Below are 57,275 nucleotides of genomic sequence, written 5' to 3'. Positions count from 1 at the left end.
GCTATTGCCGACATCGGCCTTGGCTCTCTGGCCCACGCCCACGGGCGCTGGACCTTCGCCGGATCGCGCCAACTTGGCAGCGACCGACTCGAAGTCTATGCCCGCGCCCGCAACGAAGGGATCTAAGCGAGCATGTTCACCGGCATCGTCACCGCCATCGGCATTATCCAGAGCGTCGAGCAGCGCGGCGACCTGCGTGCAGTCATCGCCTGCCCGTTCGATCCCGCCACGTTCGATATCGGCGCTTCCATCGCCTGTTCTGGCGTCTGCCTCACCGTCGTCGCCAAGAGCGGCACCAAAGGCGCTATGACCTTCGCGGTCGATATTTCGGGAGAGACCGTCTCGCGCACCGCGCCGGGCATGTGGACCAAGGGAGCCAAGCTCAACCTCGAACCATCGCTGCGGCTGGGCGACGAACTGGGCGGACATATCGTTACCGGCCATGTCGATGCCGTGGGCACGCTGGCGGACTGGCGGCCCGACGGCGATTCAACCCGCCTCACCATCGCCGCCCCCGCCAGCCTTGCGCCATTCATCGCCGCGAAGGGCTCGATCACGGTCAATGGCGTGTCGCTGACGGTCAATGCAGTGAGCGACACGCCCGACGGCTCGGTTCAGTTCGAGCTGAACATCATTCCGCACACCGCCGATGTCACCACGCTCGGCGAACTTCGGCAGGGGGCGAGCGTCAATCTCGAGATCGACACCATCGCCCGCTACCTCCAGCGGATGCAGGCTCTGCGCGCGAACGCGGGTGCTTAACCGGCAACCGCCTCCAGCGCCTTCACGAAATTGCCGATATTGCCGCTGGTCAGGCCCGCCACGTTGATGCGGCCCGAGCCCGCCATATAGACCCCGTGATCGGTGCGCAGCGCGCCGATCTGATCCTTGTCGAGCGGAAGCATAGCGAACATGCCCTTCTGCTCGCCCAGCGGCGTAAGGTCGACCGAGCCCGCCTTGCCGGCGGCGGCAAGCTGGCTGCGCACTTCGCCGATACGCGCGCGCATCGAGTCGAGTTCATCCAACCACTGCTTGGTGTGCGCTTTGTCGTTCAGGATCAGGCCCACGGCGGCAGCCCCGTGATCGGGCGGCATCGACCAGTTGGCACGCGCCAGCGCACAGCCGTTCGACATGATCCGCACCGTGTCGTCAGCCGTCTTGCCGAGCGCATAGAACGCACCGACACGGTCACGATAGAGGCCGAAGTTCTTGTCGCAGCTGTAGGCGATCAGAGCTTCCGGCACAGAGGCGACAACCTTGCGCAGGCCATAGGCGTCTTCTTCCATCCCATCGCCCAGGCCCTGATAGGCGAGGTCGACGATTGGCAGGATCTCGCGCTCGACCAGCAGGTCGACGATCTCGTCCCACTGCGCGGGGGTATAGTCGATGCCGGTCGGGTTGTGGCAACAGCCGTGCAGCAGGACGGCGTCGCCCTTGCCTGCGTTCTGCAGCGCCGTGCGCAGGGCATCCATGTTGGCGCTTCCGTCTTCCGCGCGATGGTCGAATCCTTCGACAGTCATCGCGAGATCGGCAAAAATCTGCGCGTGGTTAGGCCAGCTCGGGGTGCCCATCAGCACCTTGGCAACGCCCGCCTTCTTGGCGAGGCCTGCCGCGATACGCACACCGCCGGTGCCGCCGGGAGTCTGCATACCGTCGATCCGGCCGCCCATATCGCCCGCTTCGCCGAACACGTGCGGGATCAGCGCCTTGACGAAGCCCATGTCGCCCTCAGGGCCGAGGTAAGCCTTGCTCGGCTGCTCCGAGACCAGCCGCTGCTCGGCAGCCTTGATCGCGCCGAATACGGGCGTCGCCCCATCGCTGGTGCGGTAGACACCCACGCCAAGGTCGATCTTAGTCGGCCGGGGGTCGGCGTCGTAGAGCTTGATCAGCGCAAGCAGCGCGTCGGGCGGTTGTTGGTCGAGTCTGTCGAGCATAGTGGCCGCCCTTTGCCGTTCACCGCCGTCAAGGGCAAGGCCGTTTTGCGATCAGAACGGCAACCAGCGCTGCTTGTGGCTGAAACGCATATATCCCGCGTTGATCCCGAGCCGCAGACCCGCGCCGACGCGAATCGGAATCAGCACGATGTCGCCGCGCCGCAGATAGCTGACGTTGAACCCGCCGACGAAGTAGGCCTGCCCCTCGCCCGCCGGGAAACGTTCGAACAGCTCTTCGGTGTCGTAGAGGTTGTAAACCAGCACGAAGGTGTTGGCGGCATTGGCCCCCGCATCGAGCCCGATCGACGGGCCGGTCCAGTAGACCGGCTTGTTACCCTCGATCTTGTGGTGCAGCGTGCCCGAGCCATAGCGCACGCCGACGATGAACGCCCCGCCGCCTTCGCGCCCGACGATATAGCCATTGGGCTGTCCCTGCTTGGCGAGAATATCCTCGATCAAGCGTGCGAGGCCTTCGGCGCCCTTCCCGAATAGCCCTTCAGCGGCGCCGATCAGGTCGTCTTCGGCATAGGTATCGTCATTGGCCGCAGTGGTGGCGGGCGCGGTCGTCGTCGTGCTGTCTTCCGGCAGGCTGTCATAGCGGCTCGACGGCAGGTCGAGCGAGGGGCGCGGCGTTTCCGGCGATTGGGTGCTGGTGTCGTATTCGGGCGTGATCCATCCATCGCCGTTGTCGGCGGGGACTTGCGGAGTGGTCGTTTCACCTTCGAGGTCGCCGTCGATCACGAGGTTCGGGTCGACCGTCTCGATCTGCTGCGCGCTGACCGGGGCCGCGACAAGCGCGAGGCTCGCGGCGACAAGGCCCGCCCAGCGGGTGACAATGGCGATGTTCATGGTGGCGCCCTCTTCAAATTGCGCGTGTATCTTCCGTGGCTCGCACAAGAATCCCCGGCGGCTGAAGCGGCAATGAACGCGCGGCAAGGCGAGTCTCTTTTGCGGTGAACCGAATCGGTAAGTGGGCGGGCAGTGCCGTCGACCGCGCGCGGTGAAATTTAGGTGTTGCGCGGTCTTGATGCGTTGGCGAGGCGCGGTTATAGGGCCGGGCTTGCCGCTGGGTCCGGAGACGTGGGTGAGTGGCTGAAACCAGTTCCCTGCTAAGGAACCATACCTCTATCGGGGTATCGAGGGTTCGAATCCCTCCGTCTCCGCCACCGGGCCTTCCAAGGCAGTCCGGCATTACCTATATCTCCCTAAGAAGCTTTACAATATCGCCGCTTGCGACGCTTGTGGCGGAGGTCTGCCACAAGGCAGGCATAAGCCAGGTGACCCACTTCAAGAAATACGCAGGGTTGATGCCATCGGAGATGCGGCGGCTGCGTGAGTTGAAAGACGAGAACGGCCGGCTGAAGAAGATCGTGGCTGACCTGACGCTGGATCGCGAGATGCTGCAGAATGTCATCAAGCGAGAGCTCTGAGGCCGGATCGGAAGCGTGAGATCATCGACGTGGTCCGGCAGGACTGGCAGGTGACGATCCGCAGGGCACGTTCAGCCTTGCAGTTTGATCGTTCGACCTAACATTACCAATCCCGCCGTACTGATCCGGCCTTTCTGAATAATGGTATCAAGGATATCTGCAAAACGCCTGCGAAAAGCTGGAGGCTTGGCGTAGACACTACAACGAAGAGCGACCGCACAGCGCGATCGGGAATATCCCACCGATCATGCTGTCAAACTCAGCCGGTGAAACCAGGCCACCGGATCTGGGAAAGGCGGGAAACTCCAGACCCGAGTGGTCCGAGGTTGGGTGGCAGGGCAGAAGGAGCGAGACGCTACCTCTGAATGGTAACGATCAGGGGAGCACGTCGGCGACAATTGCCCACAAGGGGACCTCCAGCAGTGGAAAGGTTGCGTAGGTTCAGCGCACCCGCCCCACATTAGAACCACCGCGTTGGAAAGAGGGACGAGGAAAACGCTCCTCGCGCTCATACAAATGCTATTGCAAGTTAATCGCATTAGTGGGTATGGGTGCCCATAGAGGTGGCGATGGACATGACAATTCCTGCACAGACCCGGTCAGCTTCAGTGACTTCGGTATCTATCTATGGCCGATGTTCGCAATGGCGCCCCGCCAGCGAGGAAGCTGCCCAAGGATGCTGGCCGCAATGCGCCCGGTTGGCACAGATGATTGCGCAACTGAATCAGGAGCGCCTTCTTACAACGGAGGAGCCGATCCGTGTCTGATTTTGCGGGATGTCGGCTTGATCGCCTTGAGCCCGGTGCGCACTTCCTTGTCTCGGCGATGCGGGAGTGGGTCATCGGTGCGCAAAGCCGCCGCTGCGTCTGTGCGACGATTGACAGGGCCTTTACTGCCTACCGCGTGGAGCAGGTGGCCGCATCTTTTCACCGCATGATGCGCACCATTTCTGGCCACGCGCAGACGTCGATCTATTTCGGGCAGCGCGATCGCGAGACCATAACGGCCCACGAAGCGCTATTGCTTGAAGCATTAGCGCACTCGCAAGCCCACAACGGGGAAGGCGAAGAGTCGGTTCGCAGGCTTGCGTCCCATCTGGTTCATGCCCCGATGGCGCCAACCCTGGCAGAACAGATTTACCGTATATCCCGGAGTCTCGACTGTTCGGGCCACAAGGTGGGCGTACGAGCCCCTGGAATGGCGGAGGGTACGCTGCGAGGCATCGTCCAGCAGGCGCTCTCAGGCCTCCCCCTCTCCCTCCGGAGCGCCCTCTGGGGTGCCAGCGATCAAGGCCCGGTCAGCCGCGATGTATGAATGGCTCGATCGTCCGCTTTCCAGACTCGACGCGCGCGACAGCTTGCTGGTCTGGAGCACGCGGCGTTGGCAGCTCGATATGGATACGACCGGGTGCGGCTGCACTCGTGTTGGGCCGGCCTTTCATGCCTGTGGGATGATCACGGCCCTGCCGTTCTTCGAGATCGCCATGACCATCGTCCGCCACGCCAAGATCGAACCGTTTGTGATCGGAGGCGATACGGTTTCCGAGGATGAGGCCATTCTGCTCTCGCTCATTGATCAGGCTGGCTGGCGTCCGCGCTGGCAGATGATGGGGCGGCTTGAGGGCTTTGTCGCGCCAGCCAAGGTGGTCCCGCTGGTGAGTGCGTTCACACGGCTTGCGCCTCTCCTTACCTCCGTCAGCCGTTCGCCTCGGCAGCCAAGCTAGATAGTATTCAAAGATTGGAAACGAAATGAACGACATCATGGTCCATGAGAACTTTGCCATGGAACCCACCGACAGCCTGAGCGTGGAAGAGGTGCTCTGGGTGCATCACTGGAACGATGGGCTGTTCAGCTTCGCGGTCACCCGTCCGCCAAGTTTCCGTTTTCGCTCGGGCGAGTTCGTGATGATCGGCCTGCCCGCCAGCGGGAAACCCCTGTTGCGGGCCTATTCGATAGCCTGCGCGAGTTATGCCGAGGAGGTCGAATTCCTGTCGATCAAAGTGCCGGATGGCCCGCTCACATCGCGGCTCTGCCATATCCAGCCGGGCGACAAGATCTATCTTGGTCGCAAGCCTACCGGCACACTGGTGCTCGATGCCCTGCGGCCGGGCCGCAGGCTGTTCCTGCTCGCTACCGGCACCGGGCTTGCCCCGTTTCTGAGCCTGATCCGCGATCCCGACGTCTATTCCGCCTATAGCGAAGTCGTCGTCGCCCATTCGGTGCGGCGCGTGGCCGACCTTGCCTATCGCGAAGAACTGGAAAGCCATCTCGCAGCCGACCCATTGGTCGCGGACGAGGCACTCGTACAGCTGCACTATGTCCCAACCGTGACGCGAGAGCCCTTCTACAACAACCGGCGGCTCGACAAGCTGATCGCGGATGGCACCCTGTTCCGCGACGTGACTGGCCCGGCTCACTTCGATCCGGCCGATGACCGCGTGATGCTTTGCGGGTCGATGGAAATGAACCGCCAATTTGCCGAAATGCTCGAGCGGTCGGGCTTTGTCGAAGGCGCGAACAACAAGCCTGGCGATTTCGTGCTCGAACGCGCCTTCGTGGGCTAGGTGCGCCAGCCTTCGGTGAGGAAGCGAAGCGCCGGGGCCACGCTGCGGGTGAGCATCGAGGCGTGGTCCTCATCGTCGAACAGGCGCATGGATACGGCGTGAGGACCCAGCCTTGCCACAAGGGCCTGTGCCATATTCTGCGTATTGGCAATCATCTGCCGCTCGCGTCGGCGCATAAGAGCCGATTCGGCCAGGGGCTGTCCCACTTGCCAAGGCGGCAGGGCGCCCTCCCATTCGCCTACTGCAAGAAACGCGCGGCGGTCGGCCGGTTCAATGCGCTCGATGCGTCTGCGCAGATGCGCCGCATCCCACCAGATTGATGGACTAAGGGCAACGAACTGGCTGAAGGGGGTCGACGGCGAACCTATTGCGTGGAGAACGAAATAGCCCGCCAGCGAATGGCCGAGCAGCGCGATACGATCGGGATCGAGGGGCAGGCGTGCCAGAAGCGAGGCAAGCATCGGGCCCTCGATCAAGCGCAGAAAGCGGTCGGCTTCGGCATGGTCGCCAGCGGATTGGGATGCGGGGGTTGCGAAATCGCGCTTGCGGTGGTCGATGCCTGGCTGCGCGACGGCTGCGACGGCGATGATCGCGGCAGGAATGACACCGGTTGCATCACCGCGGCGCGACAGTCGGCCAATGGCTTCGGCAAAGGTGCCCAGCAGGCACTCGCCATCAAGAACAAACAGCGCAGGCCAGCCTTCACGGGGTTCAACCGCGTCCGGCAAGGCCACGCGCACATGATATTCGGGCGCGTTGCCATCGGCAGCGAGCAGCCATGAACAGTGGTTCGGGGTCTCCTGCGCACATTGGATGAGTTCATGGTCAGTCACGCAAACGGCCACTCCAAAATTCCATGCCTATGCCTAATATGCTAATGCTCTTTACAATCATTCGCAATTAGGAGATTGACCGCCGGACGATTATTCCGGATCCGCAAGCAAAAGGCAGATATGTCCACCATCTCCCACATCCATCGCGACTGGCGCGGCGCAATGCAGGCGCTTGCGGTCGCCGTGGCACTGCTCGTGCTTGCCGCCTGCTCAGAAGCAGAGGTGTCCGTCGCTACGGAAAGCTCGACAATTGTGGACGTGGCTGGCCGCGAGGTCGCCATAGAGGGCCAGAAGACGCGCCTTGCCATTGACGACAGCCGCTATCTCATCGCCCTTTCGCTCCTGCACGAAGACCCGGCAAGCCTGCTGGCAGGCTGGGCACACGACAGCAACCGCCTGGGCGAGGAAACCTATGCTGCGATGCTCGAACGGGCGCCGGGCCTTGCCGATCTTCCGCGCATCGCCAGTTCCGCGCAAGAATTCAATGTCGAAAGCCTGATTGCAGCGCGGCCCGATGTGGCCATTCTTTCCACCGAAAGCGGTGTGACCGAAGATCAGATCGCGCGGGTCGAAGCGGCCGGTATCCCGGTGGTCATGCTCGACTTCTTTACCAGCCCGATGCAGAATCTCGAGCGTAGCGTGACCGTGCTGGGCAAGATCACCGGGCGCGAGGAGCAGGCCGAACGCTTCCTCGCCTTCCGTCGCGAGCGCATCGCGGCGATCGAGGCGGCGCTGGCGGATCTGCCGGACAGCGAGCGCAAGCTGGTGTTCATGGAAGCCCATGCCGGTGGCAGCCCCGATTGCTGCAACTCGCCCGGCAGCGGCAATGCCAGCGAATATCTCGAACTGGTCGGCGGGCACAATATTGGTGCAGACACGATTGCGCAGGCCTCAGGCAAGTTGAGCCTCGAATATGTCCTGTCGCGCAATCCGGCGGTCTATATCGGCACCGGCGGCCCGCACCTGGCGGCCAAGGGCGGACTTGTGCTGGGCGCAGGGTTCAGCCCCGAGACGGCGCGCCAGTCGCTCCAGCGTGTGACTGCGCGGCCTGGCATTGCCGATCTGGCCGCTGTGCGCGCAGGCAAGGCCTATGGCTATTCGCACCAGTTGCTCAACTCGCCGCTCGACATCGTGGCGATCGAGACCTTCGCCAAATGGCTTCACCCCGAACGCTTTGCCGCGCTCGATCCGGCGCAAACCCTCACCCGGATCGGTGAGGACTTCGGCGCGGTCACCCCAGCCGGATCCTACTGGATCGCGCTCAAGCCCTGAACGCCTTTCCGTACCCCCCATGAAATTCAAGCAGGAGGACATATGTTTACGATCAATCCGGCGGTGAAGACCGCCATTGCCGCAGGTCTGCTGGCGAGCGTTGCAGCGCTCCCCACGAGCGCCACGGCGCAAACCCTGTTCGGCGCGACGGACATCGTCTCCAAACCCGATGTGACGTTCTCCGCCAGCGAACGCGGCGCACCGGTGGTGGGCGGCAGCGCGGTCACCGTGAAGGGTGAAGGTTTCCGCCCCGGCCAGAGTGTGATGCTGCACTACGGCGATACCACTCTTACCCCCGAGCCGCTGGTGGCCGATGCCGATGGCAACATCGGCACCACGCTCACCCTGCCCGCCTCCGCCACGCAAGGCATTCACCAGATCATCGTCTATACCAAGGAGCCTTATTCGGCGCTGGTCGCCGAACTGAAGGTTTGGCCGCAGGTGCCGGTGCAAGGCGGCGACGCCTTTGAAGTGACCTCCAGTCACCCGGGCAACGGACTGTACCAGTCAGCCTATTCCGAGGCGAACAACGCCCTGTTCGTCGCCGCGACGGAGCTTGGCGAAAAGATCAGCTCCGAAATCATGCGGCTCGATCCCGAAACGCTGGCGGTGACGGCGCGCGCTACTCCACCCGCAGCGCCCGACCGCCCGGGCCGCGGCGGCGAGATGATGACCGATCTTACCTATGCCGCCTTCGGCATCGGGGTGGACGACACCAAGGGCACCATCTGGATCACCAACACCTTCCACAACACTGTTGCGGTCTACAACCAGGCCGATCTCAGTCTGATCAAGCAGTTCCCCGAAGGCACGGTCTATCACTCACGCGACGTCGTGATCGACGAAGAACTGGGCAAGGCCTATGTCACCGCCTCGATGACGCCGGAAGTTTACGTGTTCGACACCGGCACGCTCGAACTCGTAAAGGTGATCGAGATCGACACCCCCCAGCGCGGCCAATCCGCCGGAACAGCCTCGCTCTCGCTCGATCAGGCTGCGCACAAGCTTTATGTCGCCAGTATCCCGACCGAGGAAGTGGCTGTGATCGAAACGCAGACCGATACCGTGAGCAAGATCCTGCCCGTACCCGGCGGCCGCGCCACTATCGGTGTTTCGCACGATCCCGCCACAGGCCGCATTTTCGTGGTCGGGCGCGACAGCGATGCGATCACCATCATTGATGGCGAAACCGGCGCGCATGTGGCCACCACACCGTTCGGCTCCTACGCCATCAACGTCATGTTCGATAGCGACAGCGGCTATGCCTATGCCACGGCCCGCAATGGTGAAGTGGTCGGCGTGGTCGATGTCGACGGCAACCTCGTTGCCAATCTCGGAACCTTCCCGCGCGCCAACCACATTGCCGACGGCCCCGACGGCGCGGTGTTCCTCATCGACAAGCGCGGCGGCGAAGCAGGCGACATGGTAACCCGGATCACACCGGCCAACTGATTGCCCGCAGACGGCTGGTAAGAAGGGAGCAGGCTCGCATGCGGGCCTGCTCCCTTCTCGTTTGGCTAAAGCACGTCGTGGATGGCGATTTGCAGGCCGTGCTCACCCTCGGATACGGCGGCGCACACCTTATAGACCTGCGCCAGCCGTTCGGCAGTGAGCGCCTCTGCGGGTGAGCCCTCCACCTCGACCTTGCCGCCCGACAGAAGCACGATCCGGTCCGACCAGCGCGCGGCTATGGTCAGATCGTGCAAGACCATGATCACGATCATCCCGCTTTGCGCGGCCACCTCGCGCACCAGCTTCATCACCTTCAGCTGGAAATGCAGGTCGAGCGCGCTGATCGGCTCGTCAAGCAGCAGCACCGTTGGGCGGCGCACCAGCGCCTGCGCCAGCGAGGCGAGCTGGCGCTGGCCGCCGGAAAGCTGTCCCAGCTCGCGCGCGGCAAGATGGGTGATGCCGACACGCTCAATCACATCGAGCGCCGCCACCAACAGGTCATCCGGCCCCATTCCCGCAGGGATCGAGGCACGCAGCGCGCTCATCACCGCTTCGAGCACGGTCAAACCGACCCGATCGGGCAGGGCCTGCGGCATATAGGTGACATAGGCCGCATGGTCCGCCAGCGGCAGGTGCATCAGCTCCTGCTTGCCCAGCTTCACCGAACCGCTCGCCTTGTGCAGCCCGGCGAGCGAGCGCAGCACCGTGGTCTTGCCGGCCGCGTTGGGGCCGAGCAACGCGACGACCTCGCCCGGGGCAATCGGAGCAAGCGTAAATTGCTCGACCACGCTTTTGCCGCGGTATCCGGCGGCAAGTCCCGTGATGGAAAGGTGCCCGCTCATACCCGGTCGGGCCGCCGCAGGATCAGCACCAGAAACACCGGCACCCCGATCATCGCGGTGACGATCCCGGCGGGCAGCAGCACGCCGGGCACGATCAGCTTGCTCGCTACAGAAGCAAGCGACATCAACAGCGCCCCCGCCAGCAGCGAGGCCGGCAGCAGAAAGCGGTGATCCTCGCCCAAAAGCAGCCGGGCGATATGCGGGCCGACCAGCCCGATAAAGCCGATGGTGCCGACGAAGGCCACCGATGCACCCGACAGCGCGCTGATCCTGAGCAGCGAGAGCAAGCGCAGGCGACGCACGTCGATCCCGAAGCTGCGCGCACGATCCTCGCCCAGCCGCATGGCAGTTAGCGCATTAGCCGCGCGCAGCGAAAAGGGCAGCACCAGCGCCAGCACACCAGCGAGGATCGCCACATTGGCCCAGGTTGCGCGGGCGAGCGAGCCCATGGTCCAGAACACCAGCTGCGACAGCGCCTCCTGTGAGGCGACGAATTGCAGCAGCGCCACCGCTGCGTTGAAGGTGAACACCAGCGCGATGCCGAACAGCACCACCCCTTGCGTGCCCGCTGCACGGCTGCGTGCCAGCGCTTCTAGCAGGGCAACCGATCCCAGCGCGCAGGCAAAGGCGTTAACCGGCACGATCCAGTCAGCCGAGAGCCCCGGCAGGCCCACGCCCAAGACGATTCCCAGTGCAGCCCCGAATGACGCCGCCGACGAGACCCCGAGCGTGAACGGGCTGGCAAGGGGATTATCGAGGATGGTCTGCATCTCGGCACCCGCCAGAGACAGCGCCGCGCCTACCAGCAGCGCCATCAGCGCCATCGGCAAGCGCACATCGCGGATGATGGCCCGCGCGGCCCGGTCAAGCCGGTCTGGACGAAACAACCCGTCGAACACCTGATCGAGCGGCAGGAACGAAGGGCCGGTGGAAATGTCGAGCGCCAGGGCGAGAGCACAGCCAAGAGCCAGCGCCAGCAACAGCATGGTCCGCCGCTGCGCGGTGCGCAGATAGTCCTGCAGAGCCAGGTCACGCAGGTTGGTCTGTGAAAGAACATCCATTCCCTATGCGGTTGGCTAGGCGCCCGCGTTTAGTCAAGGCTATTGCGAATAACTTGCAATTCTTGCAAGGTTTGGCAAGAGCCTTGGACGCCATGACCGATGCTGCTCCTGCCATACTCGCCCCCATCGCCGCACAGGCCGCCACACTTAGCGAGTGGCGCCAATACCTCCACCGCCACCCCGAACTGGCGCTTGAAGAAGTCGGCACCGCCGCTTTCGTGGCCGAGAAGCTGCGCGATTTCGGCCTTGCACCGGAAACGGGCATCGGCGGAACCGGCGTGGTCGTGGTGATCGAGGGGGCTGCCCCCGGCGCTTCGATCGCCTTGCGCGCGGATATGGATGCGCTGCCGATGGAGGAGGACAACGACCTGCCTTTCCGTTCGCAGACTGCGGGGGCCGCTCACTGCTGCGGGCACGATGGGCACACCGCCGCGCTGCTCGGCACGGCGCAATATCTCGCTGCCAACCCGCCCGCGGCAGGACGCGTGGTGCTGATCTTCCAACCCGCTGAGGAAACCGGCGAGGGAGCGAAGGCGATGATCGCCGATGGTCTGCTTGACCGCTTCTCGTTCGACGAGGTCTATGCCTTTCACAACATGCCCTTGCTCGCCCCCGGAGAGGCAGGTGCAAGGGCGGGCGGCGTGCTCAATGGCTATGCGATCTGGCGCATCGACGTGAGCGGCGTGGGCGGCCACGGCGCGGCCTTCTTCAAGGCGACCGATCCCTTGCAGGCGGCAGCCCGGCTGGCGGTTGAGATTTCTTCGCTGGTGGGGCGCTATGTAAGCCCGGCGGATAGCGCGCTCGTCAATGTGGGGGCGCTGCAAGCCGGCTCGTCGCACAACATCATCGCGGACAGCGCCGTGCTCAAAGGCACGTTGCGCGCGCTCGATCCGACCGTGCTGGAGGCGCTGCTCGCGCGCCTGCGGCAAACGTGCGAGGGCATGGCGGCGATGACAGGCTGCGAGATCGCGCTCACCATCGAGGCCGAGGTTCCGCCTTGTGTGAATCACCCTGATGCTGCAGCCACCGCCGCCCGTGCCTGCGCCAAGGTGCTGGGCGAGGCGGGCCTCGTGGCCGATCACCTGCCCTACCCTTTCACCGACGATATGGCGCTGCTGCTGCAAGCCGCACCCGGTGCCTACCTGTTCCTTGGGCAGGAAAGCGCCATGTGCCACAACCCGCACTACCGGTTCGACGATAGCCTGCTGCCCGTGGCCGCCAGCATCTTCGCGACCATCGTGAAAGACAGGCTCGGCTAAGCTCTCAGGGTTGCACCGCCATCGACATAGAGATCGGCCATGGTGATATGACTTGCCCGGTCGGAAAGCAGGAACAACACCGCCTGCGCCACCTCCTGCGGCTGGGCGATTTTGCCTAGCGGAATGCCCGCTTTGAACATCTCCGGCTGCCCCGCGATCACCGAAGCGGCCCCGTTCTCGTCGGCCCACATGCCCGTCTGCATCGCGGTCATGGTCGAGCCGGGGGCAACGGTGTTGCAGCGAATGCCGAACGCGCCCAGCTCCAGCCCCAGACAACGTATGAACATGTGCGTGGCCGCCTTTGAGGCGCAATAGGCTGCCATCGAATGGCGCGGCACTCCGGCGGCGTTCGAGCCGACCGTCACGATGCAGCCCCCGCGCCGCTCGCGCATCGGCCTCGCCACCGCCCGGCAGACATGGAAGACGCCCTTGGTGTTGACGGCAAAGACACGGTCCCACTCGGCATCGCTCGTCTCATGCGCAAAGCCGGTGGCGAGCACCCCCGCCACGTTGATAGCGCCGTAAATCGGACCCCAATCGCGTTCCACCTGCTCCACATAGGCATCGACAGCGGAGGAATCGGTTACATCGAGCGCAGTAATGCCATCGCCCGCGAAATGATCTGTGGCCAGCACCTGCGCCCCTTCTTCGCGCAGGGCTTGGGTCACCGCCAGCCCGATGCCCCCGGCTGCGCCCGTAACCAGCACCAGCTTGCCGTCCAGTCCGCTTGTCATGCTGTCACCCTTTCCAGTTTCGCCATGCGTTCTGCCAGCATCGGCCCGATCAGCGCGCTTGCTGCTGCGCCAGGCAGGTCTTTATGAAGGAATGGCACCGCAATTTCTTCGAGCGCTGCACAATGGGCGCGCCACAAGCTCGCCGCGAGATCGGGCCGGTCTTGATGATCCTTCGCCGCCCGCACATGGGTGAGCGTGCCAAGGTAGCGCCGGTGATGGTGCGCGCGCACCAGCCGGTTGGTGTCGAGCACCACGCGGATCACCCCATCCTGCACAGCAGGCGGCAGGTTGCCTAGCGCGCTCGTGCCCGAACGCAGAAAGTCTACGACCTTGACCCGCGTATCGAGTTCGGGATGCCCCTCCGGATCGTAACCCGCGATGGCCAGCAGCGCGCGCAGCGCCTCGGCCGCGGTAGGTTCAGGTTCGTTGCGCCAGCATTCCGCCGGATAGCTGTCGAGCATCGCGACAAGACCGACCTCGCGGCCCGCCGTCTGCAATTGCTCTGCCACGGCCTGCGCCAGCATACCGCCGACCGACCATCCGCCAAGATGCACGATCCCTACCGGGGCCTGCTCTTGAACCTGCGCGGCATAGACGCGCGCCATGGCATCGATACTGGCGGGGAGCGGCTCTGCAAGGTCCAGCCCACGTGCCTGCAGGCCATAGACCTGCCGCCCATCCCCAAGCGCATGGGCCAGCCTGCGATAACCCCAGCAAATCCCGCCCGCCGGATGGATCAGGAACAAAGGTGCGCGCTGCTCCTGTCCGCGCGCCAGGGTGATGCACGCGGCCAGCCCCTCGTTGCGAATGCCGTCGTCAGCTTCGATCGCCTGCGCCAGGCCAGCGATGTCGGACGTTTCGAACAACACGCCCAGCCCCGGATCGCGCCCGAAGGCGCCCGCGATTTCCTGCAGCAGGATGATCGCGGAAAGGCTATCTCCGCCCAGCGCAAAGAAATCGTCCTCGCGCGACACCTCGGTTTCGAGACCCAACACCTCGCGATAGAGGCGCGCCAGCGCGATTTCCGTCTCACCCTGGGGAGCGGCCCCGCCTGCAGAGCCGAATTGCGGCAGCGGCAGCGCCTTGCGATCGAGCTTGCCGTTCGCGGTGACGGGCATCGCTTCCAGCTCGATCAGCGCGGCAGGCACCATGTAGGCAGGCAGGCGCGCCGCCAGCGCATCGAGCAGTTCTTGCCGTGAATAGAGCGCTTCGGGCACCACATAGCCGACAATATGCTGTTCGTGCACCTGCACATGGGCGCTGGCCACCAGCCCGTTTTGCGCCATGGCCGCCTCGATCTCGCCCAGTTCGATCCGCAGGCCGCGCAGCTTGACCTGATGATCGCTGCGACCGAGAAACTCGACCGCGCCATCGCCGCGCCGCCGCGCCACGTCGCCAGTGCGATAGAGGCGTTTGCCGGGGTGGAACGGATCGGCGATGAAGCGCTCTGCCGTGAGATCGGGACGCCCCAGATAACCGCGCGCCAATTGCACCCCGCCCAGAAACAGCTCGCCCGTCTGCCCCGGCGACACGGGGCGCAAAAACCGATCCAGAATAACCAGCCGCGTGTTCCAAACCGGCCAGCCGATCGGAACAGGGTCGGAGCGATCAGTCGCGCCAGCGTCCCAGTAGCTCACATCGACCGCCGCCTCGGTGGGGCCATAGAGGTTATGCAGCTGCGCTTCGATCCGTCGATGGAAGCGGTCGCGCAGGTCCGCAGGCAGAGCCTCGCCGCTGCAAAACACCCGTGTCAGCGCCAGCCCCTCGCTTGCGGGCGCGGCGCAGAAAGCGGCCAGCATCGAGGGCACGAAATGCAGCGTGGTGATCGCCTCCTCGCGGATAATCCGTGCGATTGCAGCCGGATCGCGGTGTGCATCCGGCGGGGCGACCACCAGCGTGCCACCGGTCACGAAGGCGAGGAAAAACTCCCACACCGAAACGTCGAAGGTCGCCGGTGTCTTCTGCAGGATACGGTCAGCGGGGCCGAAGGCGTAATGGGTGCCCATCCACAAGAGCCGGTTGACGATGGCGCGGTGGGAAATGACCACCCCCTTGGGCGCGCCGGTCGAGCCGCTGGTATAGATGACATAGGCGGCGTGGTCGGGATCGGGCAGCGGCAGGTCGCCCGCTCCATCCAGAGGCCAGTCTTCCGGGCGCAGCAGCTTCTCGCCATATAGGCTGTGCGGATCGTTATCGGCCAACACCACGAGCGGGGCGGCACTTTCGAGGATGGTGGCGATGCGCGCCGGTGGATGATCGAGGTCCAGCGGCAGATAGGCTCCGCCTGCGCGGATCACGCCAAGCAACGCCACCACCAGTTCCAGGCTGCGCGGCAGGGAAACCGCGACGATGGTCTCAGCCCCCACCCCGCGCGAACGCAAGGCTTGCGCCAAGGCCGCGCTGCGTTGGTCGAGCTGGGCATAGGTCAGGCTTTCGCCCTCGAAGCGCAGGGCTTCTGCCTCTGGCTGGCTCTTCATGGTCTTAGCGATCAAGGCCGCCAGCGAGGTCTCGGGAATGTTGCGCGCGGTCCGGTTGAACTGTTCCAGCTCGCGGTGCGCCTCTGCCGGCGTGGCCGTAGGGATCGCGGCCAAACAATCCGCTTCGCCCGCAGCGGCGAGGAACTCGGCCAGCCGTTCGGCATGGTCCGCGATCTCCTGCTCATCATAGAGATCGGGGTTGGCATCGACCTCCAGCGTGATGGCATCGCCAAGATCGCCGCGAAAGGTGAAGTGGATGTCGTCGACCGGCCCGGTGCCGGTCACGGTCAGCTCGGCTTGCAGATCGGCGAAGCGCGGCAGCTTGTCATAAGGCTGCACGTTGACGAGCGGGCCATAGAGCCGCCGCGCTCCGCCAATGAGGCCCAGATCGCGCCGCAGATGCTCGCTGCGATAGCGGCCATGGCGGCGCGCCTCACGCATGGAGGCCGCCTGCCCCTGTACCCACTGCGCCAGCGGCGCTTCGTCATCGGTGCGCACGATCAGCGGAAGGACATTCATCACCATGCCGGGAATGCGCGCAGCCTTGCTGCCGAAGCGGCCCATGTGCGGCATCCCGATCACCACCTCGCCGCCTTCGACAAAACGGGCGCAGTAGGCGGCGACCAGCGCAGTAAGCGTATCGGGCCATGAGACGCCCGCAGCCTTGGCGAGAGTGGCGACCGCCTCGCGCGCTCGCTGCGGCATCGGCATGGCGCGGCGCAGAAACGTGTGGGCGGAGGTGGCGCGGCCCGGTTTCATGGCGATGGTTTCGGGCATGGCGGCAAGACTTGCCCGCCACCACGCCGCATCGTCGGCACGCTTTGCCGATGTGCGATAGTCCGCGTCCTCCGCCAGCAGATCGGCCAGCGGCGCAAAGGGTCGCCCGCTCTTCTCGCTACCTTCGCACAGGGCGGAATAAAGCTCGGCCACGCGCTTGGTGAGCATCACGATACCGAACCCGTCGTTGGCCATATGGTGGGCTTGCAAGGCCCAGATGTGCCGTTCGGGCGTAACCCGGTAAAGGCGCTGCAACGCGATCGGGCCGCTCGCCAGATCGGACGGAGCGGCTATCTGACCGGCGATCATCGCCCTAGCCTCGTCGTCCGCAGCCGGATTGCCGCTCAGGTCGAGAAACTCCAGCTGGGGCGCGCCTGCCGGATCGAGCCACTGACGCGGCTCGCCATCGGCTTGCGAGAAACGCAGCGCCAGCACTTCGGCCTCGGCGCTCGCCTGATTGACCGCCGCGCGGAAGTGATCGAGAGCAAGCGGCCCGTTCAGCGTTATGAATTGGCCGGTATTGAATATGGGGTTAGCCGGATCGAGTGCCTGGGCATACCACAGGCCTTCCTGCGCCTCGGTCAGCCGCCAGCCGGCTTGCGTCACGTGCCGCTCTGGCTCTGTCTGGCCTCGATCAGCGCCCACAGCTGGGCGAGCGTTTCGGTTTCGCCGAGATCGGCAAAGTCGAGATCCAGCCCCTGCTCTTCCCACGCCATGGCAAGGTTCATCGCGCGCATGGAATCGAGGCCCAGGTCCATCAGGTTGCCGTCATCGGGCAAGTCGGCAGGATCGAGGTCCATCACGTCGGCAATCTGCGCGCGCAGGTCTTCAAGCGTCATCGTCATCTCTCTGAAAGGAGGCCAGCGCCTGTTCGGTCGACAGCACGACACCGAGACAATCGGCGACATTGGCCAGCGATGCCTCGTGCCAGTCACGCGAAAAGTCGGCCAGGGCGTCGGCAATGAAAAAGGGTTCGATATCGCGCTGGAAGGCTTCGGCGGCGGTGCACTGGCAGCCGATATGGGCATAAACGCCTCCGATCAGCAGCTGGTCGCGCCCGCGTGCCGCCAGCAGCTCGGCAAAGTTCGAGCGCTGGAAGGCGCTGTACCGGTGCTTCACCAGCACAATGTCGCCCTCTGCCGACGCGAGCGGGGCAACGATCCGTTCGTGTTCGGGCACATGCCGCATCCCCGGCCCCCAAAGGTGCCGCTGCAACCCCCGATCATGCGGCTCCTGCGCGCCGATCTGGGCGGTGTAGAATACAGGCACACCCGCCGCGCGGCACATTGCCACCAGCCGCGCAAGATTGGCGATCATCGGTGCGATGGGCGCACAATCGGGCGTGAAGGCATCGACGAAATAGGCCTGCATGTCGTGCACCAGCAGCGCCGCGCGAGCAGGATCAGGCAACCAGTCCGCGCGCGAGGCGGGCAGGTCGGCTTGCTGCGGCAAGTCGTAAGGCGCGATGCTGGGCAGACGGCGCGACTCGCTCATGGCTTGCCCTCACTTTCCAACAATTGCGCCCGCAGCTTGGCGCGCAGCTCTTTGCGGCTGATCTTGCCCACCGCAGTGGTCGCGAAGCTCTCCACAATGACGATCTGGTCGGGCACTTTGAAGGCGGCAATATCACGACCGCGCATCCACGCCTTGATCTCCGGAGCCTTGGGTGGATCGCCATCGGGCACAATGAAGGCACAGCTTCTTTCACCAAGGAACTGGTCCGGTATCGAAACCACGGCGGCATCGAACACCTGTGGGTGTGCGAGCAAGTGATCCTCGATCTCTTCTGCCGAAATCTTTTCACCCGCGCGGTTGATATGGTCGCTGGCGCGGCCCTGCACCACCAGATAGCCGCCCGCCACGCGCTTCACCACGTCGCCCGTGCGATAGAACCCGTCCTCGGTGAAGGCGCGCGCATTGGCCGCGGCATCGTCGTGGTAGCCGCGGATCGTGTAAGGCCCGCGCGTGAGCAGGTTCCCCGCTTCGCCTTCGGGAACGGGATTGCCGGCATCGTCGAGGATGAGGATTTCGTCGTCCTCGCTGATCGGGCGCCCTTGCGTTTCGACGATGATTTCCTCCGGATCGTCGAGCCGGGTGTAATTGACCAGCCCCTCGGCCATGCCGAACACCTGTTGCAGGGTACAGCCAAGCTCGGGCCGCACACGCCGCGCCGCTTCGGGCATGAACTTCGCCCCGCCAACCTGCAGCACCTGAAGGCTGGAAAGATCGTGTTTCGCCTTGGCCGCCGCGCGCAGCCACAGGAGCGCCAGCGGAGGCACGAGGCCAGTGATCGTCACCCCTTCGCGTTCGATCAGGGGAAAGGCGACATCGGGGCTGGGCGCAGGGGCCATCACGATAGTCGCGCCCGCGCAGATCGCGCCGAATATGCCCGGCGAGCTCATCGGGAAATTGTGCGCCACCGGCAGCGCGGCAAGATAGACGCTATCCTCGGTCAGGCCGCAAATCGCGTTGCTGGCGCGGATCGAATAGAGATAGTCGTCGTGCGTGCGCGGGATAAGCTTGGACAGGCCGGTGCTGCCACCCGAAATCTGCACCAGCGCCACATCCGTCGGTTTGCTCGGCGCAGGCGGCGCGGCAGGCTGGCCTTTGCCAAAACTGCCGAAACCGATAAACTCGTCTGGCTCGCCCACCACCACGACATGGTGCAGGGTCGGCACCTCGGCCTGCACTGCTCGCGCGAGGTCGCGATAGTCGAACCCTTCGTGACGCTCGCACACCACGAGGGCCGCCGCTTCGGACTTGCGGGCAAAGTGGGTCACTTCGGTCAGGCGGTGGGCTGGCAGGGAAAACACCGGCACCAGCCCGGCACGAAACAGCCCGAATACCACCGAAAGAAATTCGGCCATATTGGGCAACTGCACCAGAACCCGATCGCCTGGCGCAAGGCCAAGCGCCACGAAACCGCTCGCTGCCTGTTCTGCCCGCGCGGCCAGTTCGGCATAGGTCCAGCGCTGGTCGCCAGCCACGACGGCGAGACGGTCTGCAAAGCGCTCTGCCTGCTCGGCCAGAAGCTCGGCAAAGGTCTGCCCCTGCCAAAGCCCGCGCGCGCGATAGCGTTCGGCGGCCTGTGCCGGCCATTCCTGCCTGAGCGGTATCATTCGGCTGCCTCCTGTCCTGCCCACGTTACGTCTGCCACTCCCATCGCCCGCAACATGGCGCGAAACTTCGCCGCGGTCTCGCGCACTTCCTGATCGGGCTCGGAGCCCGCCACGATTCCCGCTCCCGCATGAAGGGTCAGCCTGTCATCGGTTAGCTCCGCACAGCGCAAGGAGACATACCATTCGCCGTCGCCGGAGCCATCGACGTAGCCGATGGCGCCAGCATAGAAGCCGCGATCATACGGTTCGATATCGGCGATCGCCGCCCGCGCAGCCTCGCGCGGAAAGCCTCCTACAGCCGGGGTCGGATGAAGCGCTGCCGCAAGCCCTGCCGCGCTCGGCATATCGGCACCCTTGAGCTTGCCCTCGATTGCCGTTCCTAGATGCCACATCGTCGCGGTGGGATAGAGAATGGTGCCTTCCTGGGTGCCCAGTTCGCGGCAGAACGGGTTCAGGGTGTCGAGCACGAACTCGCGCGTCATCGCATGTTCGCGGCTGTCCTTTTCGGAACGCGACAGCTGCTCGGCACGCTCCCGGTCCTCCACTTCGGTTTTCCCGCGAGGAATCGATCCGGCAAGGGGCAGGGACGACACGTGCAGGCCTTTTCGCGAAATCAGTTTTTCAGGCGTCGCCCCGATCAGGAGGTGATCGCCTTGTTCGCTAAGGTCGACCCGAAAGGCAGTTGCAGCCAAATCCTGCGAGAGACTATCCAAGAGCGCATCGTAGTCGAGGCCCGACGCACCAAAGAGCTGCAATTGGCGCGATAGCACCACTTTTTCGAGCGCCGATCCGGGCTGCTGCGCCAGCAAATCGAGGGCTTGCTCGACCATGCGTGCAAAGTCGGCTTCGGTTGGATGGGCGACGAACGCCGACAATTCGATCGAGGCAGGCGCAACGGCCTTCGATTGGGTATGAGCGTGGTAAGGCGCACGCTGGACAAATGCTGGTTCATAAAGAAAATCAGGCAGGTCATCGCCAAACGGGAATGACCCGACCAGCGGAGAACCGTAGCCCTCCTTCAAAGCCAGGCGACACCGCTGCTCGAGTGTCGCGCGTGGCCCAGCCTCCACTCTCCGACGAATCCCGCGCGCCTCTATTCGCTGAGAGGAATTGCGGAGATGAAATTGCACGACGTCGAGCCCTTCTGCTGAAACTTCCATTACCTCGAGGACGAGGCGTCCTCGCAGGTTGACAGGTGTTACAGCCCCCCTTAGTCGCAATTGCAATTGCTTCGCAATAGTTGATTCAGAGTGTATTTTGATGATCTCCGCAATCCGGAAAGGCACACAGAAATCTGAGGCTGGGTCTCGGAGCCTTCGCGCGTCGTTCTGGCGCCGCCAGCTACGACAGTGGCACTGGATCAGTTCTGCGCTGTGCCTTGCACTTGTGTTCCTGTTTGCCGTGACGGGGTTTACCCTCAACCATGCCGCGTCGCTGGAAGCAGAAGGGGTGAGCACGCAGGCGGAGTTTGATCTTCCGGCAACCTTGGTTGCAGACCTGTCGGCAATTGAAGGCGAAGCTGAACTAACTGCGGCGCAGGCCCGAGCCATCCAAGATGCCACCGGAGTCGACCTGTCCGGCCGGGTCGCCCGCAACGAGTATGGCGAGATGATTTTCGACCTTGCCCGGCCCGGCAAGGATGCCAGCCTGATCCTCGATCTCAACGCCGCAATGGCTTATTCCGATCAGATCGATCGCGGGACGATCGCCAAGCTCAACGACCTGCACAAGGGCCGCCATGCGGGGGCTGTCTGGTCCTTGATGATAGATTTCGCAGCTGCCTGCTTCGTCGTTTTCGCCGTCACCGGCTTTGGCCTCTTGTGGCTCCAGGCGCGCATGCAGCCCGCGACATGGCCGCTGGCTACGCTCGGCGCGGTCCTGCCGCTCATCGCCTACATTCTGTTCGTCCACGCATAGGAGACGCCCATGCGCCTTACCTCTTTCGCCGCCGCCGCTGTGCTGGCATCCCCTGCCCTCGCCGCCCCGGCGCTCGCCAATTCCGGCACCGTCACGGTGGAAATCCCCCAGGCATCCGTGCGCACCTATCGCAAGCCCTTCGTGGCGGTCTGGATCGAGAATGCCGCTGGCGATAACGTGCGTACGGTGCAGGTGCTGCACGATCAGGCCCGCATTGCGCGACGCTGGCTACCCGATCTGCGCTCATGGTGGCGGCAGGGCGGTAATGCCATGTCTATGCCAGCCGACGGTATTTCTTCGCCCACCCGCGCGCCGGGCCAGCACCGCTTCGCTCTTACCGGGCTCGAACGGCTTACCCCCGGCAACTATTCGGTTGTGGTGGAAGCTGCCCGCGAGAACGGGGGCCGCGAACTGGTGAAAGTGCCCTTCCGCCTGCAGCGCGGCCGCGCCGCCAATGCCTCGGCCAGCGGCAGCCGCGAGGTCGGGCAGGTCAGCGTCGCGATCCGGCCCTGATAGTTCGCCGCCCGACGCGCGATGCTGCTGTTGCCGCCACGGGCCGATGAGGCCGTAGAGCTGCCGCAAGGCGGAGAAGTCGTGTTCGGCGGCGAGGTATTCGGCACCAGTTGGCAGGTGCGCGCGATCGCCTCCACGCCGCAAACTCCCGATTGCGCGGCCGCGTGGACAGCACGGTTGCGCGCGGCGAGCGAGGATGTGCTGGCGCTGGTCGACCGGCAGATGAGCCCGTGGATCGCCACATCGAGCAGCAATGCCTACAATCGCCTGCCGCCCGGGTCCGCCATGGTCCTGCCCGAACCGATGCGCAGCCTCGTGCGCGATGCGATATCCTTGCGCGACCTGACCGGCGGCCTGTTCGACCCTTTCGTTGGTGCAGCCACCGACCTGTGGGGCTTTGGCCCGTCCCCCTTCGATCCCACGGTGAGAGATAGCGAACGCAGCATGGCATTGCGCCTGCGAAGGGCCAGCGCAGCGCCAGCTTTCGCTGGGCCAGCGCTTCCTCGCAGCGATCACTTCAGTCTCGATCTGTGCGGCATTGCCAAGGGGCTGGCGGTGGATCTTGTCGCTGCGGGCCTTGCTGACGATCCGCAAGTCGGCGCGGTGCTGGTAGAGATCGGCGGCGAGTTGAAGGGGTTCGGCCTCAAGTCCGATGCCATGCCCTGGTGGGTCGATCTCGATTGGTCGAGTTATGGCGCGACGCCGCCAATGCGGCTCGCCTTGCATGGCTGGGCCTGTGCATCGTCAGGCGTGGCCGAACGCAATTTCACCAAGGGCGAGCGGCTCTACTCCCACACGATAGATCCGCGCACAGGCGAGCCGATCGAGAACGATCTGGCCGGGGTAAGCGTGCTCGATCGTGAGTGCTGGCGGGCCGATGCGCTGGCCACGGCGCTGCTGGTGGCTGGCAGTCGCCAAGGTGCGGAAATGGCAGAAAGGCTGGCGATACCCTGTTTGCTGGTCGGCACCGACGGGGAGATCGCGCATTTGAGCGCAGCCTTGCAGGAGTGGCGGGACGATGACTGACAGCACCTTCGCCGTGTCAGGCGAACCGACGCACTGGGCGCTGTCCGCCCTGCTCCTCCTGCTCTGGCTGCTGGCAAGCTGGCGCTGGCTGCGCAAGATGCCATTGGAAGGGGCCACCGAGGCGCATTGGCTGATCATCCATGCCTCGCAGACAGGGCAGGCGCAGGATCTTGCCAAAACCGCCTTTCGGCGTGTTTCAAAAGTGCTGGAGGCGCAGGGCAGGACGGCCCGCCTCGCAGCCGCCAACGTTGTTACAAAGAGTGATCTCGCCCGCGCCGAGGCCCTCTGCTTTGTGGTTGCGACGACCGGCGAGGGCGAGGCACCCGACAACGCCCTGCGCTTCGAACGGGAGGTGATGGCAAGTGCGCCCGATCTGACGGGCAAGCTGGCTGCCATCCTCGCTCTCGGCGACCGCCGCTACGACCAGTTTTGCGCGTTTGGCCAGCGTGTTGCCGAGTGGCTGGAACATAATCGGGCCACTTTTCTGGGCCCGCCGGTGCTGGTTGACGATCACGCGCCGGCCGACCTGGAGCGATGGGATGCCTTGCTGCGCGAAACGGGCTTCCCCGAGGCGGAGCAGGATAGCGACGCCTCTGTAAAATCGTGGAAAGTGGTTCGTCGCGAACAGGTGGCAAAGGCATCACCCGGGAGCGGCAGCGGGCAGACAAGCGACGGACTCTATCACCTGGTTCTGCAACCGCAGGATCACGATGAGCGCCAGTGGCAGATCGGCGACCTGTTCGAACTGCACACGCCCTGCGGCCATCTCCGCGACTATTCGATTGCCAATCGACCGGGAAGCGAAGAGCTGCACCTGATCGTGCGACGGGTGCTCGACCAAGGGCGGACTGGTCGCGGCTCCGGTTTGCTCACCGCTACCAGCGAGCAAAATCAGGTGGTTAACGGGCGCATTCGCCCGCACCCGAGCTTTCGCCCGCCTGCTGGCGATGGCCCACTGCTGGCAATAGGAGCAGGCTCGGGCTGGGCCGGACTGCGCCCTCACGTGCTCCACGCGATGGCCAATGATCGACCATGCTGGCTGATCTACGGAGAGCGCCAAGACGCCGACAACGATGCCCTGCTGGCGGAAATGCGCGCCTGGCACCGTGAAGGCCAATTGCTCCATCTCGACCTTGCCTTGTCATCGGGTGGCGGGCCTTATGTGCAGGATATTGTCGCGCAAAAGGCCGCACAATTGGTTCAACTGTGCGGCCCCGATACTGGCGTGATTTTGTGCGGCCGGCTCGCCATGGGGCAGGCCTGTCTGGCCGAGCTGGCGCGAATGCTGAGCCAGGACTGGCTCGACGAAGCACGAGAAACAGGCCGCTTGCGCCACGATCTTTACTAATCGCGAAACTGGACGATTTTTTAATTGCAAATGCGTCGCAAGAATCATAGTGCGCCGATATTGCGATTGACTCGCAGTATCTTGTGTTATTTCGCCTCAGGGGGCCAACGTGACGACCATTTCCAGTTTCAAGTCTTCTCTCCGTTTCAGTGCCGGGCTCGCGGTGGCCATCTTCTCCGTCAGCGGGGCCCAGGCTCAGGAGGTCGATGAAGAACCGGACAGCGAATATCTCGGTACGATCGACATCGGTGAGAGCACCCGCGCGATCCAGACCAATACGGCCACCCCTGTTACGAAGATCAACCGCGAGGAAATCGAGGACCGGCAGGCCGGTACCATCGCCGAACTGCTCGATTCTGTCCCCGGCGTGACGCTCATCAATGGCTCGACCCCGATCGGTTCGGGCATCAACATCCGCGGCTTCGGCGCCAACGGCACCTATGGCAACGATCAGAAGATCAATATCCTGATCGACGGGGCCAGCACCGGCGCGGAAGAGATTTACCGCGTCGGCACCCAGCTGTTCACCGACCCCCTTCTCTACAAGTCCGTGCAGGTGATCCGCGGACCGGTGGGCGGCTTCGAATATGGATCGGGTGCCGTGGGTGGCACGATTGTTCTCGAAACTATCGACGCCTATGACCTGCTCGGCGGGGAGACCGGCATCACAGCGGCACAAACGCTTGGCCTGCTCGAGGATCGCGGAGAGAGCGGCTGGAACACCTCCACGACCGTAGCTGCCATGCCGAACGAGAACTTCGAGTTTCTCGCCAACTATACCTACCGCAAAGGCGGCACCCGCCACGCCGGCGATGGCAGCGAGATCGGCAACAGCGAGTTCTCGCTGCCCAGCTTCCTGGTGAAAGCGGCGTTCCATTTTGGCGCCGACAATGCCCACACCGTCAAGGCCAGCTATACCAAGACGGAAAACAGCGAACGCGACAGGCCTTATGACAGCTTCGGCACCTCGGGCGGCTTCTTCGGCAATGTCGACCGTGACACCGAGCAGCGCACGCTCAGCGCGGGCTATTATTTCAACCCGCTCAGCGACCTTGTCGACCTGAGTCTCGAATATACCTATGCCGATCAGCAGATCGATCAGCAGGCGGTTCCGGCAGCGAACAACCCCCTGCTCAACGCCGATCTGCGCTATGAAACCACCAAGGTAACGTTGAAGAACGGCGCACTGTTCACCACCGGCCCGGTTCGTCATGCCGTGCGCGCAGGCCTTGAATATATCTCCAAGGATCGCCTCGATGCGAGTTCAGCACCGGGCGGAACGGATGAGCGCTTTGCGGCCTTCCTGATCGACGAAATCGAACTGGCGCGTGGTTTCACCATCACCCCGGCACTGCGCTACGAGCAGCAGACGCTCGACGCGGTGATCTTCGATGGTACCCCGGACGAAGCGCCGATCTCGCTTGACTACGATTCGTTCATGGGCGGCGTTTCGGCACGCTACGAGCTTCCCTTCGGGCTCGCCGTATTTGGTAGCTGGGCCAAGACCGAAAGCTTCCCGATCCTCGACGATATCGAAACGGTGGGCAAGCGGACCACGGCCGAACTGGGGACGACCTGGGAAGGCGGCCTCTCGTTCAACCGTCGCGGCATCCTTGCCGAGAACGACAACGTCGCTCTCAAAGTCAACTATTACAACAGCGAGCTGACAGATGTTACCTCGCAGCTCTCCAACGCAGTCGAGATCGACATCGACGGGTTCGAGATCGAGGCCTCCTATGCCACCGCTTCGGGCTTCTACATCGACATGAACGGCAATATCGTCGACGGCACCTTCCTCAACGCCTCCGGCGTTTGGGCGGACTGGAACAACATGCCCGCCAGCTCCTATCGCCTGGCGATCGGCAAGCGGTTCGGCTTCGGGCTGGACCTGCGCTGGGAAGGCCGCCTGGTCGAGGATCTCGTGCTCGACGGCACGCTGGATACGGAAGGCTACAACGTCCACGACATCCGCCTGGCCTATTCGCCTGACATCGAACCGCTGCGCAATATTACCTTCCGCCTCGCGCTGGAGAACGTGTTCGACGAATTCTACACCCCTGCCCTCGCCACCCGCCCGGCCCCCGGCCGCACGTTCAAGGCGGCGATGACGTTCCAGTTCTGACGGACCCTCATGGTCCGGGCCGGGCTCATGCCCGGCCCGGTTCCTCCGGGTATGCACACAGGAGCAAGCCGGAATGTATGCCGAGACGGAAATTGGATGGAACAGGCAGAAACTCGCTTCTGTCGGCCTGTCGGTGTGCATCAATTTCGGCATCTTCGCTGGCTTTGCCATGTTCACCCAGCTCAGCGGTGTGGTGTCCGGCAAGGAAGAAAGCCTGAGCGTATTTGCTCTCGGCACGCAGGGGGATGAAGCGGCACAGGAAGCAGCTGCGCCACCTCCGCCACCGCCGGAAACGCCCCCTTCGCCACAAAAGCCACACGAAAGCGCCATGGAGAAGCCTGAACTGGTGCTCCTGCCCCGGCCTGCTCCGCCGGAGGAAGAAGCCGAAGAAGAGCCGCCGCAGCAGCCGACGCCACTTTCCATCGAACCGTCGCACCCGCAGCCGCAAGCGCGAGAAATATCACCACCGGCGCAGGCTGCGCCGCGATCGAACCCGCACCAGCGGAACGCTGCGCAGCAGGACGCGGCTGCGCAGACTTCCGCCAGTTCGAACAGCACCGCTCAGGCAGGAGAGGGCGACGCTTATGGGGCCAGCGTTTATGCTCACCTCCTGCGCTATCGCACCAGCAACGTGGTCGGCCCCGGCCTTGTCCGCATCCGGCTGACCGTGCTGGCCGATGGTTCCGCACGCGAAACCAGCATCGTCCACAGCTCCGGCTCCAGCCGGTTCGACCGGGCTGCCTTGCAGATGGTGCGCCGCGCCTCGCCCTTCCCCCGCCCACCAGATGGAACCAGCCACACATTCGATTTCGGCATCAAGGGGTCCTGACGAAGCAGGCGCCCTGCCACCCCGTTTTTCACGCGCGAACAATCAAAGAAGAATAAGGATACGACAATGAAATCAGCATTTACGACCGGCATGATAGCCCTTTGCGCAGCCGGCCTTGCCATGCCCGCACTGGCTCAGGATGGCGACGAAGCCGAACGCGCTGAACGCCGCACGTCCGGTGGTCACAGTAAGGAAGCCTTCATCGAAAGCTACGACGCTGATGGCGACGGCGTGGTGACAATGGCCGAGTTTAACGCCGAACGCGCCAAGATCCACGAGGGCTACGACATGGACGGCGACGGACGGGTCAGCCAGGTCGAATATGTGGACGACTACCAGTACCGCCTCGATGCCGAACTGGCCGAAATCCGCGCGAACCGCCTGCGCCAGGCACACTTCCGGTTCGGCGTGCTCGATGCCGACCATGATGGCACCCTCACCCTCGAGGAACTGAACGAATCAGGCACCCGCACCTTCTCGCGCCTCGACAGCAACGAGGATGGCATCATCGACGAGGCCGACACCGCCGACGCATTCTAGGGCCATCAACCCGCGCTCGATTGCGGACAAAATCCGGCAGGTTCACCGCTGGCGAGAAGGCAATCGTAAGACAACCTTGCGATTGCCTTCTGCTGCCCTTGCGGAGTGCCCGAATTACCTCTGTCGCTGAAAGGCCATCTTCCGGCGCAATTTCGCGCCATCCCCCCGCTCTCCGCCACCAGCCATCTCCGGGCCTCTTCGCCCGGTAGCCTCTGAGGGTCTCTTAGAGGCCTGCACGCTATTCCCGCACATACTCCGCCACTCGCCTCTGTCGGCGCGACGCACCCAATAGTCAGAAATATTCAGGCACCTTTGTGCTGATTTTGGCACGGCGTTATGCCACTAGCCTCCGGAGTGCTTTTCAAGGCGGGGGCATCGCATGAAATCTGTTATTCTCGGCAAGACGGCCATGGCAGCCATCCTGTGCGCGGGGCTCGCAGCGCCTGGGGCAGCGCAGGAGTTGATCAGCTCAAGGGGCGAATTGCGCTCCGGCGATGAAGAGCTGCCGTCAGGCGAATTGTACGACGTCTACTATTTCGACGGTAACGCTGGCGACGAGATCGATGTCACGCTCACCAGCAGTGATTTCGACGCCTACCTCATGCTGCGCAACGACGGCGATTTCTCGGTCGAGAACGACGATGCCGAGGGCGATACGAGCACCAATTCGCGCATCACCGCGACATTGCCCGAAGATGGTCGCTATCGCTTTGTCATCACCAGCTTCGAGCCAGGCGAAACGGGTGCCTATCGGCTTCAGGGCACTAATGGTGTCGCTGGGGCCTTCACCGACAGCATCTCGGGCACTCTTTCGCCCAGCGATTCGACGCTCGAAGACGGATCCTATTACGACAGATACACCTTCGCAGGACGCAGGGGCCAGCATGTCAGTCTGCGGATGACATCCACCGATTTCGACACATATCTGCGCGTCGAAAGCCCCAGCGGCGAGACCTTCAGCAACGACGATGGCGACGACGGCTCAACCAATTCGCAGCTCGACCTCGACCTCACCGAGAGCGGCCGGTACCAGCTCATCGCCAACAGCCTCACCAGCGATGAGACGGGCAGCTACGAGCTAATCATCGAGGGTGCACAGCTCAGCTCCAGCGAGAGTTCTGACTCATCGGCGGCAGGCGGCGCGGCCACTTCGCTCACGCTTGGCACCCCGGCGCGCGGACAACTGGCGGCAGGCGATGCCGAACTCGATTCGGGCGAGTTTTTCGACGTCTTCACGCTGCGGGGCACCCCGGGTGCTCGGGTGGTCGTGACCATGCAAAGCTCCGAGTTCGACACCTATCTCGGGGCGGTCGGTGCCAACGACTTCTCGGCCGAGAATGACGACGATCCCAACGGTGGTGGCACCGACAGTCGGCTTGAGCTGACGATCCCTGCCGATGGCGCGCTGACCATTGCCGCAACCAGTTACGCGGGTGCGGAAACCGGCCATTACACAATCCGCGCCGACCTCTCCGGCTCATCCACGCGTGCGGCCAGCGACCAGCGGCTCGAGCTGGGGCGCAGCGTCAACGGCACGCTTGCCGCGTCCGATCCGCGCGGCGACCATTCGGTCGAGGACGTCTACCTGATCGAGGCCAGCGCCGGTCAGAGCCTGCGCCTCGCCCTGACCTCCGAGGATTTCGACAGTCTCCTGCGCGTGGAAGGCCCCGGTGGCTTCTCGGTCGAGAACGACGACGATCCTGCGGGCAGCACGCTCAACAGCCTGGTCGAGACGACGTTGCCGCGCGACGGCACCTACCGGGTAGTGGTGGCTAGCTATTCCGAAGGCGGCCTCGGCAGCTACCGGCTTGATTCAGGCACCACGGCCAGTTCGTCGCTCAACGGGCTCACGCGGCTGACGCTTGGCAGTTCGGTCAGCGGGTCGTTAGCGAGCGGAGATGATACGATCCCATCGGGCGAATTCATCGACGCCTACAGCTTCGCGGGCCAGCGCGGCCAGCGTGTGACTTTCGATATGACCTCTTCGGAGTTCGACACCTACCTCTCGCTGCTGATGCCCGGCGGGGGCACCGAGGAGAACGACGACCGCGCCGGCGGCGATGGCGAAACCAACTCGCGCCTCACCGTCACCCTACCCGAAACCGGAACCTATACGCTGGTGGCAACCAGCTATCAGGACGGCGAAACGGGGCGCTACACCATCAGCTCCAGCGTCAGCACTGGCGGCGGCAATGCGCCGGTTCTGGCCGGACGTTCGGGGGGACGGATCTTCGCGCTCAGCGTGGGGGTAGCCGACTATGGCGGGCGCGCGGGCAATCTGAGCATGACCGATCAGGACGCGACCAAGCTAACCCAAACGCTCCAGCACACCGGCATGCTGGCCCAGCAAAGTGCCACGCTGATCAACCAGCAAGCCACGCGCGAAAACTTCATCGAGGCGATCTCCGAAATCGCCGGGACCATCGGCCCGGACGACCTGTTCCTGCTGTTCTACTCGGGCCATGGAGCGAAGCAGCGTGTGGAAAGCTTCATGGAGCGCGACGGCACCAGCGAGACCATCGAGTTGTTCGACGCTGCGGTTACCGATTATGAACTTGCGCGGATGCTTGAACCGATCCACGCGCGCACCCTGCTGGTGCTCGATTCATGTTTCTCGGGCGGGTTCGACGATGTGATCAATCGCCAGACCGGACGGATGGGCGTGTTCAGCTCCGACAGCGACCTTACCAGCCTGGTGGCGCAGAAGTTCCAGGCGGGGGGCTATATCTCGCATATCCTTCAGCAGGCGATGGAAGGCCGCGCCGATGCGAACGGAGATGGTGCCATCACCGCGGGCGAGCTGTCCGAGTTCATGCGCACCACCTTCTATCGCATCGCGCTCGACGAACCCCTGCAGACCACGGCCTATGGGGCGAGCGGAACGCGGTCGCAGGGCTATCAGCATATCGTTGTGAACCGTGGCGGCGATGGCATGCCCTATGACGAAGTGCTGGTGACGCTCGCCTCCAGGTAGGTTCCCCAAGGGGCTGGTGAACGATTTACCCTCCTCATAGCTGCGCTGAACACGGCGCGCGCATCTGTCATAGCACGGTCATTTGCAGCTTGCAGGGATTCCCCGTCCAATTGGGGAATGAGTGGATGGAACACGTCACCATCTTCGCCACCAGCGAGGAAGCGGCCGGGTATGACCGGTTCGATCATGGCGATGCACAATTTGTGTTCGAGCAACTGACCTCGGCCGGGCCGAACAAGCTTGTCGATGGCAGCGCCTGGGCCTTTGTCGACTGGGTTCTCGACGACCTTTCGGGGCTTGAGATGTGCCGCCGCCTGCGCGCCGATCCGCGCACTCGCGATGCCCATGTCACCATGGTGCTCGACGAAGACGACCCCGAAGACCGCCGCCGCGCGATCAAGGCCGGAGCCGACGACTATGCAATCGGCCCGCTCGACCGCAAGGCGATGCTCGACCGGGTGCTGGCGCTTTACGCGACCGACCGCAGCCCAAGCGCACTGCAAGTGCTCGACTTAGGCGATCTGCAGATCAACGTCGCGGGCGAACAGGCACGCTGGAAAGGGCAGCAGATCACGCTGCGCCCGAACGAGTTCCGCGTACTGCGTTTTCTTGCCGAGAACCCCAACCGCGTGCTGAGCCGGCAGGAACTGGTAGATGCGCTCGGCAAGGCAGGCGATCCGGGCTATCTGCGCACGGTCGATGTGTGGATCAAGCGGCTCCGCTTCGGGCTGCGCAACGCTGGCGCTGGCGATCTGCTGCGCACCGTCCATTCCAAGGGCTACGTGCTCGACCTGCCCTGACCAGAGGCCTCTCACCGGGGTGCCGCGTCGCCTCTCATCGGCTGCCGCAACGAAAAAAGCCCCCCGCTCTCGCGGGAGGCCTCTTCGAACAACGCCTGCGCGTTGCCGGCTTTAGAACGTCACCGACAAACCGGCCGAGAACGACTGACCAATGTCGTAGGTGTTCTGCTCGACCCGCAGACCGGTGGAATTCACGTAGTACTCCTGGTTGCGCGTACCCAGCAGGTTGCGTGCCTCCAGCTTCAGTTCCGCTTCGACGCCGAACAGATCCAGACCCTGGCGCGCGACGATATCGAGCTGAACACCGGGCTTCTCGACCGTGTCGGGAAGCGGCGCGAGGTTTCGGAAGGTCGGGCGCTCCGAGGCGTAGGACATCAGCACGGTCAGCTGCTGCAAACGGTCAACGTCCTCGATGCCAACCTGGAAGTTGACCAGATGGTCCGACTGGCCGACCAACGGCGAGCCATCGACAAAGATGGTGTTGGCCGCACGCTCGATCGGGTTTCCACCCTGATCGATGATGACCGTCTCGTCGCCAACGCTCAGTTCCGACTGCGTGTAGGTGTAGTTCACAAGGAGCAGGAGCTGCTTGGTTTCGAACCAGCCGCCTAGGTCGTAGAGGTCGTAGAAGTACTGCGCGTCCACCTCGGCGCCGTAGAGGGTGGCCTCGGGGGCGTTGGCATAGGTGATGTCACCTGCACCGGTGCGGAACGCTTCGATCGGGTTGTCGATCTTCTTGTAGAAGCCCGCGATCGAGAACTTGTTCTGGCGCGAAAGGTAATATTCCGCACGCGCTTCGAAGTTCAGCAGTTCGCTGTCGTCGAGGAAGGTGTTGCCAACGTAGGTGCGGTTCGTCTCGGGATCGAAGTAGATCTGCGAGACGAGTTCGCGGAACTGCGGGCGGGCAAGCGTGCGCGAACCGCTGGCGCGAACCTGCAGATCGTCCATCGGCTCCCAGGTCAGGGTCAGCCCTGGCAGGAAGTAATCGTTCTCGTTCGTGCGCGGCTGCGCCGTGTTGTTGACCCCGACCGGGATCGACGATTGCGTGGCCGATTCGTAGCGGACACCGGCCTGCACCGTGAAGGTGTTGATCGGCAGCCACTGAAGCTGGCCGTAGCCGGCGTGGATTTCCAGCCCGGCATCGAATGCCGGCGTGGTGCTGCCGAACTCGAGCAGCGTCACATCGAACATGTCGAATGTCGCACCGTTGAACAGCAGCGCCGGGCTGCGGGTGCCGACCGCAGGCAGAACCACGTTCTGCAGCTGCTCGATAACCGCCGGGTCGAGCGGCTCACCGCCCGGATTATGGAAATCCGGGTCCACCATGGCACGCAGCTGGAAGGCACGGCGCGTGGTCGTGCGCTGGGTGTCGGTATAGGCATAGCCAATGGTGGCGGACAGGTTGTCGAGAACCTGATAGCTCAGGTCGAGACCGCCGAACCAGACCTCTTCCTCAAGATCGGAGAAGGACGAGGTAACGCCGGTTTCCTGCAACGCCTGCTGGCCCGAGCCACTAAGGTCGACACGGTAGACGCCGCCGAACCGGTCCTGCTCTTCGGACAGGTTGGTGCGGGCGTAGACGTAGTTCAGGTTGAACGGCGCGCGCCGGTCGGTGCGGGCATAGCCACCGCGCACGTCGATGCTCAGCGGATCGAAATCGAACTCACCGACGAGCTGGGTGTCGATCAGCTGGCGCTCGTACCAGGCCGTGTTCTGTTCAAGGAAGTCGACGTTATCAAGGTCGCCGTCGAAGATCTTGAAATCGGTCAAACTGGCCTGCTTCACGGTGTCGCGGATGAACAGGTTGGTCCACCGAATGGTGTGATCGCCCACTTCCAGACCGGCTGCAAAGAGTGCGTTGGCAAGCATCCGGTTGTCGGTAACGAACGACTGCTCATCGCGCGATAGCGTGGTGACGCTATCGCCTGCCTGCTGGCGCGAGATGTTGCGATTACGCAGCGAATTGCTCAGGCTGCCGGTAAGGACCAGGCCCAGTCGGGCATCGCTGCCGACATCGAACGAGGTGCCCGCGGTGACCCCAGCCGACCAGTTCGGACGCTGATCGCCGATGATCTGAAGCGTGGAAAGCTGCGGCGGGGTGAGCAGACGCCCGAGGGTTTCGGGGTCGAACTCGGGCGACGACCCGACCGAAGCGCCAGTGGCGATCGATTGGTCGAAGTAGTTTTGCAGCGCCCCGGGAATGTCGCGTGCGCCGCTATCGAACCCGGTCCAGTCGGTATCGCTGCCGTAGTAGGAATAGCCGTTCTGGAAGGTCGTCTCGGTATCGCCGCTCAGGCTGCCGCTGATCGTAAGGAACGATTCGTCGGGCACGGCGCGGGTGGTCAGGTTGATCACACCGCCGCCGAATTCGCCGGGGAAGTTGGCCGAATAGGTCTTCTGCACGAGCGAGGAGGCGACCACGTTGGTCGGGAAGATGTCCAGCGGAACCACGCGGCTGAGCGGTTCCGGGCTCGGCAGCGGCAGGCCGTTCAGCAGGGCGAGCGAGTAGCGGTCGCCAAGGCCGCGAACATAGACGCGCCCATTGCCGACCACCGACAGGCCGGTGACGCGGCCAAGCGCGCCGGCGATGTCGCCCTCGCCGGTACGCGCGATTTCTTCCGCCGAAAGGACACTGATGACCTGCGAGGAATTGCGCGTCGGATCGCGATTGACGCGGCCCGTGACGATAATGGTGTTGCCGCCTGCTACCGAGATATCGGGCTCATCGTAGACCTCTTCCTCACCGCTGGTCTCGCCGTCGTCCGGCATGGAAGCGCCGGTGTTCGAAGCGGGAGCGGTGTCCTGGGCAAATGCTGCGCCAGGAAAAGTGAAAGCGGTGGTGAGCATAAGCAGTGCCGCAAACTGCTTGCCAGTGATCATGACAAAGACCCCCTCAGTATCAGGCCTGAAACCGTATGTGCCGGCTGGTGCCGTGCGTGAAAAAGAGGGAGGTGCCCGCTGAACGAGCCCCTCCCTCCAATCGCTTTCCTGCTCAGTTATAAACCGGCAGGGCCTGGCAAGAGAGGCCAGATCCGAACGAAACGGTGGTGCTGTCGCAGGTCCAGCCACGCGTCCACGGCGTAACGCCGGCAGCCGGGGTCGGAACGGCACCGATGTAGGTCAGGCCCGTATCGAAGAAGCTCGACAGCGAGGAGACATCGTAAACCGGGGTGTAGGTCTGCTCGGTGGCGCCGTTGATGTACTTGTCGCTGAGCGTATTGGTGCCCTCGGTGTTGCCGCTGCCAGCAGCAATCGCTTCGTCCGTGTCACTGTTGGTGGCACAGTCGAGCAGGACCGAATAAAGGATCTGCTCAGCGCCGCGACCACCGCCGATATTGTCGTTGTCGTCGACGCAGACGCCGTTCGCCGAACTCGGCTTGTAGATCACACCGTTGGCAAGCGTGATGTCGCTGGCGCCGCGCGATTCGGCGGCGTCATTGGTGCCGGTGGCCCAGAACGAGAAGTTGCTGATGGTGGTCTTGCTGCGCGGCAACGCGTTCGGGATCGTGGTGCCCGTGCCCTTGTCGTCCGGCGGCGAGTCGCTTTCCAGCGCACGGTCACCGACATTGTCGCGCTGTACGACCACAACATGCTGCAAGTTAGCCTGGACACCCGAGTCCACGTCGATCGAGTCGTCTTCGGCGCCAACGGCAACGAAGTGCTTCATGTTGACGTGGCCGCCGAAGAACTCGGTACCGTCGTCGGAGCTGTTGTACGACTGGATGTAGTCGAGGTTGGTGCCCGAACCGACGCCGCCCAGCGTGAGCGATTGCAGTTCCCCGCCGAGATCGAGCGTGTAGCCCGAGTAGCGGATCTGGTTATAGGTCACGCTGCCCGAGCTGTCGGTCGGGGTGTCACCACCGAAGAACGGGATGTTGTTGGCAATGCCTTCAACGCGCATTTCGCACTTGGTCTGATCAGTCTGATTGATACCGCCGGCAAAGCAGTCTGCAACCGGAGCGCGACCAAGCAGAACCAGGCCGCCCCACAGACCGCTGGTCGTGCTGGTGGCGTTGCCCGTGATGTCGTCTTCGCCGGTCCAGATGATCGGACGAGCAGCCGTGCCGTCGGCAAAGATTTTGCTGCCGCGGTTAACCACCATGTAGGAAGCGCCCGAGAAGTTGGCCTCCCCGTACAAGATGACGCCGGGCTCAATGATCAGCTCGACAAGGGTACCGGTCACGTTGTCGCTATTGTCGACGGTCGGGCCGTCATCGACGCCAACATCAACGCGGCCGCTCATGCGATAAAGCGTACCAGCCTGATAGGGCAGCGTGGTCGAGGCACTGAAGAGTGACGGCAGCGTGCAGACGCGCCATTCACCTTCGGGGCCGCTGATGGTGCCGCTGTCGACCAAAACGTCACTCGTGCCAGGCAGCGTCGGGCAATCTGCCGCAGCGACGGAGCCGGTGGGCGTCGGAGCCGGGGTCGGCGCAGGCGTCGGGTTGGTGATGATGTCACCGATGTTGATATCGCCGTTGGAGCCGGGCGAGCCAATGCTTTCAGGACCACAAGCGGCCAAAGCCAGCACGCTGGAGCCTATGATGAGCGAGCGAGAAAGGTTAGTCACAGCGAACGGTCCCCTCAAAAAACCGAGAATCAGGAATGCGAATGAATGTCGCGAAACGCTCGCTAGGAGCCTCGCGTGACAGTTTGTTTGCAATGGGCTGGAATTAATTCTGATCATCTCATGACAGCCAGATGACACGGCCGTCAGAAAGCCGCTGCGCCGCAGCAAAGCGCCATAATCGCGCCGATCAAATCTCAGGTTTCACATTTATGACATTATGACAGTTTGATTGCATTTGCTGCAGTCCAACCGCATTCTGCGATCATTCACAGTTTGGGAGAATAGAAAATGATCGCACTTCAAACCGTCGTAGCCCTGATGGTCGCTCAGGCCGCACCGCCCGCGCTCATGGCCGGAATCAACGACACGCAGCAGCGTGACGCGGCCTATGAGGAGCTGAGCCAGGGCGAAACCGATGCCGCCATCGCCCGGCTTGAGGCGAACCTGGTTGAAAACCCCGATGATCCGGCGCTGCTGATCAACCTCGGTTCGGCCTGGGCCGTGCGCGGCGACAAGGAAAAGGCCGCCGACTACTATCGCGCCGCCGCCAGTTCCGACGTGCGCTACCGGCTCGAACTGGCCGACGGCGAGTGGGTCGATTCGCGTGCCGCGGCACGGTTGGCCCTGCGCGCGCTGGAGCAAACCGCCGTCGCGATGAACTAAGGCCTTATCATATATGGTCGGGATGACGCCTGCCCTGGCGCAGCTATCGCCCCGGCCCCGAACAAGCCCCGCCGCGCCATGGTGCCCGGCGGGGCTTTTCTATGCATTCGCCGCAGGCCTCATGGGGCTGTCACACGGTTGTCACCTGTTGTAAGCATTGGGGGCGCTTCGGAGGGTACGGATGATTCTGCGCGCGCTGACTTTGTCGGCAACTGCCTTGGTGATCGCGGTCGGCGCGCTGCCGGCCCGCGCCGACGTGCTCGAAGTGGGTGCGTCGGGCGATGCGCGTTGGGTGGCAGGGCCAGCCATGGCGGTGGCCGCTTCGCAGGATCTATCCGCGAGCTACCCGATGGTTCCCGGCCCTGTAGAGGTTCCGACAGACATTTCCTCGCTCGTGCCCGAAAGCGCGGTCGCCAATACTGCGCTGCATGATGACCAGGTGCCGCACCAATATGCGGCCAAGGTCGCAGAGCTGGCCGCCCGGTTCGACCTCTCCCCCGCGCTGATCGAAGCGCTGGTGTGGCAGGAGAGCCGCTGGCGTTCCAATGCGCGCAGCCCCGTCGGCGCGCAGGGTCTGGCCCAACTGATGCCCGGCACGGCGCGCTATCTCGGCGTCGATGCGCGCGATCCCTTTGCCAACCTCGAAGGCGGCGCGCGCTATCTGCGCGAGCAGCTCGACCGGTTCGACGGCGACCTCGAAAAGGCGCTCGCCGCCTATAATGCCGGACCGGGGCGCGTAGAGCGCGCGGGCGGCATTCCGCGCATTCGCGAAACGCAGCAATATGTGGCCGCCATCATGGGCCGCCTCGCCAACCATTCCCGGAGTTCTGAGTAACCATGTCGTTTCTTGCCCGTATCGTCGCGCTTGCCGCCCTGCTTGTTCCCTCGGCTGCCTTTGCACAGGACCCGGCCGGTTCTTCGCCGATCAACAACGCGTTTTCGTGGATGCAGCAGACCATGCTCGGCACGGTGGCTACCACAGTCGCGGTCATGGCCGTGGCGGCGGTAGGCTTCATGATGCTGACGGGCCGGATGAACTGGCGCTTCGGCGCGACCGTGATCATCGGCGTGTTCATCATCTTCGGTGCCGGCTCGATCGTGGCCGGTATTCAGGGCGCGGCAGGCTGATGCAACTCGCCCGCTCCCGTGTTCACCGCGCGCTGACCAGGCCGCAGATGTTTGCGGGCGTGACGCTGAACTTCTTCGTGATCAACGCGCTCGTCACCACCGAGGCGTTCCTGATCCTCAAGAGCTTCTGGATCCTGCCGATTCCGCTGATCATGCACGCCATCGGCTATTTCGCGTGCCTGCGCGAGCCGCGCATTTTCGACCTCTGGCTGACCAAGGTTTCGAAGTGTCCGCGGGTCAAGAACTACAAGCGCTGGGGCTGCAATTCCTACGCCGCCTGAGTGCCCGACAGTCCGCCTGATTGAGGCGGCATGGAGCGACGACGAATGACCAAATGGCTGGGAGCCGCGGCATGGAGCGCGAAGGAAGCGCAGGCGGGTGACCGTCTGCCCTATGCGCGCCTCGTCGACGCGGGCACGCTGCTGCTGCGCGACGGCTCGCTGATGAGCGCGTTGCAGGTGCCCGGCCTGCTGTTCGAGACCGAGGATACAGACGCGCTTAACGCCCACGCCGCCACGCGCGAGGTGATGCTGCGCTCCAACCTCGATGCGCGGTTCGTGCTCTATCACCACGTCATCCGCCGCCGTGTGAGCGTGGAGCTGGAAGCTCGGTTCCCCGATCCGCTCTCGGCCCATATCGACAAGGCCTGGCGCGAGAAGCTGTCATCCGGCTCGCTGTTCGTGAACGACCAGTTCATCACCCTCGTGCGCCGCCCGGCCCGCGGAAAGGCCGGTTTTGCCGAAAAGGCGAGCAAGTTTTTCAAGGGCCGCAAGGGCGAAGGCGAAGAAGTCGACCCCAAAGACCTACGTAGCTTGCGCGCCGCAGTGCAGGCGCTGGCTGCCTCGCTCGGCGATTATGGCGCGCAGCCGCTCGGCGACTACGTGGGCAACAGCGGGGCGACGAACAACGAGCTGCTCGAACTTCTCTCAGCGCTCTATAACGGCGAGATGCGCCCGGTGCGCCGCCCCGACGAGGCGACCGATATCGGCAATATGCTGCCCTATCGCCGAGCATCCTTCGGGCTGGACGCGATGGAGCTGCGCGGCGCGCAAGGCACCGATTTCTCCTCGATCATCAGCCTGAAGGACTATCCCGAGGCCACCAGCCCCGGCCTGCTCGACGCGATGCTGCGGCTGCCGTTCGAGATGGTCGTGACCGAGAGCTTCGCCCCGCAGGAGCGGCAGACCGCGCGCGAAAAGATCGATCTTGCAATCCGCCGCCTGCGCTCGGCGGACGAGGAAGCACAGGCCGAACGGCTCGATATGATGGCCGCGCGTGACGAACTGGGCGCGGGCTCGGTCGGCTTTGGCGATCATCACCTCACCGTGCTGGTGCGCGAGCGCGATCTCGCCCGGCTTGACGATGCCACCGCTTCGGTCGCCGCCGCGCTGGCCGACACCGGCGCGATTGCCGTGCGCGAGGATACCAACCTCGAACCAGCCTTCTGGGGCCAGTTCCCCGGCAACGAGCAATATCTCGTGCGCCGCGCGCTGATCTCCACCGCCAACATGGCGGGCTTCGGCAGCTTCCACGGCTTTGCGCTGGGGCAGGCCGAGGGCAACCACTGGGGCGAGGCGGTTACGCTGCTGCAGACCACCAGCGCCACGCCGTTCTTCTTCAACTTCCACCACGGCGACCTCGGCAATTTCTCGGTCATCGGCCCCTCGGGATCGGGCAAGACGGTGGTGATGAACTTCCTGGCCGCGCAGGCGCAGAAGTTCTCCCCTCGCACCATCCTGTTCGACAAGGATCGCGGGGCCGAGTTGTTCATTCGCGGCATCGGCGGCAGCTACGAGCGTATCCACGCGGGCGAGCCGACCGGGTTCAACCCGCTCGCCATGCCTGACACCGCCGGCAACCGCGCCTTCCTGCGCGACTGGCTCACGGTGCTGCTCAAGGCCGAGGGGCCGGAGGAGAACGGCCTGATCGCGGCCGCTGTCGATGCCGCCTACGCCAACGATCCGAGCTTGCGCCGCCTGCGCTATTTCCGCGAGTTGCTGAGCGGCAGCCGCCGTCCGCAACCGGGCGATCTGGCGGACCGGCTCTCGGCCTGGATCGAGGACGGTGAATTCGCCTGGCTGTTCGACAACGCGGCCGACAAGCTCGACCTTTCCACGCGGGTGATGGGCTTCGACATGACCGCGCTGCTCGACAACCCGCGCCTGCGCACGCCCACGATGATGTACCTGTTCCAGCGCATCGACGAGCGTCTGGACGGCAAGCCGACGATGATCCTGATCGACGAAGGCTGGAAGGCGCTCGACGACGAGATCTTCGCCGCGCGTATCCGCGACTGGCTGAAAACGCTGCGCAAACGCAATGCGCTGGTCGGTTTCGCCACGCAGTCGGCGCGCGATGCGCTCGACAGCAAGATCAGCACCGCGCTGGTCGAGCAGACTGCGACCATGGTGTTCATGCCCAACAGCCGCGCGCGACCCGAGGACTATTGCGAGGGCTTCGGCCTCACCGAGCACGAGCTGGCGCTGATCCGCACCCTGCCCGCGCACTCGCGCTGCTTCCTCGTGCGCCAGCCCGATGCGAGCGTGGTGGTGCGGCTTGATCTGTCGGGTGCGCCCGAGGTCATCGCCATGCTGTCGGGCCGCGAAAGCACGGTGCGCCGGCTTGACCTGCTGCGCGAGGCGGTCGGCAACGATCCGGCGCAGTGGTATCCGGCGCTCACCAACCAACCGTGGCCCGGCTCAGCTGACTACCGCGCCGAGGCGAGCGAGGCCGAAAGCCTGAGCTGGGAAGCTGCGGAATGAGCGCTATCCTCGACATCTCCGCCGCCGCCAGCGTGAGCACCGAATGCATGCGCGCCATGGACGGCGTGGGTGCAGGTATCGGCGCGAGCCTGCGCGGCGTCGACTGCGCAGCATCGAGCATGGCGCAGGCCGCTTTCAACCGCCTGTTCAGCGCCGAGGGCACACTTGGCCCGGTGCTGACAGCGATGCTCACCATCTGGATCGCCTTCCTCGGCTTCGCGCTGATCACCGGGCGCACACGACTGGGCCTGTCCTCGCTGACGCCGCGCATGGTGACGCTGGTGATGGTGATCACCTTCGCCACCAGCTGGGTCGCGTTCCAGTCCGTGTTCTGGAACCTCGCGGTCGGCGCGCCCGATGAGATCGCGACCCTCCTGATGGGCACCGACGGTTCGGCCAGCACCATCTTTGCCGACAAGCTAGACTCCGTCATGATCGCACTGATGGACATTTCGGGCGGCGACGCGATGGAGAACGACACCTCGATCTTCTCACCGCCGGGCCTGTTGTGGAGCGGCGGCACCATGCTGCTGCTCGGCACCGTGGGCGTGCTCGCCACCTGCAAGATCGCGCTGGCGATACTGATGGGGCTTGGCCCGATCTTCATCGTAATGGCCCTGTTCAACGGCACGCGCGGGCTGTTCGTGGGCTGGCTCAAGGGCGTGGTGCTGATGGCGCTCGCCCCGCTGTTCGCCGTGCTCGGCGGGTCGCTGATGCTGGAGATGACGGTGCCGGTGCTCGCCAGCCTGATGGAAACGCCAGGCAAGATCGACATACGTCCGGCCATGGCCTTCTTCATGATCGGCGCCGTGCATCTGGCGCTGATGGCGATGATCCTCAAGGTCACCTCGACCATGGTCGCAGGCTGGACCGTGTTCGGCTTCGCCACCAGCGACAAGGCCGACCAACGTGCGCGTGGTAGCTCTGCCGCGGCGCAAAGCCCGCTTAACCCGGCGCTCGCCACCTCTGCCGCTGATCGCGCCGCCGCGACGGCGGCCAGCACGGCGCAGGCGCGTGATATCCGTGTCAGCGCCGCTGCCGCCATGCCGCTCGCCGCCAACGACACCGGCGGCTCCACCAGCACCCGCGAGACCCGCGTGGTGACGCAAGGGGCGCAGGTCTCCCCGCTCACAAGCGGCCCGTCAGGCTCTGGCAATCGCGCGCGCGGTATTGGCAGCCGCTTCAAGTCTGCCCCCATTCGCTCACCGGAGTCCAAACGATGATGTCCCGCGCGTTTCTGGCCATGGCGCTCGCCGCCAGCAGCCTCGCCGCCCTGCCCGCAAAGGCCGATCCGCGCCTTGTCGAGCACTTCTACGACGAGAGCGAAGTGGTCACCATCAATGGCCGCGTGAACGTGCAGTCGACCATCCAGTTCGGCGACGACGAGGCGATCGAGAATGTCGCCATCGGCAATTCGCAGACCTGGCAGGTCACGCCGAACCGGCGCGCGAACCTGCTGTTCGTGAAACCGCTCGAACCGCGCGCGGTGACCAACATGACGGTGGTCACCAACAAGCGCACCTACCTGTTCGATCTGGTGGCTAGCCCCGCCACGCGCACCCCGGTCTATGTGCTGCGCTTCACCTATCCAGTGGAAGAGGTGGAAGAAGAGACGCAGTTGGCCGATAGCGCGCCGCGCGATCCCTCGCAGATGCCCAATGCGCTCGAAGTTGCCGCCGCTAGCGACCAGCTGGCCGTGGTCGACCCGACTGCGCTCAACTTCGACTGGGCCAGCGATGGAGCCGAGCGGCTGCTGCCCGAACAGGTTTACGATGACGGCACGGCGACGTTCCTCGCTTGGCCCTCGGGCGCGGCGATGCCTGCGATCCTCGTGAAAGACCGCGATGGCATGGAAGGCCCGGTGAACTTCGCCGTGCGCGGCGATACCGTGGTGCTCGAAGGGGTGCCGCGCGAGATCATCCTGCGCTCGGGCGACGATGTGGCCACCTTGATCAACACGGGCACCGATGCCCCGGCGCCCGGCGCCTGACACCTTTGAAGCGGAGCGACGTTCGATGAAACTTGCCATGCGCCTTCCCGAAAAGACCAAGGGTGTCGCCAACGATGCGGACCCGCGCGAGCAGGCGCCGGCCGAGGTGATCGACCTCGCCAGCCGCACCGCCTATCCCGCCGTGGCGGCGCGCAAGGGCGGCTCGGACGCGCTCGGCCTGATCGCCGGGATCGGCTTTGTCGCGCTTATCGGCGGGGCGACCTTGTGGGGCCTCAACGCCAGCCGCATGGGCGATGATGCGCAGGCCCCGCAGGATGTCGCGCCCGCGCCGCAACCCGCGCAGCCGCCGGTCGTACTTCAGCCCGAACCGGCCGAAGCCGCCATGGTCGCGCCCGCACCGCAGGCCGATCCGGCCCCCGCGCCGGTGATGTCGCAGCAGCCGCAGCAGGCCCCTGCCGCCAACCGCTACAACTCGCCAACCCTCACTTTCGACAGCAGCCAGGCTGCCAATGCCGCCGTGAGCGCTGGTGCGGTCACCACCGCTTCGCCCGATGGCTCGGTCGTGCCGGGAGCGGGTGGCAGCTCGGCCAACGACTTTGCCGCCCGCATCGGCGGCGTGGGCGGCGGCCCGGCTCAGGCCCGGCAGGACATCAACCCCGCCACCACCGTGGCGCAGGGCACGATGATCCCGGCGATCCTCGAAACCGCCATCAACACCGACGTGCCCGGCTATGTTCGCGCCGTGGTGAGCCAGGACGTGAAGAGCTACGACGGCAGCCGCGTGCTGGTGCCGCGGTCGAGCCGTCTGGTCGGGCAATATCAGTCGGGCCTGCAGGCAGGGCAGACCCGCGCATACGTGGTGTGGACCCGGCTGATCCGCCCCGATGGCGTGTCGGTCGCGCTGCAATCGCCGAGCACCACCTTCGACGGCACCACGGGGCTCGAAGGCAAGGTCGATTCGCACTTCTTCAGCCGGTTCGGCTCGGCCATGCTGCTCTCGGTCATCGGCGGGCTGACCACCATCGCCAGCGGCGGAAGCTCGGTAATCCTCGGCGGCGGGCAGAGCGCGGCCTCCACCGCGCTCCAGCAGGACGGCCAGCGTCCGCCCACCGTGCGCGTGCGCATGGGCGAGCCGGTTCGCGTCTACACCGCGCGCGATCTCGACTTCGGTCAGGTGAACTAAGACGCGATGAGCGCGGAAATCCATCAGCTTGGCGGCGATCCGGCCTCTGCACCCGCCATTACAGGCCCGCTGCCGGAGGCCCCGGTGATCCCCGGCGGCTCGGTCTATCTCGACGCCTACCTTGCGCCTCTGCGCCAGTGGCTTGATCGCGATACCGTGACGGAAATCCTCGTCAACAAACCGGGCGAGGTCTGGATCGAGGACGCGGCCCATCCCGGAATGCAGCGGATCGAAATTTCCGAGGTTACGGATAAGCTGGTGCAGCGCCTTGCCGAGCAGGTCGCGCGCATCAGCCATCAGGGCATCAACCGCGAACACCCGCTGCTCGGCGCGACGCTGCCTGCCGAAGGCTATGGCGGCGCGCGTGTGCAGTTCTGCGGCCCGCCCGCCACGCGCAAGCACTGGGCCTTGTCGATCCGCCGCCACCGCCAGCTTGATCTCCCGCTCGACGCATACGACCACGGGCCGCTGCGCGCGCCTGCCGAAGAAGACATGCCCGATCCGGCGGAAGAGCCAATCGCCTTCCTGCGCGCGGCGATCAAGGCGCGCAAAACCATCCTCGTTTCGGGCGGCACCTCGACCGGCAAGACGACCTTCCTCAATGCGATGCTCGGAGAAATCCCGCGCGAGGAGCGTGTGGTGCTGGTGGAAGACACGCCCGAGCTGAAGTTCCCCGGTGCCAACGCCGTAGGGCTGGTCGCGGTGAAAGGCGAACTGGGCGAAGCCAAGGTCACCGCCAACGAGCTGCTGCAATCGGCCCTGCGCCTCAGGCCTGACCGGATCGTGCTGGGCGAATTGCGCGGCGCGGAGAGCGTCTCGTTCCTGCGCGCGATCAACACCGGACATCCCGGTTCGTTCTCGACCATTCACGCGAACAGCTTGCGCGGCGCGCTCGAACAGCTTTCGCTGATGGTCATGCAGACCGGCATCGGGCTCACCCGGTCGGACACCCTCGCCTATGCCGCCGGCGTGATCGACGTGATCGTCCAGCTTGGCCGGTCGGAGGGCAAGCGCGGCATCACCGCCATTGCGAGGGCCGCCGATATCGCGTGATTTCCCATGATTCGTGACATGGGCCTGGGCAGTATTTTCAGGCATGGTAGCTTTGCCTAAGACCCCGCCGAACCGCCCACCCCGCAAGGTCATGACCCTGCACGAGAGCGAGAACAGATGAGCACCGCGCCGACAAGTCCCGACGATGCCCCCGATCCTTCGCTGCTGAGCGCCGAGGAGCGCTATTTCAACCGCGAGCTGTCGTGGCTCGAATTCAACGAGCGGGTGCTGGCCGAGGCGACCAACACCGCCTACCCGCTACTCGAACGTCTGCGCTTTCTCTCGATCTGCGGCAGCAACCTCGACGAGTTCACGATGATCCGCCTTGCCGGCCTCGTCGGGCAGGTCCGCACGGGCATCTCGGAAACATCGATCGATGGACGCACCGCCAGCCAGCAACTCGCCGCCATCAACGAGAGGATGCGCGCCATCGAAGGCCGCCAGCAAGTGGCACTGACCGAGCTGCGCCCGCTGCTGGCCGAACAGGGCATTCACATCAAGGGCGGGGATCGCACCGGCCCCAAGGCCGAGCAATGGCTCGAACGCTATTTCATCGAGCACATCATCCCGGTGCTCACCCCGCAGGCGATTGACCCGGCGCACCCCTTTCCCTTCGTCTCCAACCTCGGCATCGGCGCGCTGTTCAATCTTGAGCGAACCATCGACGGCAGCCAGCTGATCGAGATGGTGCTGATCCCCTCCGCGCTCCCGCGCTTTGTGCGGGTGGACGACGAGGCGACCGATGGCGAGGCGGTCTATGTCGCCATCGAGCGACTCGTGCTGCGCTTTGCTCACCTGCTGTTCCCCGGCTTCACGATCACGGGCCAGGGCGCCTTCCGCCTCCTGCGCGACAGCGACATCGAGATCGAGGAAGAGGCCGAAGATCTGGTGCGCTACTATCGCAGCGCAATCCTGCGGCGGCGGCGCGGGCAGGTGATCGCCATCGAGCTGGACGAGAACTTCGACCGCGCGGCAGAGGAGATGCTGCGCGACAAACTCGGCCTCAAGCAGGCCTTCGTTACCAAGACGCTCGGCATGCTGGGCATTTCGGGTCTGTCCGACGTGGTCGGCGAGGACCGGCCCGACCTCAAGTTCACCCCCTATTCGCCGCGCTATCCCGAACGGGTGATGGAGCACGACGGCGACGTCTTCACCGCGATCAGCGAGAAAGACATCGTGATCCACCACCCTTACGAAAGCTTCGAGGTGGTGGTCGATTTCCTGCGCCAGGCGGCGCGCGACCCCAAGGTCATTTCGATCAAGCAGGCGCTCTATCGCGCAGGCCAGCAATCGCCCGTCATCAACGCGCTGATCGACGCGGCGGAGAACGGCAAGTCGGTCACCGCCGTGGTCGAGCTGAAGGCGCGCTTCGACGAGGAGCAAAACCTCAAGTGGGCGACCGAGCTGGAACGCGCGGGCGTGCAGGTGATCTATGGCTTCGTCGACTGGAAGACCCACGCCAAGATCTCGATGGTCGTGCGCGCGGAAGACAACGGCTACCGCACCTACTGCCACTTCGGCACCGGCAACTATCACCCGATCACGACCAAGATCTACACCGACCTGTCGTACTTCACCGCCGATCCGGCGCTGGCGCGCGATGCGGCCAAGCTGTTCAACTTCATCACCGGCTATGTCGAGCCGCAGGCGATGGAAAAGCTGGCGATCTCGCCACTGAACCTGCGCGAGAAACTCAACCAGTGCATCGACCGCGAGATCGCCTTCGCGCAGGACGGCAAGCCAGCCATGATCTGGGCCAAGATGAACTCGATCACCGAACAGGGCATCATCGACCGGCTTTACGAAGCGAGCCAAGCCGGCGTGGAGATCGTGCTGGTGGTGCGCGGCATCTGCTGTCTGCGCCCCGGCGTGCCCGGCCTGTCGGACAACATCACGGTCAAGTCGATCATCGGCCGCTTCCTCGAACACAGCCGCATTTGGGCCTTCGGCAACGGCGAGCCGCTGCCCTCGAACAAGGCGCTGGTGTTCATCTCCAGCGCCGACGCAATGGACCGCAACCTCAACCGCCGGGTCGAAACGCTGGTGCCGATTGCGAACCACACAGTGCATGATCAGGTGCTCGATCAGGTGCTGCTGGCGAACCTGCTCGACACCGAACAAAGCTGGCTGCTCGATGGCGAAACCGGGGAATACGAACGCGTGCAGATTGACGCAGACGAAGAGGATACCGACGGGAACGGCGTGCCCGGCTTCAACTGCCACGATTATTTCATGACCAATCCCTCGCTATCGGGCCGCGGGGGCGCATTGAAGGAAAGTCTCGTGCCCAAGCTGACCCTGCGCAAGGGAGCAATATGATTTCTACTTCCAAGCGTAGCTCAGGCGTTACCGCACCGGGGCCGGAACGTGCGGTGATCGACATCGGTTCGAACACGGTGCGACTGGTGATCTACGGCGGGCCGCGCCGCGCGCCGATGATCTGGCTTAATGAGAAGGTGACCGCTCGGCTCGGCCGCGATCTCGCCGAAACCGGCCGCATGCCCGACAAGGCGACCGACCTTGCCTTGGGCGGGCTGGCCCGGTTCGCCGCCATCCTCGAGGATATCGGCGTGACGCAAGTCGATGTGGTGGCCACTGCCGCCGTGCGCGATGCCAAGAACGGGCCGGAATTCGTCGAACAGTTTCGCAAGTTGGGGCTCGATGTGCGCGTGCTCTCGGGTGAGGAAGAGGCGCGCACCGCCGCCATGGGCGTGATCGGCGCCTTTCCGCAGGCCGAAGGCGTGGTCGCCGATCTGGGCGGGGGCAGCCTTGAACTGATCGCCATTGCCGATGGCGAATGTTCGCACGGGGTCTCGCTGCCGCTGGGCACGCTGCGCCTGCCAGCCCTGCGCGAACAAGGCTCGGCACCCTTCCGCAAGGCCATCGAAGATGAGCTGGCGAAGGCGCAGTGGGCCGGGGAGCAGAAAGGCCCGCTCTATCTCGTGGGCGGCACATGGCGCGCGCTCGCCAAGTTCGCAATGAACGCACAGGACTATCCGCTGTCCGATCCACACGCCTACACGCTCTCCCCCAAGGAGGCGGACCACTTCGCCAAGCAGGCAGCGCAGATGAGCGCCGAAGAGCTGGCCGCCATTCCCGGCGTCTCGTCCTCGCGCGCGGCGGGGCTGGCCGATGCCTGCGCCATGCTGCGCCCGCTGATCGCCACGCTGAAGCCGCAGGCGCTGGTGTTCTCGTCCTGGGGCCTGCGCGAAGGCCTGTTGCACAGTCAGCTCGATCCGCTCGAACGCGCGAAAGACCCGCTGCTTTCGGGCGTCGAGCATTTCACCCGCCCGCGCGGTGTCACGCCCACCCAGGCCACGCTGATTGCAGGCTGGACCGCCGCAACAGCGCGCGGCGGGGTCAACGAAGACGAGCGGCTGCGCATGGCGGCGACCATGCTGGCGCTGGCGGCGGCGCAGATCGAGCCCAACATGCGGCTCGTGCATTGCACCGACTGGGCCTTGCACAAGCGATGGCTGGGGCTCGACCATCGCGGGCGGGCGCTGATCGCCGCCGCGCTGCGCGGGGCCTGCGGCAAGCCTGAACCGACCGCCCTGCTCAAAGAGCTGGCCAGCAGCGAAGACCTGCGCCGCGCTGCCGGGTGGGGCCTGGCCATCCGCCTTTGCCGACGCCTCGGCGCCGGATCGCGCTTGTCGTTGCTCACCAGCAAGCTCACCCGCGAGGACGACATGCTCACGCTGTGGATCGACCCCGCGCGCGAGCAGTTGCGCTCGGGCAGCGTCGAGAGCGACCTCAAGGCGCTGGCCCGCTGGCTCGATCTTGAGTGGCGCATGGAGTAGCCATTCTTGACAGTTTGGTGACACTATGACGGCTAAGCTTGCCCTCCCCAAAGCGCCCGATACACAGTGCGGGAAAGAGATTGGAGGCGAGCCCGACAATGGTCGCGAAACAAGCGGTGGCCCAACACGAGGCCGCCAACGAGAACAGCAGTATTGATCAGGGTGCGCTCGGACTGACGGCGCTGGCAGAAGGCGTGCTCGCACGGGATTTCCGCCCACGCGTGGCCACTGTGCGCCGTCTGGCCAAGGCAGTTCTGGCGCTGCAAGGCGATGTCGCCGAGCTGAAGAAGGCCCGCAAGAAGTCTGCCAAGGCCAAGACCGGTTCCAAGGCCACCAGCGGCAAGACCGTCGGCAAGGGTGGCAAGAAGAAGCGCAAGCTGGCGACGATCCCCGGACAGAAGAAGTAACCGCTTCCTAGAACGGATCGCTCGTCTGCTCATCGAACGGGCGGGTGTCCGCCGGGGGACTACGATAAGGCGGGCGCTGGCGCATGGAGAGGTCACCCTTCCACGGCACCTGATCGACCTCGGTCCATGCGTTGACGTGCAAGCGGTAGAACTTCCAGCGTCCGTCGCGCTTCACCAGCCGATCGTCGCGCGTGCCGATGCCGAACACGAAGTTGGTGCGGTAGTCGGCGTTCCACTGGATGATCTGGAAGAAGCAGCGCACCCGCGCGCCTTCTGGCTTCGGGTCCATGATAAAGTGGTTCATCAGGTGCTGGCGGCCGAACCACCAGTGCTGGCGGTCGTTCCACAGGCTGCGCAGGTTGGCGCGGATCGCCTCGTGGCCTTTCACCTTGCCCTGCCACAGATGGTCGAACTCTGCATCCTCAGCGAAGGTGGCAATCGCCTGTTCCTCGTCCGCCAGGTCGATCCCCCAGGCATAGCGGGCGAACAGCTCCTCGATCTCCGCGCGATCGGCCACCGGCATGATCTCTGGCACCCCATCGGGCCAGCAGCAGTCGGTCATCTGGTCATCTCCCGTTATTCTGGACTTGCAAAATGCTTATATAGGCTAATTGTAGCGGCAAGAGCGAAAAGCCCAAGTGGGAGACGATGCGGTGCCGGAAATTTTCCATCTCTACGACAGCTTCGGCCTTCAGAAGCGTCCGACCATGCGGTTCGAGGCTGACGTGTTCGAATGCGAGGTCGAGGGCGAAATCCCGGCCGAGCTGGAGGGCAGCTATGTTCGCACCGGAGGCGACCGGCAGTATCCCAGCCTTGAGGACGACATCATCCTGAACGGCGATGGGCTGGTGTCAAGCTTCCGCTTCGAGAAGGGCCACGTCAGCTTCCGCAGCCGCTACGTCCAGACCGAGCGGCTCAAGGCCGAGCGGGAGGTGCGGCGGCGGCTCTATGGCCACTACCGCAACCGTCATACCGACGATCCAAGTGTCTCGAATTTGCCCCAGCGCGACAACACCGGCAACACTTATGCTTTCGCGCACCATGGCGAGCTGTTCATGCTGCGCGAGGATTCACGGCCTTACCGGGTCGATCCCGAAACGCTCGAAACACTTGGCGAAGGCCAGTGGGGCGACCTCAGGAGCACCGCGCTCACCGCGCACCCCAAGATCGATCCCGTTACGGGCGAATGGTGGAGCTACGGCGTCTTCGCAGGCGGCGAGCCGACCACCGATGCCTCACTCCACGTGTTCGACAAGGACGGCGAGCTGGTGCGCGAGCAGTGGTTTCACACCCCCTTCCCCGGCCTCAGCCACGACTGGGGCGTGACCCGCGAGCATCTCGTGTTCCCGATCATGCCGCTCACCGCCAGCGAGGCGCGGCTGCGCGAAGGCGGGCAGTACTACCAGTATGACCCGGAGCTACCTTCGGCCTGGGGCATCATGCCGCGCGCCGGTGATCCGGCCGCAGACATGCGCTGGTTCAACGTGCCCGGCCTCGTGCTCGGCCACATCATGAATGCCTACACCGATGGCGACAAGGTGGTGGTCGACACGCCCTGTTCGCCGGGCAACTGCTTCAGCTTCTTCCGCGACAAGCACGGCAACCAGCCCACCATGCCCGAGACCGTCACCCAGCTCACCCGCATCACCTTCGACCTTTCGAAGCCCAAGGCAGAGGCTGTTACGCTGGAGCCGGTTGACGGAGCGCTGGGCGACATGCCGCGGATCGACGACCGCTTTGCCATGGAGAAGTACCGGACTGGCTACTTCTCGCTGCGCGCCTTCCCCGAGATGGGCGTGGGCCAGATCGACTGGGAGACCGGCGAGTTGAAGGTCCACTCGCTCACAGGCGCCGCCGCACAGGAGCCACTGTTCGTGCCGCGCAGCGCCGACAGCGCGGAAGGTGACGGCTTCATCCTCACCGTGGTCGACCGGTTCGAGGAACGCCGCGCCGAGCTGCTGATCCTCGACGGGCGCGATGTCAGCCGCCCGCCGCTGGCTACGGTCAAGCTGCCGTTCGGCCTGCCGATGGCCTTCCACGGGAGCTGGATTCCCGCCTGACCTCGCTGCTGGCACGCTCTCGCCCACAAAGAGAAGGCCCGCAAGCCAACAATGGATCACGTTCCACTGCTGGCCTGACGGGCCTTGGTCCCCCGCGCCACGCACGGGGGCACAAACTGTCGCGAGCACTTACTCGCTGGCGTCGGCTTCCTCGACTTCCAGCGTGGGCACTTCGACGGTTTCTTCTTTCATCTCGACATCCACATCGGCCGCATCGACATTGTATTCGGGCAGTTCGCCACCGTTCACGTCAACTTCGGGCATTTCGCCTTCGTCAGTCTGTTCCACGTCGCAGGCGGCGAGGCCCATGGCGGCAGTGCTTGCCAGGGCGAAGGTCATCAGTTTACGCATCGATCACTCCTTTGTTCTCGTGCATAAACACTGCTGAGGTCCCAAAGGTTCCCTCCTTTGTTTCAACCGGCCACTCGCGCCACGAACGCGGCCAGCATCCGCTCGACTTCGGTCTGGTCGCTGCCGACCGAGAGCGCCGGGCTGAGGTGGTTGTGCCCGGCCAGGAAGTGCATCTCGGGATAGCGCCCGCGCGCTGCATACCATTGCTCGACCAGCTGCGCGGCCTGTTGCTGGAAGTCGTCGGGATCGAACTCGGCGACCGAGAACTGCACAGGCACCTTCGTTCCGAGCAGGCCGTCCATGCACGAGGCGGCACCCCATTGGCGCCGGTCGGCGCCGTAGTAGGCCTCGGCCGAGGCATTGGGCGAGCAGGTGTGCGTGTCGTAGATGCCACTCATCAGAGCGGCTCCAGCGATGCCTTCGGCATGGTCGCCCCGGTGCGCGAGATAGCCAGCGACATGCACCGCCCCCGCCGACTGGCCCGACAGCACGATCCTGGCCGGATCACCCCCATGCTCCGCCACATTCGCGCGCAGCCAGTCGACGGCCATGGCCATGTCATCGGGGCCGGATGGGAAGCGATGCTCGGGCGCGAGGCGGTAGGTCAGCGTGACGCCGATCATGCCGTGCCGCGCCGCGAAGTCGCCCATGTTCGAGCAGAACGGCGAGCCTTCGGTGTGCTTGTCGCCCATGAGGAAGCCGCCGCCATGGACGAACACGAAGACGGGCGCGCGCCGGGTATCCCCTTGGCGGAACAAGTCGAGCCGGTGGCGCGGGTCTGGCCCATAGGAGATGTCTCTCAAAACCTGCGTGTCGGACGACAGTCCCCTGTTCATCCCGGCCATCAGGCCGATCGAACCCTGAACCATCTCAGGGCTGAGGTCGTTGCCTAGCGCGGCCAGTTTTGAGCGGATTGCGGGGGTCATGCATCATTCTCCATCAACAGGACCGGCTTGATCACCGTGCCCGCGCGGGCATCGGCGAAAGCGCGGTCGATTTCGGCGAAAGGGTAGAACTCGATCATGCGATCGAACGGCAGGCGGCCCTGCCGCCAGTAGTCGGCCAGCAGGGGCAGGAAGGTCTGCGGGTTGGCATCACCGCCGAGGATGCCGCGCAGCTGCTTGCCACCAGCGAGCATCCCGAACATCTTGGGGTCAAACGGCCCGAGAGGTGCGGCCACGAAGCCCGCCGTGCCGTTCATCGCCAGCACCTCTAGCGCAAGCTGGTGCACAGCCACAGCGTTGGTGGTGTTGAAGGTGAAGTCCATGCCCCGCCCCGTAATCGCGCGCAGCTTTGCCGCGAGGTCGTCTTCGTCGCCGCGCAGGGTGTCAGTCGCGCCAAACTCGCGCGCCAGTTCGAGCCGCTCGTCCGACAGGTCAACCGCCACGATGCGCCGCGCGCCCACCAGCTTTGCCGCCATGACGGCGGAGAGGCCCACCGCCCCTGTGCCGAGCACGGCAATGGAGTCGCCGAAGCCAACCTTCAGCGCCTCGATCACTCCGCCCGCGCCGGTCACTACGCCGCAGCCGAGCGGGCCGAGCTTCTCCAGCGGCAAGTCCTTCGGCATCTTCACTGCGGTTCGCTGCGGCACGATCGCGTGGCTGGCGAAGCTCGATTGACCGAAGAAGTGCGAGTGGATCGCCCCCTCGTCGCCGCGCAGCGCCGTGCTGCCATCGAGCCGCTTGCCGCCGAAGCACAGCGGCATGGCAAGGTCGCAATAGGTCGGCCTGCCCGCGAGGCAGCTCGGGCACTTGCCGCAGGAGCTGCCCGACAGGACCACATGGTCGCCCACCGCGAAGGAGCGGACACCCTCGCCAAGTTCCTCGACCACGCCCGCGCCCTCGTGGCCGAGCACGATTGGCTGCGGCGCGTGGCGACCGGGATGCTCGTGCAGGTCGGTGTGGCAGATGCCGGTCGCGACCAGCCGCACGCGCATCTCGCCAGCGCGCGGAGCCTCCTGTTCGAGGTCGACCAGGTGCGGCGCTTCGCCTCCGTGGCCGGACAGGGCTGCGGTGATCTTCATAGGGCTACCTTCGGGATTAGCGGGCAAGGTGTGACAGGTGTGACACTGTCCTGAGCGGAAAAACCTGCGGGGTGATCGGGGCAGTGTCATGGCCGAGGCATGGCGCATGAGGGGCGGTGTAGGAAAGGTGCGATCTATTTACCGTTCGCGGTGAGGAAGGACCGAAGCCGAAGGCAGAGGCCCTGTCTCGAACCGTCCGACGCGATCCTTCGAGACGCCCGCTCAGCCTGCGGCTTCGTGGGCTTCTCAGGACGAACGGGACCTGGATCACCCGCCTTCCCCCAGATGATGATCGTTGCGGATATCGGCCACCTCGCCGGTCTGCGTCAGCAGGCTTTTCCTGCGTAAGAACCGGCGCAGGCTTTCCGGCCCGATCCTCGGCGCACCATAGCCCGACCAGCCGAAGCTGTCGGTGCCGAAGGTCCGCATCTTGGCGAAGGTGAGAAAGGTATCCTGCAGGAATATCCCACCCGCATTCAGCCGCCGTCCGATGCGCTCGGCCTCTTCCTCGGTCCCGGCGATCACGCTGGCGGTCAGGCCGAAGCGCGTATCGTTGGCAAGACGCACTGCCTCGTCCTCGTCGTCATAGGCCATCACCGGCAGGCAGGGGCCGAAGGTCTCATCCTGCATGATCGCCATGGTGTGATCGACATCGGTAAGAATGGTCGGGCGCAGATAGAGGCCGCCGTCGATATCTTCGACCGTGCCGCCGCTGCGCACCATCGCGCCCTTGCGCACCGCGTCGTTGAGGTGACGCGCCACGATGGCACCTTGCGGCGGATGGGTGAACGGCCCGATATGCCCGGCGCGCGGGTTATCGGCGTTGAGCCGCACCTCAGCCGCTTTCTCCACCAGCAGCGCGACGAAATCGTCATGTACCGAGCGGTGAACATAGACGCGTTCGACCGAATAGCAGACCTGCCCCGTGGCATAGACCGCGCCGCGCAGCACCGCCGTCGCCGCTCGCTCCAGATCGGCGCTGGCGGTGACAATGCAGGGGTCTTTCCCTCCCAGTTCGAGGTTGCACGGGATCAGCCGCTCGGCACAGGCGACCGCAACCTTGCGGCCCGTGGGCACCGAGCCGGTGAAGCAGATCGTGTCTGCCTCCTCGATCACCGCCTGCCCGACCTCGCCCGGCCCGGTAACATAATCGAACACGCCGGCCAGCTCAGGCACCTGCCGCACGGTTTCAAACAGCGCCTCGATCACGCGCGGGGTCACTTCGCTCGGCTTGAGCAGCACGGCGGAACCGGCAAACAGCGCGGGCACCGCATCGAGCAGCGCCAGCATCAGCGGCGCGTTCCACGGCGAGATCACGCCAGTGAGCGGATAGGCCACCACCTGCGACTGCACCCGCACGCTGGGCATCGAGGTGCTCATCGCGTCGTATTCGAGCGCGGCGAAGGCCTTGGGCGCATCCTCCAGCCAGCCACCGATATTGCCCATGGTGATAAAGCCCTGGATGTAGCTGGTGTGGCAGCCGCCGGTGTCGTGCGCATCGGCCTCTCCGATGGCCATGGCCTGCGCCTTCACCGCGCCGAGCCAGCGCGCCATCACCGCGCACCGCCCTTCGACACCCAGCGCTTCCCATGCGGGCTGGTTCGCGCGCAGGGCTGCAGCTTTTTGCGCCACCTCTTCGCGCGAGGAAACCGCGATTTTGTGATCGACCTTGCCGCTGCGCGGATTGCGCACGGCGAGCATCTGCTGCGTTGTTGCCATTCGTCTCTCCCTTTGGCGGCGCCAAGCTAGCGCCGCCGCAGCGGATCACAACAGCAATCGTTCCTCTTTGGAACTACATCCGCCTTCAGAATCCGTAGCGCAAGCCAATCCAGAACGTCTGCGGTGCTCCAAGATCGATCGTGCCGCCGCGATTGAAGGTGACGACATCCTCGTCGAACAGGTTCTCCACCCGGCCTACGACCGAAAGATCGCCGACCAGTGGCACCTGCCCGAACAGATCGACCGTGGTCGCGGCCGGCAGCACGTCAATCTCCTGATCGTCTTCGAACTGGTCGGCCGTATGGCGCAGCGTGGCGGCGACGATGGCCCCCTCGACCGGGCGCCAGCTCAGCGTCGCGCTGGCGGCCCATTCGGGCGTCTGTGCCGGACGCAGCCCGTCAAGCGGCGCGGCATCACCTGAAGCGCGCGCTTCGGCGTCGATATAGGTCAGCGTCCCGTCGAAGCTGACCTCGCCCATTTTGAGCTGCGAAGCGAACTCCAGCCCGCGCGTTTCGATCGCGTCGAGATTCTGCCGCTGGTTCAGGTTGGTGCCGATAGTGACATTGGTGATCGCATTCTCGACCTCGTTGTCAAAGGCCGTAAGCGACAGACGCGCGCCGGGCATCGGGACCAGGTCGATCCCCACCTCGTATCCCTGGAGCCGCTCGACATCGAGGTCTTCGTTGGCAAGGTAACTTGCGGGGAAGATCTGATAGGGGCGATAGAGCTCGTTCAGGGTCGGCTGGCGCAGGCCGGTATAGGTCGCCGCGCGCAGGCGCAGCGCGTCGCTCGCCGCGAACAGCGCGCCGACGCGATAGGAAGCATACCATTCGCCGCGATCGGCAAAATTCGTGCGTCCGGCGGCCTCGGTCTCGAAATAGCCGTTGCGGATCGAGGAGCGGTCGGCGCGCAGGCCCCCGGTCAGCGTGAGCCGTTCGGTAAGACGCCAGTCATCCTCGACAAAGACGCCGAAATCGCTGTTGACGCCGCCCGCGCGGCGCACGCCGGAAAAGGCGTTCACTTCCAGCAGGTCCCCCTCCGCGCTGCGATAGTCGACGCCCAGGCGCAGCGTGTGGTCCGGCCCCACGGGCGGGCGCACTTCGAGCTTGCCTCCAATGCCGGTGGAAGGCGTGTCGCGCTGGTCGAGCACCGGATTGAAGCTGCTCGACGAGATCACGATATTGGTGAAGTTGCGCCACTGGACATAGGCGATGGCATCGACCTGCCACGGCCCGCGGCTTACTACGCGCGCGCTCAGGTCCTGTCCCTCGTTGGTGTTGTCGGCCCCGGCCAGGCGGAACGTGCGCTTGTCATCATAGGCGAGGCCGCGCAGTTGCACTTCGAGATTGTCGCCAAGCGGCTGCACCAGCCGCCCGCTGATCGACCAGCTTTCGAACTTCGCGCGCACCGAAGCATCGACGCGCTGGTCCTCGGGCGTAGTGTAAAAACCCTTGCCGCGATCCCAGCGGCCGCTGACCACGGCGAACCCTTCGCCGATTTCGGGCGCTGCGGTGGCCGAAAGCTGTGTTTCGCCGCGGTCGTTCACCAGCGCCTGCCCGTTGAACAGGCCGAGCGCTTGCGGGTTGCCGCTTTCCATCTCGATTGTGCCTGCCAACGCGCCCGCCCCGAACGGACCGGACCCGCCGCCGCGCGTCACGTGGATGCTCTCAAGCCGCTCGGGCGCTACGGCATTGAGCGGAATGTAACCGAAGAACGGATCGGTAAGCGGCACGCCATCGAGCAGGACCAGCGCGCGGCTGGTCGCATTGCCGCCCAGTGCGC

Annotated in this window: 50 protein-coding genes, 1 tRNA gene and 1 pseudogene (2 of these 52 only partly in view); 33 read left to right on the top strand and 19 right to left on the bottom strand. The window is 64.5% G+C overall.

The genetic code is table 11. From position 1 onward, the window contains the following. Positions 1–126, top strand: the end of a protein-coding gene (gene ribD, locus ABDJ38_RS11775; RefSeq protein WP_346785291.1) for a bifunctional diaminohydroxyphosphoribosylaminopyrimidine deaminase/5-amino-6-(5-phosphoribosylamino)uracil reductase RibD. The gene continues 858 nt to the left of window position 1, outside the view; only the last 126 of its 984 coding nucleotides appear in the window; the start codon falls outside the window, past its left edge; it ends in the stop codon at positions 124–126. Positions 127–132: 6 nt separating this feature from the next. Next, positions 133–762, top strand: coding sequence for a riboflavin synthase (locus ABDJ38_RS11770; protein WP_346785290.1), 630 nt, complete (start codon positions 133–135; stop codon positions 760–762). Here the strand turns inward: ABDJ38_RS11770 and ABDJ38_RS11765 are convergent. Beyond that, a complete protein-coding gene (locus ABDJ38_RS11765) occupies positions 759–1,934 on the bottom strand; it encodes an amino acid aminotransferase (protein WP_346785289.1) in 1,176 nt (391 codons plus the stop codon). The two genes, ABDJ38_RS11770 and ABDJ38_RS11765, sit on opposite strands and share 4 nt — an antisense overlap. A 51-nt stretch (positions 1,935–1,985) precedes the next feature. Next, positions 1,986–2,783 (bottom strand): DUF1134 domain-containing protein, encoded by a 798-nt coding sequence (locus ABDJ38_RS11760; RefSeq protein WP_346785288.1) that lies wholly within the window; start codon positions 2,781–2,783, stop codon positions 1,986–1,988. A 225-nt stretch (positions 2,784–3,008) separates the two neighbouring features. Here ABDJ38_RS11760 and ABDJ38_RS11755 point away from each other — a divergent pair. From ABDJ38_RS11755 to ABDJ38_RS11735, 6 genes and pseudogenes are all read left to right on the top strand, one after another. Then, a tRNA-Ser gene (locus ABDJ38_RS11755) sits at positions 3,009–3,100 on the top strand. A gap of 75 nt (positions 3,101–3,175) precedes the next feature. Further along, positions 3,176–3,531 (top strand): annotated as a pseudogene (locus ABDJ38_RS11750) (IS3 family transposase); the annotation flags it as partial. After that, positions 3,522–3,803 carry an integrase core domain-containing protein gene (locus tag ABDJ38_RS16975; protein WP_429771111.1) on the top strand — a complete coding sequence of 94 codons (282 nt, stop codon included), beginning with the start codon at positions 3,522–3,524 and terminating at the stop codon, positions 3,801–3,803. The pseudogene ABDJ38_RS11750 and the gene ABDJ38_RS16975, both read left to right, overlap by 10 nt. Positions 3,804–4,123: 320 nt before the next feature. Next, on the top strand, positions 4,124–4,678 hold the full coding sequence (locus ABDJ38_RS11745; RefSeq protein WP_346785287.1) for a hypothetical protein: 555 nt from the start codon (positions 4,124–4,126) through the stop codon (positions 4,676–4,678). Next, on the top strand, positions 4,671–5,087 hold the full coding sequence (locus tag ABDJ38_RS11740; RefSeq protein ID WP_346785286.1) for a hypothetical protein: 417 nt from the start codon (positions 4,671–4,673) through the stop codon (positions 5,085–5,087). The genes ABDJ38_RS11745 and ABDJ38_RS11740 overlap by 8 nt, the downstream gene beginning before the upstream one ends. Before the next feature lie 25 nt (positions 5,088–5,112). Next, positions 5,113–5,928 carry a ferredoxin--NADP reductase gene (locus ABDJ38_RS11735; RefSeq protein WP_346785285.1) on the top strand — a complete coding sequence of 272 codons (816 nt, stop codon included), beginning with the start codon at positions 5,113–5,115 and terminating at the stop codon, positions 5,926–5,928. On the opposite strand, the gene ABDJ38_RS11730 is transcribed toward ABDJ38_RS11735, so the two are convergent. Further along, positions 5,925–6,761 (bottom strand): alpha/beta hydrolase, encoded by an 837-nt coding sequence (locus ABDJ38_RS11730; protein ID WP_346785284.1) that lies wholly within the window; start codon positions 6,759–6,761, stop codon positions 5,925–5,927. The genes ABDJ38_RS11735 and ABDJ38_RS11730 overlap by 4 nt on opposite strands. Positions 6,762–6,881: 120 nt before the next feature. Between ABDJ38_RS11730 and ABDJ38_RS11725 the strand changes: the two genes are divergently transcribed. Next, the gene (locus ABDJ38_RS11725; protein WP_346785283.1) at positions 6,882–8,033 is read left to right on the top strand and encodes an ABC transporter substrate-binding protein; all 1,152 of its coding nucleotides are present in this window, start codon (positions 6,882–6,884) and stop codon (positions 8,031–8,033) included. 42 nt (positions 8,034–8,075) lie between these two features. Continuing rightward, the gene (locus ABDJ38_RS11720) at positions 8,076–9,485 is read left to right on the top strand and encodes a YncE family protein (RefSeq protein WP_346785282.1); all 1,410 of its coding nucleotides are present in this window, start codon (positions 8,076–8,078) and stop codon (positions 9,483–9,485) included. A 65-nt stretch (positions 9,486–9,550) separates the two neighbouring features. Here ABDJ38_RS11720 and ABDJ38_RS11715 read toward each other — a convergent pair whose 3' ends face one another. Next, positions 9,551–10,327: an ABC transporter ATP-binding protein gene (locus ABDJ38_RS11715; protein WP_346785281.1), complete on the bottom strand. Its 777-nt coding sequence runs from the start codon at positions 10,325–10,327 to the stop codon at positions 9,551–9,553. Beyond that, positions 10,324–11,388, bottom strand: coding sequence for a FecCD family ABC transporter permease (locus tag ABDJ38_RS11710; protein WP_346785280.1), 1,065 nt, complete (start codon positions 11,386–11,388; stop codon positions 10,324–10,326). The genes ABDJ38_RS11715 and ABDJ38_RS11710 overlap by 4 nt, the downstream gene beginning before the upstream one ends. A 92-nt stretch (positions 11,389–11,480) precedes the next feature. Here ABDJ38_RS11710 and ABDJ38_RS11705 point away from each other — a divergent pair, with 92 nt between their 5' ends. Then, positions 11,481–12,647: an amidohydrolase gene (locus ABDJ38_RS11705; RefSeq protein WP_346785279.1), complete on the top strand. Its 1,167-nt coding sequence runs from the start codon at positions 11,481–11,483 to the stop codon at positions 12,645–12,647. Here ABDJ38_RS11705 and ABDJ38_RS11700 read toward each other — a convergent pair. The 6 genes from ABDJ38_RS11700 to ABDJ38_RS11675 are packed head-to-tail and all read right to left on the bottom strand — an operon-like array spanning position 12,644 to position 21,040. Further along, the gene (locus ABDJ38_RS11700; RefSeq protein WP_346785278.1) at positions 12,644–13,381 is read right to left on the bottom strand and encodes a 2,3-dihydro-2,3-dihydroxybenzoate dehydrogenase; all 738 of its coding nucleotides are present in this window, start codon (positions 13,379–13,381) and stop codon (positions 12,644–12,646) included. The genes ABDJ38_RS11705 and ABDJ38_RS11700 overlap by 4 nt on opposite strands. Beyond that, the gene (locus ABDJ38_RS11695) at positions 13,378–17,241 is read right to left on the bottom strand and encodes an amino acid adenylation domain-containing protein (RefSeq protein ID WP_346785277.1); all 3,864 of its coding nucleotides are present in this window, start codon (positions 17,239–17,241) and stop codon (positions 13,378–13,380) included. The genes ABDJ38_RS11700 and ABDJ38_RS11695 overlap by 4 nt, the downstream gene beginning before the upstream one ends. Beyond that, positions 17,238–17,474 carry a phosphopantetheine-binding protein gene (locus ABDJ38_RS11690; protein ID WP_346785276.1) on the bottom strand — a complete coding sequence of 79 codons (237 nt, stop codon included), beginning with the start codon at positions 17,472–17,474 and terminating at the stop codon, positions 17,238–17,240. The genes ABDJ38_RS11695 and ABDJ38_RS11690 overlap by 4 nt, the downstream gene beginning before the upstream one ends. Continuing rightward, complete coding sequence (locus tag ABDJ38_RS11685) at positions 17,464–18,129, bottom strand: isochorismatase family protein (RefSeq protein ID WP_346785275.1); 666 nt, start codon at positions 18,127–18,129, stop codon at positions 17,464–17,466. Before ABDJ38_RS11685 ends, ABDJ38_RS11690 begins: the two co-directional genes overlap by 11 nt. Beyond that, positions 18,126–19,754 carry a (2,3-dihydroxybenzoyl)adenylate synthase gene (locus ABDJ38_RS11680; RefSeq protein WP_346785274.1) on the bottom strand — a complete coding sequence of 543 codons (1,629 nt, stop codon included), beginning with the start codon at positions 19,752–19,754 and terminating at the stop codon, positions 18,126–18,128. Before ABDJ38_RS11680 ends, ABDJ38_RS11685 begins: the two co-directional genes overlap by 4 nt. Beyond that, positions 19,751–21,040 carry an isochorismate synthase gene (locus tag ABDJ38_RS11675; RefSeq protein WP_346785273.1) on the bottom strand — a complete coding sequence of 430 codons (1,290 nt, stop codon included), beginning with the start codon at positions 21,038–21,040 and terminating at the stop codon, positions 19,751–19,753. The genes ABDJ38_RS11680 and ABDJ38_RS11675 overlap by 4 nt, the downstream gene beginning before the upstream one ends. Here ABDJ38_RS11675 and ABDJ38_RS11670 point away from each other — a divergent pair. The 9 genes from ABDJ38_RS11670 to ABDJ38_RS11630 all read left to right on the top strand — a co-directional run bounded on the left by ABDJ38_RS11670 (position 21,015) and on the right by ABDJ38_RS11630 (position 31,823). Further along, a complete protein-coding gene (locus ABDJ38_RS11670) occupies positions 21,015–21,671 on the top strand; it encodes a PepSY-associated TM helix domain-containing protein (RefSeq protein WP_346785272.1) in 657 nt (218 codons plus the stop codon). The two genes, ABDJ38_RS11675 and ABDJ38_RS11670, sit on opposite strands and share 26 nt — an antisense overlap. A gap of 9 nt (positions 21,672–21,680) precedes the next feature. After that, a complete protein-coding gene (locus tag ABDJ38_RS11665) occupies positions 21,681–22,184 on the top strand; it encodes a DUF2271 domain-containing protein (RefSeq protein ID WP_346785271.1) in 504 nt (167 codons plus the stop codon). A 21-nt stretch (positions 22,185–22,205) separates the two neighbouring features. Continuing rightward, positions 22,206–23,210, top strand: coding sequence for an FAD:protein FMN transferase (locus ABDJ38_RS11660; protein WP_346785270.1), 1,005 nt, complete (start codon positions 22,206–22,208; stop codon positions 23,208–23,210). After that, positions 23,203–24,558, top strand: a complete 1,356-nt coding sequence (locus tag ABDJ38_RS11655) for an NADPH cytochrome P450 oxidoreductase family protein (protein WP_346785269.1) — start codon at positions 23,203–23,205, stop codon at positions 24,556–24,558. The genes ABDJ38_RS11660 and ABDJ38_RS11655 overlap by 8 nt, the downstream gene beginning before the upstream one ends. Before the next feature lie 109 nt (positions 24,559–24,667). Continuing rightward, positions 24,668–26,680 (top strand): TonB-dependent receptor domain-containing protein, encoded by a 2,013-nt coding sequence (locus ABDJ38_RS11650; protein ID WP_346785268.1) that lies wholly within the window; start codon positions 24,668–24,670, stop codon positions 26,678–26,680. Between the two features lie 73 nt (positions 26,681–26,753). Further along, positions 26,754–27,509 carry an energy transducer TonB gene (locus ABDJ38_RS11645; RefSeq protein WP_346785267.1) on the top strand — a complete coding sequence of 252 codons (756 nt, stop codon included), beginning with the start codon at positions 26,754–26,756 and terminating at the stop codon, positions 27,507–27,509. A gap of 66 nt (positions 27,510–27,575) precedes the next feature. Continuing rightward, positions 27,576–28,049 (top strand): EF-hand domain-containing protein, encoded by a 474-nt coding sequence (locus ABDJ38_RS11640; RefSeq protein ID WP_346785266.1) that lies wholly within the window; start codon positions 27,576–27,578, stop codon positions 28,047–28,049. 379 nt (positions 28,050–28,428) lie between these two features. Continuing rightward, positions 28,429–31,023, top strand: coding sequence for a pre-peptidase C-terminal domain-containing protein (locus ABDJ38_RS11635; RefSeq protein ID WP_346785265.1), 2,595 nt, complete (start codon positions 28,429–28,431; stop codon positions 31,021–31,023). A gap of 125 nt (positions 31,024–31,148) precedes the next feature. After that, entirely contained in the window at positions 31,149–31,823 is a 675-nt protein-coding gene (locus tag ABDJ38_RS11630; RefSeq protein WP_346785264.1) for a response regulator transcription factor, read from the top strand. A 111-nt stretch (positions 31,824–31,934) separates the two neighbouring features. Here ABDJ38_RS11630 and ABDJ38_RS11625 read toward each other — a convergent pair whose 3' ends face one another. After that, entirely contained in the window at positions 31,935–34,703 is a 2,769-nt protein-coding gene (locus tag ABDJ38_RS11625) for a TonB-dependent receptor domain-containing protein (RefSeq protein WP_346785263.1), read from the bottom strand. Positions 34,704–34,815: 112 nt separating this feature from the next. Beyond that, the gene (locus ABDJ38_RS11620) at positions 34,816–36,393 is read right to left on the bottom strand and encodes a hypothetical protein (RefSeq protein ID WP_346785262.1); all 1,578 of its coding nucleotides are present in this window, start codon (positions 36,391–36,393) and stop codon (positions 34,816–34,818) included. 288 nt (positions 36,394–36,681) lie between these two features. On the opposite strand from ABDJ38_RS11620, the gene ABDJ38_RS11615 reads away from it, so the two are divergent. The 12 genes from ABDJ38_RS11615 to ABDJ38_RS11560 all read left to right on the top strand — a co-directional run bounded on the left by ABDJ38_RS11615 (position 36,682) and on the right by ABDJ38_RS11560 (position 49,340). Further along, complete coding sequence (locus tag ABDJ38_RS11615) at positions 36,682–37,056, top strand: tetratricopeptide repeat protein (protein ID WP_346785261.1); 375 nt, start codon at positions 36,682–36,684, stop codon at positions 37,054–37,056. Positions 37,057–37,237: 181 nt separating this feature from the next. Continuing rightward, a complete protein-coding gene (locus ABDJ38_RS11610; protein ID WP_346785260.1) occupies positions 37,238–37,891 on the top strand; it encodes a lytic transglycosylase domain-containing protein in 654 nt (217 codons plus the stop codon). 2 nt (positions 37,892–37,893) lie between these two features. Continuing rightward, positions 37,894–38,184, top strand: a complete 291-nt coding sequence (locus tag ABDJ38_RS11605; protein WP_346785259.1) for a TrbC/VirB2 family protein — start codon at positions 37,894–37,896, stop codon at positions 38,182–38,184. Continuing rightward, positions 38,184–38,465, top strand: a complete 282-nt coding sequence (locus ABDJ38_RS11600; protein WP_119592567.1) for a VirB3 family type IV secretion system protein — start codon at positions 38,184–38,186, stop codon at positions 38,463–38,465. Before ABDJ38_RS11605 ends, ABDJ38_RS11600 begins: the two co-directional genes overlap by 1 nt. Before the next feature lie 45 nt (positions 38,466–38,510). Further along, positions 38,511–40,946, top strand: a complete 2,436-nt coding sequence (locus ABDJ38_RS11595; RefSeq protein WP_346785258.1) for a VirB4 family type IV secretion/conjugal transfer ATPase — start codon at positions 38,511–38,513, stop codon at positions 40,944–40,946. Next, positions 40,943–42,169, top strand: a complete 1,227-nt coding sequence (locus ABDJ38_RS11590; protein ID WP_346785257.1) for a TrbL/VirB6 family protein — start codon at positions 40,943–40,945, stop codon at positions 42,167–42,169. Before ABDJ38_RS11595 ends, ABDJ38_RS11590 begins: the two co-directional genes overlap by 4 nt. Beyond that, a complete protein-coding gene (locus ABDJ38_RS11585; RefSeq protein WP_346785256.1) occupies positions 42,166–42,936 on the top strand; it encodes a TrbG/VirB9 family P-type conjugative transfer protein in 771 nt (256 codons plus the stop codon). Before ABDJ38_RS11590 ends, ABDJ38_RS11585 begins: the two co-directional genes overlap by 4 nt. A gap of 25 nt (positions 42,937–42,961) precedes the next feature. Then, positions 42,962–44,080, top strand: a complete 1,119-nt coding sequence (locus ABDJ38_RS11580) for a TraB/TrbI/VirB10 family type IV secretion system protein (protein WP_346785255.1) — start codon at positions 42,962–42,964, stop codon at positions 44,078–44,080. Positions 44,081–44,086: 6 nt separating this feature from the next. Then, positions 44,087–45,133: a P-type DNA transfer ATPase VirB11 gene (virB11, locus tag ABDJ38_RS11575; protein ID WP_346785254.1), complete on the top strand. Its 1,047-nt coding sequence runs from the start codon at positions 44,087–44,089 to the stop codon at positions 45,131–45,133. A gap of 117 nt (positions 45,134–45,250) precedes the next feature. After that, on the top strand, positions 45,251–47,452 hold the full coding sequence (locus ABDJ38_RS11570) for an RNA degradosome polyphosphate kinase (protein ID WP_346785253.1): 2,202 nt from the start codon (positions 45,251–45,253) through the stop codon (positions 47,450–47,452). Continuing rightward, on the top strand, positions 47,449–48,933 hold the full coding sequence (locus ABDJ38_RS11565; RefSeq protein WP_346785252.1) for a Ppx/GppA phosphatase family protein: 1,485 nt from the start codon (positions 47,449–47,451) through the stop codon (positions 48,931–48,933). Before ABDJ38_RS11570 ends, ABDJ38_RS11565 begins: the two co-directional genes overlap by 4 nt. A 98-nt stretch (positions 48,934–49,031) precedes the next feature. Further along, positions 49,032–49,340, top strand: coding sequence for a hypothetical protein (locus tag ABDJ38_RS11560; protein ID WP_346785251.1), 309 nt, complete (start codon positions 49,032–49,034; stop codon positions 49,338–49,340). A gap of 7 nt (positions 49,341–49,347) precedes the next feature. On the opposite strand, the gene ABDJ38_RS11555 is transcribed toward ABDJ38_RS11560, so the two are convergent. After that, a complete protein-coding gene (locus tag ABDJ38_RS11555) occupies positions 49,348–49,902 on the bottom strand; it encodes a nuclear transport factor 2 family protein (protein WP_346785250.1) in 555 nt (184 codons plus the stop codon). 76 nt (positions 49,903–49,978) lie between these two features. On the opposite strand from ABDJ38_RS11555, the gene ABDJ38_RS11550 reads away from it, so the two are divergent. Next, positions 49,979–51,400 (top strand): carotenoid oxygenase family protein, encoded by a 1,422-nt coding sequence (locus tag ABDJ38_RS11550; RefSeq protein WP_346785249.1) that lies wholly within the window; start codon positions 49,979–49,981, stop codon positions 51,398–51,400. A 129-nt stretch (positions 51,401–51,529) separates the two neighbouring features. On the opposite strand, the gene ABDJ38_RS11545 is transcribed toward ABDJ38_RS11550, so the two are convergent. From ABDJ38_RS11545 to ABDJ38_RS11525, 5 genes are all read right to left on the bottom strand, one after another. Then, on the bottom strand, positions 51,530–51,751 hold the full coding sequence (locus ABDJ38_RS11545; RefSeq protein WP_346785248.1) for a hypothetical protein: 222 nt from the start codon (positions 51,749–51,751) through the stop codon (positions 51,530–51,532). A gap of 62 nt (positions 51,752–51,813) precedes the next feature. Then, positions 51,814–52,677, bottom strand: coding sequence for an alpha/beta hydrolase (locus ABDJ38_RS11540; RefSeq protein WP_346785247.1), 864 nt, complete (start codon positions 52,675–52,677; stop codon positions 51,814–51,816). Next, the gene (locus ABDJ38_RS11535; RefSeq protein WP_346785246.1) at positions 52,674–53,774 is read right to left on the bottom strand and encodes an NAD(P)-dependent alcohol dehydrogenase; all 1,101 of its coding nucleotides are present in this window, start codon (positions 53,772–53,774) and stop codon (positions 52,674–52,676) included. The genes ABDJ38_RS11540 and ABDJ38_RS11535 overlap by 4 nt, the downstream gene beginning before the upstream one ends. A 267-nt stretch (positions 53,775–54,041) precedes the next feature. After that, positions 54,042–55,493, bottom strand: a complete 1,452-nt coding sequence (locus ABDJ38_RS11530; protein WP_346785245.1) for an aldehyde dehydrogenase family protein — start codon at positions 55,491–55,493, stop codon at positions 54,042–54,044. An 85-nt stretch (positions 55,494–55,578) separates the two neighbouring features. Beyond that, positions 55,579–57,275, bottom strand: partial view of a TonB-dependent receptor plug domain-containing protein gene (locus ABDJ38_RS11525; protein WP_346785244.1) — the 3' portion only. It continues 283 nt past the right edge of the window; only the last 1,697 of its 1,980 coding nucleotides appear in the window; the start codon falls outside the window, past its right edge; its stop codon occupies positions 55,579–55,581.

This window comes from Aurantiacibacter flavus, assembly GCF_039710615.1.
GTDB classification, from domain to species: Bacteria; Pseudomonadota; Alphaproteobacteria; order Sphingomonadales; family Sphingomonadaceae; genus Alteraurantiacibacter; species Alteraurantiacibacter flavus.
Note: the sequence above shows the minus strand (reverse complement) of the source record. Positions and strands in the feature narration are given on the sequence as shown.

Bases quoted from the DNA above. Each gene is read 5' to 3' on its own strand.
- ABDJ38_RS11535 (WP_346785246.1), bottom strand. From the start codon at position 53,774: ATGAAGATCACCGCAGCCCTGTCCGGCCACGGAGGCGAAGCGCCGCAC.
- ABDJ38_RS11615 (WP_346785261.1), top strand. From the start codon at position 36,682: ATGATCGCACTTCAAACCGTCGTAGCCCTGATGGTCGCTCAGGCCGCA.
- ABDJ38_RS11640 (WP_346785266.1), top strand. From the start codon at position 27,576: ATGAAATCAGCATTTACGACCGGCATGATAGCCCTTTGCGCAGCCGGC.
- ABDJ38_RS11660 (WP_346785270.1), top strand. From the start codon at position 22,206: ATGCTGCTGTTGCCGCCACGGGCCGATGAGGCCGTAGAGCTGCCGCAA.
- ABDJ38_RS11530 (WP_346785245.1), bottom strand. From the start codon at position 55,493: ATGGCAACAACGCAGCAGATGCTCGCCGTGCGCAATCCGCGCAGCGGC.
- ABDJ38_RS11590 (WP_346785257.1), top strand. From the start codon at position 40,943: ATGAGCGCTATCCTCGACATCTCCGCCGCCGCCAGCGTGAGCACCGAA.
- ABDJ38_RS11560 (WP_346785251.1), top strand. From the start codon at position 49,032: ATGGTCGCGAAACAAGCGGTGGCCCAACACGAGGCCGCCAACGAGAAC.
- ABDJ38_RS11585 (WP_346785256.1), top strand. From the start codon at position 42,166: ATGATGTCCCGCGCGTTTCTGGCCATGGCGCTCGCCGCCAGCAGCCTC.
- ABDJ38_RS11545 (WP_346785248.1), bottom strand. From the start codon at position 51,751: ATGCGTAAACTGATGACCTTCGCCCTGGCAAGCACTGCCGCCATGGGC.
- ABDJ38_RS11635 (WP_346785265.1), top strand. From the start codon at position 28,429: ATGAAATCTGTTATTCTCGGCAAGACGGCCATGGCAGCCATCCTGTGC.
- ABDJ38_RS11645 (WP_346785267.1), top strand. From the start codon at position 26,754: ATGTATGCCGAGACGGAAATTGGATGGAACAGGCAGAAACTCGCTTCT.
- ABDJ38_RS11770 (WP_346785290.1), top strand. From the start codon at position 133: ATGTTCACCGGCATCGTCACCGCCATCGGCATTATCCAGAGCGTCGAG.
- ABDJ38_RS11725 (WP_346785283.1), top strand. From the start codon at position 6,882: ATGTCCACCATCTCCCACATCCATCGCGACTGGCGCGGCGCAATGCAG.
- ABDJ38_RS11605 (WP_346785259.1), top strand. From the start codon at position 37,894: ATGTCGTTTCTTGCCCGTATCGTCGCGCTTGCCGCCCTGCTTGTTCCC.
- ABDJ38_RS11685 (WP_346785275.1), bottom strand. From the start codon at position 18,129: ATGAGCGAGTCGCGCCGTCTGCCCAGCATCGCGCCTTACGACTTGCCG.
- ABDJ38_RS11735 (WP_346785285.1), top strand. From the start codon at position 5,113: ATGAACGACATCATGGTCCATGAGAACTTTGCCATGGAACCCACCGAC.
- ABDJ38_RS11665 (WP_346785271.1), top strand. From the start codon at position 21,681: ATGCGCCTTACCTCTTTCGCCGCCGCCGCTGTGCTGGCATCCCCTGCC.
- virB11 (WP_346785254.1), top strand. From the start codon at position 44,087: ATGAGCGCGGAAATCCATCAGCTTGGCGGCGATCCGGCCTCTGCACCC.
- ABDJ38_RS11565 (WP_346785252.1), top strand. From the start codon at position 47,449: ATGATTTCTACTTCCAAGCGTAGCTCAGGCGTTACCGCACCGGGGCCG.
- ABDJ38_RS11760 (WP_346785288.1), bottom strand. From the start codon at position 2,783: ATGAACATCGCCATTGTCACCCGCTGGGCGGGCCTTGTCGCCGCGAGC.
- ABDJ38_RS11610 (WP_346785260.1), top strand. From the start codon at position 37,238: ATGATTCTGCGCGCGCTGACTTTGTCGGCAACTGCCTTGGTGATCGCG.
- ABDJ38_RS11740 (WP_346785286.1), top strand. From the start codon at position 4,671: ATGTATGAATGGCTCGATCGTCCGCTTTCCAGACTCGACGCGCGCGAC.
- ABDJ38_RS11690 (WP_346785276.1), bottom strand. From the start codon at position 17,474: ATGACGCTTGAAGACCTGCGCGCGCAGATTGCCGACGTGATGGACCTC.
- ABDJ38_RS11625 (WP_346785263.1), bottom strand. From the start codon at position 34,703: ATGATCACTGGCAAGCAGTTTGCGGCACTGCTTATGCTCACCACCGCT.
- ABDJ38_RS11710 (WP_346785280.1), bottom strand. From the start codon at position 11,388: ATGGATGTTCTTTCACAGACCAACCTGCGTGACCTGGCTCTGCAGGAC.
- ABDJ38_RS11580 (WP_346785255.1), top strand. From the start codon at position 42,962: ATGAAACTTGCCATGCGCCTTCCCGAAAAGACCAAGGGTGTCGCCAAC.
- ABDJ38_RS11540 (WP_346785247.1), bottom strand. From the start codon at position 52,677: ATGACCCCCGCAATCCGCTCAAAACTGGCCGCGCTAGGCAACGACCTC.
- ABDJ38_RS11700 (WP_346785278.1), bottom strand. From the start codon at position 13,381: ATGACAAGCGGACTGGACGGCAAGCTGGTGCTGGTTACGGGCGCAGCC.
- ABDJ38_RS11680 (WP_346785274.1), bottom strand. From the start codon at position 19,754: ATGATACCGCTCAGGCAGGAATGGCCGGCACAGGCCGCCGAACGCTAT.
- ABDJ38_RS11670 (WP_346785272.1), top strand. From the start codon at position 21,015: ATGATCTCCGCAATCCGGAAAGGCACACAGAAATCTGAGGCTGGGTCT.
- ABDJ38_RS11595 (WP_346785258.1), top strand. From the start codon at position 38,511: ATGACCAAATGGCTGGGAGCCGCGGCATGGAGCGCGAAGGAAGCGCAG.
- ABDJ38_RS11720 (WP_346785282.1), top strand. From the start codon at position 8,076: ATGTTTACGATCAATCCGGCGGTGAAGACCGCCATTGCCGCAGGTCTG.
- ABDJ38_RS11705 (WP_346785279.1), top strand. From the start codon at position 11,481: ATGACCGATGCTGCTCCTGCCATACTCGCCCCCATCGCCGCACAGGCC.
- ABDJ38_RS11630 (WP_346785264.1), top strand. From the start codon at position 31,149: ATGGAACACGTCACCATCTTCGCCACCAGCGAGGAAGCGGCCGGGTAT.
- ABDJ38_RS11765 (WP_346785289.1), bottom strand. From the start codon at position 1,934: ATGCTCGACAGACTCGACCAACAACCGCCCGACGCGCTGCTTGCGCTG.
- ABDJ38_RS11655 (WP_346785269.1), top strand. From the start codon at position 23,203: ATGACTGACAGCACCTTCGCCGTGTCAGGCGAACCGACGCACTGGGCG.
- ABDJ38_RS11555 (WP_346785250.1), bottom strand. From the start codon at position 49,902: ATGACCGACTGCTGCTGGCCCGATGGGGTGCCAGAGATCATGCCGGTG.
- ABDJ38_RS11715 (WP_346785281.1), bottom strand. From the start codon at position 10,327: ATGAGCGGGCACCTTTCCATCACGGGACTTGCCGCCGGATACCGCGGC.
- ABDJ38_RS11600 (WP_119592567.1), top strand. From the start codon at position 38,184: ATGCAACTCGCCCGCTCCCGTGTTCACCGCGCGCTGACCAGGCCGCAG.
- ABDJ38_RS11570 (WP_346785253.1), top strand. From the start codon at position 45,251: ATGAGCACCGCGCCGACAAGTCCCGACGATGCCCCCGATCCTTCGCTG.